Genomic DNA, 43004 nt, shown 5'->3' with positions numbered 1-43004 from the left:
AGAAGGTTATGGGTTCGACTCCTGTCGGGCGCGCCATAAGAACAACGGGAAGTAGCTCAGCTTGGTAGAGCACTTGGTTTGGGACCAAGGGGTCGCAGGTTCGAATCCTGTCTTCCCGACCATTTCCAAAAAATTATGGGGCCTTAGCTCAGCTGGGAGAGCGCCTGCCTTGCACGCAGGAGGTCAGCGGTTCGATCCCGCTAGGCTCCACCATAAGTAAATTAACCAGTATAAAGATCCTGGCGGCGTAGCTCAGCTGGCTAGAGCGTACGGTTCATACCCGTAAGGTCGGGGGTTCGATCCCCTCTGCCGCCATCTTAAAGGACCTTTAGCTCAGTTGGTTAGAGCAGACGGCTCATAACCGTCCGGTCGCAGGTTCGAGTCCTGCAAGGTCCACCATTTATATATTGTAACGGAGGTATACCCAAGTCTGGCTGAAGGGATCGGTCTTGAAAACCGACAGGCGGGTAACACCGCGCGGGGGTTCGAATCCCTCTACCTCCTCCAGTTTTAAATTTTTATAAATGGTGCTTTAAAAACTCGAAACAACATAAAATTATCGCGGGGTGGAGCAGTGGTAGCTCGTCGGGCTCATAACCCGAAGGTCGTTGGTTCAAATCCGGCCCCCGCAACCAAAAGGTCCCGTGGTGTAGCGGTTAACATGCCTGCCTGTCACGCAGGAGATCGCCGGTTCGATCCCGGTCGGGACCGCCATTTTTAAAATAAAAGTCATGAGAAGCAAAAGAGTGAGAAAGCTTAGCATGGACGAAATGGGTCAGTAGCTCAGTTGGTAGAGCATTAGATTGAAGCTCTAAGTGTCGGCGGTTCGATTCCGTCCTGACCCACCATTTATGCGGGTGTAGTTTAATGGTAAAACCTCAGCCTTCCAAGCTGATGTCGTGGGTTCGATTCCCATCACCCGCTCCAAGGGCCTATAGCTCAGCTGGTTAGAGCGCACGCCTGATAAGCGTGAGGTCGATGGTTCGAGTCCATTTAGGCCCACCATTATTCCGAAGTAGCTCAGTTGGTAGTAGCACCTGACTGTTAATCAGGTTGTCGCAGGTTCGAGTCCTGCCTTCGGAGCCATTTTTTATTTTGGGGAAGTACTCAAGAGGCTGAAGAGGCGCCCCTGCTAAGGGTGTAGGTCGGGTAACCGGCGCGAGGGTTCAAATCCCTCCTTCTCCGCCATGGGCCCGTTGGTCAAGTGGTTAAGACACCGCCCTTTCACGGCGGTAACACGGGTTCGAATCCCGTACGGGTCATACTAAGTGCAGTAGATGAATTTACATCTACTGCACTTTTTAATTTACTTGATATTTAGATTTATAACTTAGCTATAATAAATGAAAGCCTACACAGAATGATTAAACTGTGTAGGCTTGTTTTTTTTTAAAATAGTGATTAAATTTTTCGTCCTTTTCCATATGGGATGCAAAGAGGTGTACCAAAGATTGGATCTGTCGTCATTTGGCAATCAAGGTCAAACACATGATTAACTAAATCAGTGGTCATAATTTCTTCTGGTTTCCCTTGACGATAGACACCACGGTCACGCACTGTAATAATATGATCGGCATAGCGACAAGCAAGATTAATATCATGTAGGACCATAATAATAGTTCGCTTTTGCTGTTGGTTCAATTCGTATAGTAAATCTAAAACGTCTATTTGATGAGTTAAATCTAAGTATGTCGTAGGCTCGTCTAAAAGAATGATATCTGTATCTTGAGCAAGAGTCATAGCTATCCAAGCACGTTGACGTTGTCCTCCTGATAGCTCATCTACTGGTCTATCTTGTAAATGCTCAGTGCCTGTAGCTTTTAAAGCGTTTAAAACGATTTCTTCATCCTTTTCAGTCCACTGTTGTCGCCAACTCTGGTAAGGATAGCGACCTTGTTTCACAAGTTGTAGGACAGTTAAGCCTTCTGGTGCAACAGGAGATTGAGGAAGAATAGAGAGGTTTTTAGCCACTTGTTTTGTTGATAATTTAAAAATATCCTCACCGTCTAATAAAACGGAGCCTTTTTTAGGTTTTAATAATCGAGCAATGGAGCGTAAGAGTGTGGATTTTCCACAGCCATTCGCTCCGATTAATACAGTAATTTCATTCAAAGGAATAGATAAATTGAGATCTTCGATAATATTAAAATCACCATAACTTAATGTTAGGGATTTGGTTAATAAAGATTCAGTCATGTAGTATAGACTCCTTTATTTTTTAGGGTTTCTAAATAATAAATAGATAAAGTAAGGAGCACCGATAGCAGCAGTAAAGACGCCTGCGGGTACTTCTAATGGGCTAAATGCTGTACGACCTATAATATCTGCAACCATTACAAGCAATGCACCAATTGCAGCGGATGCTGGAATAAGTACACCGAACGATGAACCAACAATGCGTCGTGCAATATGAGGAGCCATTAATCCTACAAACCCAATAGCACCAGCAAATGCTATGGCACTCGCTACTAAACTGGAACATAATAGAATTAAGTAAAGGCGTGTTTTTTGAACAGGCTGCCCTAGGCTTGATGCTGTATCATCACCTAATTCTTGAACATTTAACTGCCGAGTAATAAAAAAGGTTATAAGTAGAAGTACAATAATCAATGGAACAACGATTAGTACTTGATCCCAATCCGAACTTTTGACACTACCCGTAATCCATTTATTCGCTTCACTTGCTTGATAAATTGGGCCGATAATCATTAACATTGTAGTAATTGCTTGCATGAATGCCGACACGCTAATACCGATTAAGACAAGACGATTTGGTGTGACACCATCTTTCCAAGCAAATAGGTAGACTATACATCCGACGATAGTAGCACCTATGAATCCTGCTAATGGCAACCACTCTATACTAACTGTTAAAGAGTGATTAGAATCACTGAAAATGGCTAAGAAACCAACAACCGCTGCCCCACCACCAGCAGATATGCCGATTATATCAGGTGAGGCAAGTGGATTTTTAATGATTCCTTGTAAAACTGCACCTGCGACGGCTAACGCCATTCCAGCAAACAAGGCCATGAAAATTCGAGGCATTCGAAAATCAATAATAATCAGTTGATCAAAATCTGAGCCGTAACCAAAAAAAGCTTGTAAAACTTTAAATGGATTGATGAATGAATCACCAAATGATGCACTAAGAAAGAACACGGCAAGAGTTAGTATGCAAATCACTGTTAATTTTTTTATAGCTTGTACATCTATTAAAAATGAAATTTTTTGTTGAAGTAAACGAATTGTTTTTACATGTTTCATTATTTTTTTCCACCTTTTCGCGCAAGGTAAATAAAGAATGGTGTGCCAATCATAGCAGTCATGACGCCTACTGGAACTTCTTGTGGCATGATAATATAACGAGCCGCAACATCAGCCAGCAATAAAAGTATCCCCCCAAGTAAAGCAGCCATAGGAATAAGCCATCGATGATCAGTGCCGACAAACTTGCGCGCAAAATGGGGAACGACAATCCCTATAAAACCAATGGGGCCAGCAATTGCAACTGCTCCCCCTGCTAAAAAAATAACAATAAGACCGACCAATATCTTCATAAGTCCTAAACGTAAACCAAGACCTCTTGCTACATCATCGCCAAGAGCGAGAATATTCATTTTGGGGGAAATGATGAGGGCAGCAATCCACCCAATTACTAGATATGGTAGAACAGATAGTAGAATTTCAAGTTTTCTACCTTGTACAGAACCTGCTAACCAAAACAAAACTTGATCAAGCTCTGCTTCATTTGTAGCGAGTAAACCTTGCGTAAATGATGCAAATAGGGCACTGATGGCAGCACCAGCTAAAGTTATTTTCACTGGAGTAACAGCATCTCTACCTGAGAAACTAATCCCATAAACGGATAAAGCAGCGATTGCTGCACCAAGAAATGCAATCCACGCAAAAGATTGCAAGCTTGAAATGTGGAAAAAAATCATGGCAAAGACAACAGCAAAGCCTGCTCCTGCATTAATGCCCAAAATTCCAGGAGAGGCTAATGGATTTTTCGTTAAGGTCTGCATAAGCACGCCTGTAATAGCTAATGAAGCACCAACGCAACTGGCTATAAGAGCTCTTGGAATTCGAACATTTTGAATAATAAGATGCTCATTTGAATGGTTAAATTGTCTAAAAGATTCATACGTAGTTTGAATAGAAGTATTTGCATAACCATACACAATACTGATCCCCATAGAAAGAAGTAATAGTATGACTCCTACTAGTAAAGCAATCATTTTAGAATAATTATTTTTTAATATCATATTTAACGTGTACTCTTTTCTTGGAAAATTAATAAATTAGTTATTGACATTGATAGTTACATACAATACGATTAATATCGTTCTTAGACAGATGAAAGTGATTTTCATTCTCGTCAAATATGCTTAAACATTTTATCATATACATTGGAGGAAGAAAAGGTGCAAAAAGCTTTTCCAAAACTATTAGTTTTACTAGCTGTGGTTGCTATTTTTGTTCTGGCAGCATGCGGTACTTCTAAAGATAATGCCAAAGAAGAAAGTACAAAAGAAAGCAATGCTTACAGTGTTGACCATGCAATGGGGACAACTGAAGTAAAAGACACACCAAAACGTATCGTTGTTTTAACTAATGAAGGAACAGAAGCATTATTAGCTCTAGGTATTAAACCAGTAGGTGCTGTTCAATCTTGGACAGGCGATCCATGGTATGATCACATCAAGGATCAAATGGAAGGTGTAGAGGTTGTCGGTATTGAACATGAAATAAATATCGAAAAAATTGCTTCTTTAAAGCCAGATTTAATCATTGGCAATAAATTACGACAAGAAAAAGATTATGCTAAACTTAGCAAAATTGCTCCAACTGTGTTTTCTGATACATTACGTGGTGACTGGAAAGAGAATTTTAAATTATACGCTAAAGCAGTAAATCAAGAAACAAAAGGTGAAGAAGTTCTAAAAGCTTACGAAGATAAGTTACAAGCTCTGAAAGAAGAACTTGGAGAACAAACCAACCAAGAAGTTTCATTTGTACGCTTTATGGCCGATAAATCTCGTATCTATTACACAGATTCATTCTCAGGTGTGATTTTTGATGCTTTAGGATTTAAACGTGTTGCAGCGCAAGCAGATTTATTTAAAGATAATGCTAAACTAGGAAACTTAGCGATTGAAGTAGGGAAAGAAGCGATCCCTCAAATGGATGGGGATGTTATTTTCTACTTCACGTACATGCCAACAGGCGATGATTCAGCACTAGCAACTGAACAGGAATGGACACAAGACCCGCTTTGGAAAAACTTAACAGCAGTCCAAAAAGGCAAAGCACATAAGGTGGATGATGTCATTTGGAATACGGCTGGAGGCATTTTAGCTGCGAATATTATGCTAGATCAAGTGCAAGAAATCTTTGTTAAATAATTTTCTTTTAAACTATACATGTATCGATGTTCGATACATGTATAGTTTTTTATTTCCTAATATATACTCTCCTGGTACTTTAAAGTTAGATAGACTATGATGTAGAGAGTGATCATAAATTGAGGGGGATGGCGATGAAGGAAAAATTAAGGTGGGTTTATAATCAGCATTATTTAGAGCAAGATCATATAAAACAAGCAACAGCAATACTTCCATATTTTTCACTAGATCAAGTGAGGAAGGTTGGTCAATTTCAGCGTACATATAAGCAATTTGAGAAGACACCACTCCATCATCTTGAGGCACTATCTTCATATATAGATGTAGAAAAAATTATGATTAAAGATGAATCTTATCGATTTGGTTTAAATGCCTTTAAAGTTTTAGGCGGTATTTACGCAATTGCGCAATATGTTGCCAATAAGCTTGGAAGGAATATAGAGGAGCTATCGTTTGAACAGTTAAAAACTCCAGAAGTAAGAGCGCAAGTAGGCAATCTAACATTTATTTCAACGACAGATGGAAATCATGGTCGGGGTGTGGCATGGGCTGCAAGAGAACTGGGTTTTCAAGCAAGAATATATATGCCAGCTGGTAGCGCCGCTGAGCGGTTACTGCATATTAAAAGTGAAGGGGCTTTTGCTGAAATTACGACAATGAATTATGACGATACTGTTCGTTATACCTCACAGCTTGCACAAGAAAATGGCTGGGTCTTGATTCAGGATACGATGTGGGAAGGCTATGAAGAAATTCCATTATGGATTATGCAGGGGTATACAACCCTTGTACAGGAGATTGATGAACAGATTCAGCAAGCCCCAACACATGTATTTTTGCAAGCTGGTGTGGGGTCCTTTGCCGGAGCAGTAGTAGCATTTTTACAGCAATACTATGAGCAGGATATTACATTTGTCTTGGTTGAGCCACATGTCGCTAATTGCTATTATGAAAGCTTTAAGAAAAATACAGATCAATTTGTCACTGTTGGTGGGGAGATGCAAACTATAATGGCAGGTCTTGCTTGTGGTGAACCGAATCCACAGGCTTGGCAAATCTTAAAAGCCTTCATAAAAATAAGTATCTCGTGTGAGGAAGAAATAGCAGCAACAGGTATGCGCGTTCTAGGAAATCCTTTAGCTACAGACACTCGCATTATAGCTGGTGAATCAGGAGCAGCGCCATTTGGTTGCTTTTATGAAATAATGACGAATGAACAATATAAGGAATTAAAACATGCCTTGCACCTAAATGAACAGGCGAAGGTGCTGTTTATTAATACAGAGGGTGATACAGATAAAGAGAGTTATCGAGAAATAGTATGGCATGGGAAATATGCGAATCAATAGCAAACTAGTGATTTACTAGTTTGCTATTTTTACTTTTGTAAAAGGATTTGAAAGTATAATTAAGTTTAATTAAATTTTTTTATTTTAACTCTTGACCTTAACGTTGCGTCAAAGCTTACAGTAGCATTAGTGGAGGTGATGAGATGGAATATACCATTCAGGAGCTTGCTCAACTATCGGGTGTTAGTACAAGAACATTGCGTTATTATGATGAAATTGGATTGCTGAAACCAGCAAGGACCAATGAGGCAGGTTATCGATTTTATGGCCAATGGGAGGTCGATATGTTGCAGCAGATTTTATTTTACCGTGCATTAGATATGAAATTAGCGACAATTCAGGCTATTATTCAAGCACCAAATTTTCAGCATGCTGAGGCGCTCAAAACACATAGAGCTGCTTTGCTTCAACGCAAAGAGCAGCTGGAAACGATCTTACAGACAGTAGAAAAAACAATACAATCCATTGAGGAGGAACAACCAATGTCAAATGAAGAAAAATTTAAAGGCTTTAAAGAAAAGTTAATTGAGAATAACGAAAAGCAGTACGGCAAAGAAATCCGTGAGAAATATGGGAATGAAACAGTAGATGCATCCAATGCTAAGCTTATGAACATGACGGAGCAACAATATCAAGCGATGCAACAGCTAGAACAGCAAATGTTTGAACGTTTAGCAGAGGCAATGAAACTTGGAGATACTACAAGTGACATTGCGATGGAAGTGGCAGAGTTGCATAAACGCTGGCTCAACTTTACGTGGAAAGAGTATTCCAAAGAGGCACATGCAGGGCTGGCACAAATGTATATTGCTGATGAACGCTTTACAGCTTATTATGATGAACGTGGTGAAACAGGAGCAGCAAAATTTTTGCATGACGCCATTATAGCTTATACAAGTAAGTAAATAGGTCTTCCTTATGCTGACATGTTTTAGAAATCGTAAAATAGGAAAAAATGAAAGCATGAGGAGGAGATTATTGTGGATCAACAAGTAATGCAACAATTAAAAAGACAACTAGAGCAAGAATTACAAGAAATAGAACAACGAATAGAAGAATCAGAGCGACCTCAAGCGACAGAATTATCGAATTATGATAATCATCCAGCTGATAATGCAAGTGATTTAACGGATCAGCTTACAGAAATGGCTATTGATGAGCATCGTGGTGATAATGCTGAAGAAATAAAAGAAGCTCTTCAAGCAATGGCAGACGGTACATATGGCAATTGTACCGTCTGTGGTAAAGAAATTCCAATTGGTCGCTTAGAGGCAATGCCGCAAGCTCTGACATGTGTGGAACATGCAGAAAAGAAAGAAGACAATTTACGACCAGTGGAAGAAGATGTTCTTTCTTCGACACCAAAATCAGATGATTTTATTGAGCTGGAGGAATTCGGCTCTTCTGATACACCACAGGATAAAATTTAGTAAGTTTTTCCTCGCAGAAGCAGTATAATAACTGTAGAGGTGAGGATATGAAGATTATTGATTTACATTGTGATGCGCTTTTAAAATTAACTACTCTTGAAACGGCTAATTTTGCTGAGGATGTACGAATACATGCTAATCAAAAAAGATTGCAATTAGGGCAAGTAGAGGCGCAAGTGTTCGCTATCTTTATTGACCCAACAATCCCACAAAGTCTACAATTTCTTGAGGTCATGCGCCAAATCGAAGCATTCCATACTCACGTATTACAAACAGAGGGCATGGTGCATATTACAGATTGGGCACAGTTAGATCAATTAGCTCCCCACGAAATAGGAGCCATTTTAAGCTTAGAGGGCTGTAGTGCCATTGGCGAAGATTTAACAAAACTGACAGCTGTACTGGATGCAGGGGTGAAGTTGGTAGGTTTAACATGGAATGAAGAAAATGCTGTGGCCCATGGTGCTGAACAGGATGCAACTCTTGGTTTAAAGCCATTTGGTAAAGAAGTTATACAATTATTAAATGAACGCGATATTATTATTGATGTGTCCCATCTAAATGAGCAAAGCTTTTGGGATGTCTTGCCGCTTGCAAAGCATATTATTGTAAGCCATAGTAATGCACGTGCACTATGTGATCACCCACGTAATTTAACTGATGCCCAGGCAAAGGCACTTGTTGAGGTGGGAGGACATATCCATGTAGTTTATTTCCCACTCTTTATTGGCGAGGGTGCAACACTAGACCATTTAGTGGGGCATGTGGAGCATTTAGCAAAACTGGTAGGTGTGGAGCATATTGGATTAGGCTCTGATTTTGATGGGATTGATAGGACTGTCAGTGGCTTAGCCCATGCAGGAGAGGCGCAAAATTTACTAGAGGCATTACGTACACGCTTTTCAGATGAAGAAGTGTATGGTATTGCAAGCCAAAATTTCCGACGCTATGTAAAAAAAGCAGCAACCCGTTAAGGCTGCCGCATCTTAATAAAAGAAATAATGAATTAATAAACCGATTCCTAATAGGAAGCCGAAGAATGTATTTGTTTGCGCTGTATATTTCATCGCAGGCATTACCTCTTTGGCTTCTTTTTTGTCTCGGAAAATTTGAATGGCACGTAATGGTTTTGGAATACTTAGGAAGATGATTAATGCCCAAAACGTAATACCATCAACTGCTACAAGAGCAATCACCCATAAATAAGAGACGATAAAAAAGCCTGATAACACGGAAATGGCATTATCACGTCCTACCAAAATAGCTAAGGTTTTTCGTCCGCCCTCTGTATCACCAACAATATCACGTATATTGTTCGATAGCATAATGGCACCGACTAAAATCATGCTTGGTACAGAGAGCAAGACAGCATCTAATGTTACTGTAAGCGCTTGAATATAGAAGGCAATTAATACAATGCCCATCCCCATTACTGCGCCAGAAACAATTTCACCAAATGGCGAATAGGCGATTGGGTATGGTCCACCTGTATATAAAAAGCCAATAAGCATACAAACAAGTCCGACAACAGCTAACCACCAAGATGTTGAGGCACATATGTAAATGCCAAGAAGCATGGCAATAGCATAAAAGCTTAATGCAATCATCATAATTGTTTTTGGCTGTACACCATGACGGACAATCGTTCCGCCAATCCCGACGGAATGCTCGTTATCTAATCCTAATTTGTAATCATAATATTCATTGAACATATTCGTTGCTGCTTGTATAAGCATACTTGCAATGAGCATAGCAAAAAATAGTCCAAAATCAATTGTTTCTTTTTCAATTGCTAAGGCAATTGCTGTTCCTAGGAATACAGGAACAAATGAAGCGGTTAAAGTATGTGGACGTGTTAAATGCCACCACACTTTAAAACCCCTATCAGCTTCAATGACTTTGGTCATAAGGTCTTTCTCTCCTTCAAATGTTGTCGACTCTTCTTATTTTAAACGAAGATTGAGAAAATGGGTAGGTTCACAGCTTATTACATACTGTTTAATGAAAAAAAGTGATACAATAGAACATGCATTTATGAACTGAAAATAAAAAAGAACAATTAGCAACAGTACGAATAACGTGTTGCCAACTAAAATATGATGTGTTATTTAACCATCATTCATTATGTACATTGCAACAACGGAGGTAATTTTCATGCAACAGAAGTGGTACCAAGCCACAGAAGTAGAAGTGGACTCTTTGGGCCAAAGCCTTCATTTTTATATGGAAACAATTGAAGTAAGTCGCCTATCTGCACTGGCGTTCTATGCAGCTGGCGAGGAATGTTATAAAGGTGAACGATTTTATTGGCAAAATAGAGAAAAAACAATGACATTAGTTGGGCTAGGACATGCTCATACTATTCAAAACAACGCTAAAGAAAACCGCTTTGATGCAGTTGAAGCGGAATGGAAAAACATAACGAAAAACTGTCCAAAAGGTCAACAAGCGTTACAACCAATTTTGTTTGGCGGTTTTACATTTGATCCTCAAAATAATGTAGATGGGGAATGGACGGATTTCCCAGAGGCTTATTTTGCATTAGCAACGTTTCAACTGGTGATACGCGATGATAAAGCATACGTAAGTATTCACCTTTTGACACAAGACCAACAGGCTGAGGATCAGTTCGAAGCGCTAAGAAAAGAGCGCGATCATTTAATCCATGCAGCTCAGGTTAAAGAAGTGAAAACGTATACAAAACCTGAAATCACAAGTTATTTTGAACCATATAAAGAGCCTTATTTAGCCTCAATCGATCAAGTGACAGCATTAATTAAACAGAAAAAGGCAGATAAAGTGGTCATTGCACGATCACTTGCTTTGCAATTTAAAGAGTATGTATCCGCACCACAAGTACTTTCTCAAATTATTCATGAACAACCAGAAAGCTATTTATTTGGTTTAGAGCATAGACATTTATTATTTTTCGGAGCATCACCTGAACGACTTGTGAAGGTAGAAGATGGTCGAGCCTTTTCTTCTTGTGTTGCTGGCTCAATTAAACGAGGTAAGACTGCAGAGGAAGATGAGGCTTTTGGACAAAGTTTATTAAATGACCCTAAAAATGGCGGAGAACATCAGTATGTTGTGGATATGATTGCGGAAACATTCCGTAAAAATTGTGTGGACATGACGGTGCCAGATAGACCACGCTTGTTAAAAATACGAGATATTCAACATCTGTATACGCCTGTTGAAGGTCAGTTAAATCAGGATGCAACAATCTTACAATTGACTAAATCATTACATCCAACACCCGCTTTAGGTGGTGTACCACGCAAAGAAGCATTGGCAGCCATCCGTAAATATGAGCCGATGAATCGGGGACTGTATGCAGCGCCAATAGGCTGGTTAGATGCAGAGGGTAACGGTGAATTTGCAGTTGCCATACGTTCAGCAGCCTTACTAAATGATAAAGCTTATTTATATGCAGGCGGTGGAATCGTCGCAGATTCAGAACCGCAATCTGAATATGAAGAAACATTAGTAAAATTCCGTCCAATGCTTCGTGCGCTAGGGGGACAATTACATGAGTGAACGAAAAATACTAACAGATTATGTTTATAAAATGGTCGCATCGCTAGTGCAAGCTGGTGTAGAGAATGTTGTCGTTAGTCCAGGCTCACGTTCAACACCGCTTGCTTATGCGGTTGCTTCTACTAAACAAGTAAAAATGTATCGGCAGGTAGACGAGCGCTCAGCAGCATTCTTTGCGCTAGGGCTTGCTAAGGCAACTAGTAAGCCTGTGGTTCTTTTATGTACATCTGGTACAGCAGCAGCTAACTATTTTCCTGCGATTGTGGAGGCAAGCTATGCACGTGTACCATTAATCATTATAACAGCTGATCGCCCACATGAATTACGTGAGGTAGGCGCTCCACAGGCTATCAACCAACCCAATTTATATGGTTCACATGTGAAGTGGAGTGTTGATTTTCCATTAGCAGATGGTGCTGAACCAACATTGCCCTTTATTGAGCGTCATCTTGCTCGTGCGGTAGCCATTGCCACGAGCGCACCTTTTGGACCAGTCCATATTAATGTACCTTTCCGTGAACCACTATTAATTGATTTACAGCAGGAGCTACCAGCAGTGACATTTAAGCACAGCAGTATGGGACAATTAACCCCAACACGCGTGGATCAACAGGAACTAACCTCTATTATACAATCAACTAAAAGAGGCTTTATGATCATTGGTGAGTTAGCTCTTGGTACAGAATTATCCATTGTTTGGGAATTTGTACGTCAGCTGAAGTGGCCTGTCATTGTTGAAAGTTTATCGAATATGCGTACATCCGTACCAGAGGATTGTTTACCATATATCGTGTCAACCTATGATGCCATTATGAAGAGTGATGACTTCAAAGCACTGGTGCAACCAGATACAGTAATCCGAATAGGGGCACAACCAGTTTCGAAGTTTATGATGCAATTTATTACAAAGTCACGTCCAAATGCGTATGTGATTATCGATGAAGACCCTATGTTTAGAGATGCTACAGGCGTTTCTACGCATTTTATTCATGCGAATGTCGATCAATGGCTAACAGAATTGGCTATCACTGAAACGGCTATCGAGGAAACCTACTTAGCCGAATGGCAAAAAGCAAATCAGCTTGCTTCTATGTTTATTGAACAATACGCAGAGGTAGAAAAAGATGAAGGGGCTATAGTCAGTCGTTTACTCAAAATGATTCCTGACGGTAGTGATATTTTCGTTAGCAGTAGTATGCCAGTGCGAGATATTGATACATTTTTATTGGCTACACCGAAAGATTTACGTGTTTTTGCCAATCGAGGAACAAACGGGATTGATGGTGTCGTATCAACAGCAATCGGTTTCAGTCAGGGAAATAATCGAGAAAGTTATTTACTGATTGGTGATTTAGCCTTTTTACATGATGTGAATGGACTCATTGCTTCCAGATATCAGGAATGTAACTTAACGATTATTGTGATGAATAATGATGGTGGTGGTATTTTTTCTTATTTACCACAGTCAACTGTTGAAGATCACTATGAGGATTTATTTGGCACACCAACAGCTCTTGAATTCCGTGACATTGCACATATGTATGATATGGACTATGTACGTGTCGAAACAATATCGGAGCTTTCTGAGAAATTTTCAACATGTAAAAACCATTCTTTACGATTAGTTGAAATATTTACAGATAGAACCGAGAATGTAAATGCACATCGAGGTCTATGGAATCGAATTAATGCGGAGTTAAAAGCATGACAAAGTGGATGATTCGTGGTCTTGAAACCCATGTAGATATATGGAATGAAAACGGTGAATATACAGTCGTTGCCTTACATGGATTTACTGGTAGCTCAGCAACATGGCATAATCTAGCACAAGCTCTACCTCATGTGCGTGTTATTGCCGTTGATTTAATCGGACATGGTCAAACAGCTATTCCACAGCACGTACAGCGTTTTTCTATGGAGGAGCAATTACAGGATTTAGAAGAACTATTTTGTCAGCTTCATTTAGAGAAATTTACGCTGTTGGGCTATTCAATGGGTGGAAGAATCGCTTTATCCTATGCCATTTCGTATCCAACTCGTATCCATCAGCTCATTTTGGAAAGTGCATCTCCTGGCTTGCGAACAATGGAAGAGCAAAATGAACGTTGTAAGCGAGATGAAGCACTAGCGCAAAAAATAATGACGAATGGTGTACTGTCCTTTGTCAATGCTTGGGAAAGTATACCGCTTTTTGCTTCACAGCAACGTCTACCTAAAACTGTAAGAGAAACTATTCGAGAAGAGCGACTATCACAGAAAGAAGAGGGACTTGCTGGTAGCTTGAGAGGTATCGGGACAGGCGTTCAACCTTCAAATTGGGATAGATTGTCGCAACTAGAAATACCTGTCCTGTTAATTACAGGTTCATTGGATGAGAAATTTTGTAAAATTGCACTAGAAATGAAAGCGCTATTAAATACTGTTAAGCATTTAACAGTAAATGACGCTGGACATGCAATTCATGTGGAAAATCCCGCTGAGTTTGCTACAATAGTAGAGGAGTATTTAACGTAATAAACGATTACGTTAGCGCCTCGCTAGAAACGAGACGAATTTAATGATATAGGAGGCAATTCAATGACACGTCAATGGACAACATTACATACTTATGAAGACATTAAGTATGAGTTCTATAACGGTATCGCAAAAATTACGATTAACCGTCCAGAAGTGCGTAATGCATTCCGCCCAAAAACGGTAATGGAAATGATTGACGCATTCTCACGTGCACGCGATGATAAAAATATCGGTGTTATTATTCTAACTGGTGAAGGTGAACATGCTTTCTGCTCAGGCGGAGACCAAAAAGTTCGCGGTCACGGTGGCTACGTAGGAGAAGATGAAATTCCACGTCTAAACGTTCTTGATTTACAACGTTTAATCCGTGTAATTCCAAAACCTGTAGTAGCAATGGTAGCTGGCTACGCAATTGGTGGAGGTCACGTTTTACATGTTGTCTGTGACTTAACAATTGCAGCTGACAATGCTCGCTTTGGACAAACTGGACCAAAAGTGGGTTCATTCGATGCTGGTTATGGCTCAGGCTATCTTGCTCGTATTATTGGTCATAAAAAGGCACGTGAAATTTGGTACCTATGCCGTCAATACGATGCACAACAAGCACTTGATATGGGCTTAGTCAATACAGTTGTGCCTTATGCGCAATTGGAAGATGAGACAGTTCAATGGTGTGAAGAAATGCTTCAAATGTCACCAACTGCACTACGCTTCTTAAAAGCAGCGATGAATGCAGATACAGATGGTTTAGCAGGTCTTCAACAAATGGCAGGAGACGCTACACTTCTTTACTACACAACTGATGAAGCAAAAGAAGGCCGCGATGCATTCAAAGAAAAACGTCAACCAGATTTCGGTCAATTCCCAAGATTCCCTTGATTAGTATAGGGTTTAAAGCTCGTATCTTTTGGAGATACGAGCTTTTTATATGTCTTGAACAAGATTGAAGATAAAAATAGGGGATAGAAGCGGCTAAGCGGTGGATAAAACTCTCAAAGTAGCGGATAGAACTCAAGAGGTGAAGGCTAGAGGTATTCACTAAAAAGCTAGATACTACATGGATAATAGACAAACTAGATGGGAAAGCGTTAAGATGTAGGATGATTGGAGTGACAAAGATGTATCCTAACTGGATTTTACAAAGAGCTTATTTAACACCTTTCCGTAAGGCACTTACCTTTAAAAAGCAAAGCTGGACTTTTCAAGAATTGAATGATGAATCGATAAAACGTGCTCGACAATTAGTAACACTTGGTATTCAACAGGGTGATCGAATTGCTATTATGGGGCCAAGTAAGCCTGAACTTGTAATCATGATGTATGCCTGCATGCATCTGCAATGTGAAATGGTGATGCTTAATCGTAGACTATCACAGGATGAACTGGCTTATCAGCTAGAGGATTCAGAGGCTGTAGCGGTATTAGTTGCCGATGAGGATGTAGAAAAGCTACCATCTGAAACAACCTATCATTTATTTTCAGCAATTGAAAAGGGTGCAGAGGGTGCAGTAGATATTGTCAAGGAATGGCCTCTTCATCAAACAACAACTATTATGTATACGTCTGGTACAACCGGCTTCCCAAAAGGGGTTCGCCAAACAGTTGGCAATCATCAGGCTAGTGCCACTGCCTCCGTTTTAAATATTGGGCTACAGGCTCAGGACGTTTGGCTATGCGCGGTCCCTTTATTCCATATTAGTGGGTTCTCCATTTTAGTGCGTTCACTGCTATATGGAAATCAAATCTTTTTATATGAGCAATTTGATGTGGAAGCTATCGCACAAAATATTATGGATGGGGATGTCACCCATATGTCTGTTGTAGCGGTGACCTTGGAACGAATTCTACATACGCTAGAGCAACGCAATGCGAAAGCTTCCTCTGATTTTAAGTTAATGTTAGCTGGAGGTGGGCCTGTTCCCGTGGATTATTTAGCGAGAGCACATGCGTTAAATTTAGCTGTCGCACAAACGTATGGGATGACAGAAACCTCCTCACAAACAGCCACATTGGCAAGTGAAGATGCTATGCGGAAAATTGGTTCTGCGGGAAAGCCTTTATTTTTTAATCAAATAATGATTGCTGAGCCAAATGCTAAAGGTGAAGGGGAAATTTGCATTCGAGGTCCTCATGTCACACCAGGCTATATTGGACGTTTTGCACAAAAAAATGCAACAAAGGCTGGCTGGCTTCATACAGGTGATATTGGTTATGTGGATGAAGAGGGGTATTTATTCGTCATTGATCGAAGGGCAGATTTAATTATTTCAGGAGGAGAAAATATTTATCCTGCAGAAATAGAAAACGTACTACTCACACACCCAGCTGTCAAAGAGGCGGGTGTATGTGGTATACCTGATGAACAATGGGGGCAGGTACCTATTGCATTTATCGTATTAAATGAGCAGGTATCTGTTGAGCAACTAAAAGTCTTTTGTTTACAGAAACTTGCTAAATATAAAGTGCCTAAAGAAATGATTATTACAGACAGTCTTCCGCGCAATGGTGCGGACAAATTGTTGAGACGGAAATTATTACAATAAAAACTTTGTGAAAGAAGTCTTCTTAAAAGGAAGGCTTCTTTTTTATTTGAACTTTTAGCATGAAATTAATCATTTATTAACATAATAAAAAAAGAGAGGCATAAACTATTTAGTAAAGGAGAATGACTCATATGAGGAAATATATATATAATGTTGTCATTATATTATTTGTTCTACAAATGAGTCATGTGCAAGTATTTGCAAACTATGAAAAAGAAGATGTAGCAACAGCTCATTCAATTGAAACACTACAATCTCTCATTAATAAAGAAGTTATGCATCTATCATCCGAATTCTCGATTCGTTATACTGGTGACTTAGCCGAGATAAAAGATGAACTAACAGAAATTACTAAAAATGCAATTGAAAACTCTTATATTTATACTAATATTTCAAGTTTCCAATGGAAGTACGAGGGTTATAGCAATAATATTGTCATTGCCTTTGCATTTACGTACCATCTATCACAAACAGAGGCGTTATTTGTCGAGCAAACTTTGGAAAATATTATTGCACCTATGCATGGATTAAGTGACATAGAAAAACTACAGGCTGCACATGATTTTATTGTATTGTCCGCGGAATACTCTAAGGAAACAGAAGGAAGTCAATATTCTCCATATACATTATTAACGGAGAATAAGGGCGTCTGTCAGGCATATGCTTTAGTGCTATATCGAATGTTAGAAATGCTGGGTTTTGAGGTACAATATGTACCAGGAAAAGTAGGAGAACAGCTACATGCCTGGGTATTAGTGAAACTTGATCATGCTTGGTATCATATTGATGTGACATGGGATGACCCTTTGCCTGATCGTAAAGGAGAAGTTCGCTATCAATATTTTTTAGTGTCGGATCGCCAATTAGCACAAGATCATACATGGGATTATGCAAGTTTCCCCGCTGCAACAAGCGAAAAATATATAGATTTACAGGAAGAAACAAAAAGACAAAGTTTAGCAACACCTATACAACATCAATTGAATCAAATTATGGGGTTATCAATCATCGGAGAAAATCGGTTAGCCGTACAACAATTAGTGGAACAGCCGATGAAGCTTGTTACTCAAAAAACAAATAAACAAGACCATTTAGTTCAGTTTAACTTTACTGAGTGGCCACCGATGCTAGTAGAAAGTAGTATAATGGCTTTTGTTGTCCTTCAGCCAAAAGCTAAGCATATGACTAAGCAAAAAACAATGAAGTGGCTAGGGTCTTTTTATCGAACGGAAAAACGGATGCCACAAGAAAAATACGTCATAATAAAGGAGGTGTCCCAATAGAGGGGCACCTCCTTACTCATATTATTGAACGCTTAAAGCTTTTTCTAATGTTTGAATATTTTTTTGCATCAATGTGAAATAGGTTTCCTTATTTTTTTCATCATCAGCTGTTAATACGCTTAAATTATGCAAGACAAGAGATTCTGCACCAACTTCTTTTTGAATAATCTCTGCTAATTTGGAAGAGACATTTTGTTCAAATAAAATATAGTGAATGTGCAATTCATTTGCTTTGTCTACAATCTTTGTTAATTCCTTTTGAGATGGCTCATTTTGTGAATTCAAGCCAGCAATCGGCACTTGAGTTAAGCCGTATTGACCAGCAATATAGCCAAATGCAGCATGGGATACAAAGAATGTTTTATTTTGTGCTTTGTCAGTCATTGCTTTGAAATCTTGATCTAAATCCTGTAATTCTTTTACTAATGCATCATAATTTGTGTTAAAAGTTGCCTCCTGTGCTGGCATTTTTTCAACTAGTGTGTTTTTGATAGCCAGTGCTAAGTCTTGACTAATTGTAGGAGATAACCAAACATGCGGATCGATATCGCCATGTTCATGCTCATCATGTCCATGTTCTTCAGCTTCATGTTCATGCTCTTCCTCGGTTGTACCGTGCTCATGCTCATCATGTGCGTCTGCTTCATGTTCTTCATCTTCTGCATGAACATGTCCTGTGCTTACAGCTAATTTTTCATCTGAAACGTCATCAGCAGTTGCCACCATTGTGACATCTTCGTTTGCTAAAGTTTTTTTAGCGTTTTCTACAAAGCCTTCAAGTCCTAAGCCAATATAGAAAAAGATATCAGCATCTGCTAATTTCATCATATCTTTTTGAGTTGGCTCGAAGGTATGTTCATTCGCACCAGCTGGGTAAATAGAAGCTACTTCAACATAATCGCCACCAATGCGCTGCGCAAAATAGCTTAACGGATAAACCGTTGTATAAACACTTAATTTATCTTTTTCCTCAGTCTTTTGGGATGTGGACGATTTGTCTCCACAAGCGGCAGTAAATAAAGCAAGAACTGCGACTAACAATAATACAGATAGTTTTTTCATATAAGTAAGATACCTCTCTTAAATAGTAATCATTACGATTTGTTTTTTAGAACAGTTATTATGATAACGCACAACTTAAAAAAGTACAAGAAAAAAATGCCCTCCGAAATTAATTCTTTTTCGAAGGCCATTTTTCAGGCACAGGATCAAAGCCACCAGGATGAAATGGATGACATTTGGATATACGTGTAATAGTTAAGAGAAAGCCTTTGAATGCACCGTGCTTTTGAAAAGCTTCGAGCCCATAAGAAGAACAGGTAGGATGAAAACGACAAGTAGGTGGCGTCATAGGTGAAATAAACTTTCTATAAAACTGGATGAGCCAAATAAAGGGGTATTTCATCGTTGCTCTTCCTTTTGCTGAGACGTAAGTTGTTCAGGCTTTGGATCAATTGTTTGTGTAAAAATATTATTTTTCTTCTTCATAATGATAATGACAGAAACACCAAACATTAGCATCATCATCGCAATCATAATGATAATTGGTAAAGGTACGCCCATTTATTTCACTCCAAATTCAGTAATGGTATTTAATTTTCCTCTTGATGATAGTTTTGCTTCGGTTTTTCATCAACAGTATGTTTAAAGGCATAGGCACGGTTGACACTGATAATTGTCGCAATGGTGATTAAAATAACGATGATAACTGCGACTATTAAGAGCGTAGTTAAACTCATAGTATTCACTCCGTTCTTTATTCATCATACCTATTATAAATTATCTGGTCCTATTAATTGTGAAGGAAGTTTGACATAAATGCGAATAAAACAACACCTATCACTCCATACTATGGAAAAAGGAGTGAATCGTAAAGATGGATCGTCAGCGCGTATATTTTTCACTTGCCAATAGAACGTATTATACCAACCCATATGCAGGACCATGGAATTTCGAACTCAATGTAGATCGACAGGCATTAGATGTATTTGAGAGAATCTTTCAGCAAATGCAACTGTTAGAAATTTCGAATGCATGGCGTGCACAATTACCGTATATACAGTATCACCAAGATAGAGAAAATGATGAAATAGATAAAAGATTAATGAAAATCTATGCACTTGTTCATGAATATGGAGATGATGATACGAAGGCATTCGTTGAGCAGCTTCCTTATTTCAACAAACGCGTCTAGCGAATAGGGGAAAAGGTCACTGAATCAGAAGTGACCTTTTCTTCTATTAGCAAATGGCTTTTAAAATTGTAAAAACCGCTTCTCGAGGGACAATGATGGGGATAGTGAGTTGATCTTTAATCATGTTTTTCATCGTTGTGGAATAGCCCATACAATCAAGTATAAGCAAATCGGCTCCTTGCTCTTCTAATTGTTGTGCTTTTGACAATAAATGTTGGTTATCAAAGTGGTATGGGGAGCTTGCTGAAAAAGTTACATCGAACTGTGCTTTTTGCCATTTCTCTGCAACCGTTCGATGTTGTTCGGGTTCGGGGCCTATCAAACCAATGGCTAATTCTGTATGTAAGCCCTTCACTAAATTAGTCATCATACGATCAGGTAGTAAAAGATTTTTATAGGATAATTTATTCGTAAAATCTCCTGTACACATAAGTAGTATCCAAGTGAATTCATGTAGATCATCAATGCAGCTTTGAATATAAGGCATGAGCTTTTGTTTACTGAGCTTTACTTGTCGACCATTGGTAAGAAGTGTCACTAAAACATCTGGGTCCTCAAGAGAAGGCGAAAGTGTAGCAATTTCCTCTGAGGATAGTGAATCCAGTACACCGAATTCATGAACATGTAAACCTGCTTCTCTTAATTGCTGTATATCCTCTGCCATATCTTTACGAGGTGCCTGACCAATTGTTACAACGGCAATTTTCGAATGTTGCATTGCGTTCACTCCGCTTCGTAATATTTTTGTCCATTTACATAAGTTTGTAAAACCTTTGCTTCTGTTTCAAAAATAGGGTGCGACCAAACCACAAAATCAGCATCTTTGCCTTCCTCAAGGCTGCCAATGCGGTGATCAAGCTGTACAAGCTTAGCTGCATTGATCGTAATACTTTTGAGGGCTGTGACTTCATCTAAACCATAACGAATCGCTTCTGTGGCACAATACTTTAAGTATTGAATTGGTACAAATGGATGATCTGTCATGATAGCAAATGGAATATTATGTTCTTTAAAAACGGCAGCAATTGCGGGTGTAGAATGACGCGTTTCGTATTTAGATGGCGTTAACATATAGGGCCCAAGCGTTGCATGGAATCCACTTTCTTTAACGGCATCCACAATGAGATAGCCTTCTGTGCAGTGCTCTAAATGAAGCTTCACATTAAATTCTTTGGCAATTCTAATTGCTGTCATAATGTCATCTGCTCTATGGCAGTGAAGGCGAAGTGGCATGTCGCCTCGAAGTACCTCAATAAACGGGCGTAACTCAGCATTTTCTTTAATTTGCTCAGTTTGTTGTTGTTCATTGAGTTGACTTGCACGTTGGAAACCATCTCGTAAAAGCTGTGCAATGGCCATACGAGTCATCGGCTTGCGCTTATACTGATTGCCAAAGACGTTTTTCGGATTTTCCCCTAGGGCCCCCTTTAAACCGCTCCGCTCTACTAAAACACGAGAGGAAAGGGTAGGTCCTGCTGTTTTAAGAATGCTCCAAATACCACCAATGACATTGGCACTACCTGGCCCAGTTTGCACAGTGGTTACGCCCCCTTCTAACGCATGTTGAAAGGAAAAGTGTCGGATATCTACACTGTCTAAAGCGTGCATAAGAGGTGTAAAGGGTTCGCTATATTCATTGGCATCATTAATGTCTTCAGTGACTTCAGCCCATGTTCCGACATGTGCATGAATATCAATTAATCCTGGTGTAACATAAGCTCCCTGTAGATCAACTAGCTCTGCTTGTGGGGAGAATTCTTTGGCTGGTCCAATATAGACAATACGCCCATTTTCGATCCATAACTGTTCACAAGTATCGTTCTGCTCATTGACTGTATGAAACTTTGCATGATGATAAATAATCATTGTGTAAACCCTTCTTCCCGTGCATAAACTTTTGTTCCTTTAATATAGGTTGCGACAACCTGGGCATCTAAATTTAATGGATGCTTATCCCAAATAACAAAATCAGCAAGAAGACCATCACGAATAGCACCTGTTAGATGGGCAATCCCTAGAAAATTTGCAGCCCCGGTTGTCAGAGCATATAGCACGTCCTGGCGTGCCATACCTTCTCTTACAGCTAAGCATCCTTCTAATGTTAGATGCGAGGTGCTACTAACAGGATGATCCGTACAAAAAACGAATGGAATACTGTGCTTATACAGTTGATGATACAGTTTGGGTGATAGTGCCATCATCTCATTGTGCTCAATATATCGAAATGTAGGACCAGCTATAACCGTATTAAAGGATGTTTCATGAAGGAATGTAATTTCAGTGCCATGGATAATATGAAAATCAAAAATTGACCCAAATTCTTGTTGAAGGCGGCTAATGAATTCAAGATCAACGGCTTTGTGCGCTCGAATAACGATTTTCGTAATGGACGGCTCCTGTTGCTGAATTTGTTGTAATGTTTCTCTTAAAATTTTGGCGATGCCCATACGAGTGAGTGGTTTTTTCTTTTCAGCGAAAAATGTACTTTTTGCCTGATGTCCAATAGAGAAGGAATAAGCCACATCTTTTGAAATAACCATTTCATCAACCGTTGTATGTGTATGGTGAATAATAGCCGTTTTTGCACCTATCAAGCTTTTAGGAGAGGGAACAATATGAGATGCAGTCACCCCATGAGAAACAGCTTTTTGAAAAGCAGTATCAAATGGGTATATGCCATCAACGACAGAGTATTGCAAATGTGAGTCAAATTCATAGCTATCATCACCTTCCCAACGAATCCCTATTTCAGCTAGACCGATTTGTGAGCAGCTATCGATAAAACCTGGTGTAATATAGTAGCCATCTAAATCCAACTCTGTTTCAGGTGAATGAGTAGCGGGTTCAAAGTATTGCCCTTGCACTTGAAAAGATTGCTTATTAAAGCTACGAGTCTCAGAATTAAAAACAAGTCCATTTATATAGCGTGTCATCGGGTCAAATCTCTCCTTATGAAGAGAAAAGCGGAGACTGGTATCTCCACTTTTCAAGTTTAATTATTTAGTAATGGATACGTTTGTACCATTTGGATGCACAATTTGTACGGAGTTATCAGCAGAAACCTCAAAGCCCTGTACTTTTTTGTTTACACCTGCAACTGTTTGTGTTGCCTCTAATTCAATACGAGGAACATCCGCTAAAATCAGCTTTAATGCTTCTTGGTATAATTTTGCACGTTCTTCTTGCACTACTGTTTCTGATACGGCGCGTTCTAATAATTTATCCACTTCTGGATTGCTGTAGCCTTTACCATTTCCTAACGCACCAATTTGATTTGTGTGGAATAATTGATAAAGGAAGAAATAAGGATCTGGGTACCAAGTCCAGCCACCAATATTCATTGGCGCATTACCCTTTGCCACAGTATCACTGTAAGTACCCCATTCAAGCACTTTTATTTCCACATCAATATTTAAGTTCTTCTTTAACTGACTTTGGAAAATCGTTGCGTAAGGAACACGTGCTTCTGATACGAAAATCTCTGTCTTGAAGCCATCAGCGTAACCAGCCTCTGCTAGTAATTTTTTTGCTTCTTCTGGATTATATTTTGGTACCATATCAACTAACGATTGATCATATCCCCATGAACCAGGTGGTAATGGTAAATAAGAAACATCGCCGCCACCCCATTGGTTAACGCCAGAAATAATTTCCTCTACATTTGTTGCCATATAAATCGCTTCACGAACGCGTTTGTCAGCAGTTGGACCTACTTTGTTATTAAGATCAAGATAAACAATCGATAGACCTGGATTTGTTAAAAGCTCAAGGTTACTATCTTGGTTGATGATTTCTCGGTTTTGACCTTTAACGTCCATGGCAATATCAATATCACCAGAACGTAATGCGTTGGTCATCATATTTTGATCGGAGATAAACTTCATTGTTAAGTTATCGACATTTGGCTTATCGCCCCAATAATTATCGTGACGAACTAATTTTACTTCTTGGTCTTTTTTCCATTCTGTTAGTTGGAATGGACCTGTACCAACAAAGTGTTCAGAAAAATTATCGCCCCATCCTTCAACTTCTTCTTTTGGAATAATAATATTCCCTGCATCCGTTAGCATAGCAAGTAGGGCAGCATTTGGTGTAGCTAAGTGAATCTCTACTTCATAATCCGATAACACTTTCACTTCTGTCACACCACTTAAACGATTCATAGCAGATTCTTTAGCAGATCGTTCTAAAGAGTATTTGACATCTTCAGCTGTCATTTCACGGCCATCCTGATACTGACCTTTTTGGAATTTAACACCTTCGCGTAATTTGAATGTGTAGACTAACATATCCTCTGATACATTCCATTCAGTTGCTAACGAAGGGATGATATCAGATAGATCTTTGTTATAAACAACTAACGTATCAGCCATTTGGCGCATCACCTGTGATTCATAAACCCCAGTATATTTGATCGGATCAAATGTTTTTGCATTGGCTGACAGACCAATATTTAATGTGCCTCCAGAAGTAGCTTCTCCCTCTTTTTTATCCGTTGAAGTACTTTTCTCATTGTTTCCACCACAAGCAGCTAAAACACCAATTAGTAAAGTTAAAAAGAGTAGTAGTAAAGACTTTCTTACGTTTAATTTCTTCATATGCACTAGCCTCCTTAGTTTTTGTTTCACAATATGAACCGTTGATTCAAAAATGGTAGGTTCGAGATTAAAATTAGCACACTTGTAAATAGAAAGTAAATATAAAATTACAAAGATTCAGAAAAAAATATATTTACAAACAATTATTGAGTGGTGTACTATGTGGTTATTCACAATATGAACCACTGATTCTAATAATGAAAAGGAGGTCTTGCTAAGATGGGCTCATTTATTTTAAAAAGATTAGTTAACCTCATCCCGACACTGCTAGTAGTAGGAATTATCGTCTTTATTATTACGCGAATGATTCCTGGTGACCCGGCTTCAGTCATGCTTGGACCACAAGCAAGTGTAGAAGATGTAGAGAATTTAAGAGAAGAGCTAGGATTAAATAAATCCATGCCTTCGCAATTTATTTCATATGTAGGAGATCTAGCACAGTTAAATTTAGGATATTCCTATTCTTATAGTGAGTCTGTCATCGGACTTATTCTCGAAAGGTTCCCTAATACAGTGATATTGGCATTGGCAGCGCTGTTAATAGCCGTCGTGATTGGCATCCCAGCAGGAATATTTGCAGCGAGAAAGCAAAATACCATCATTGATTATGTTGTAATGCTTGTGTCATTAGTTGGTGTATCTATGCCAATTTTCTGGTTGGGCATCATGCTTGTCTTATTCTTTAGTGTTAACCTTGGTTGGTTCCCAGCGACTGGGATGGGGAATATCAGTGATGGCCTATGGACCTATTTGAAACATTTAATTTTGCCAGCATTTGCTTTAGCAACGATTCCAATGGCGACATTTGCACGGATTACCCGTTCAAGTATGTTAGAGGTTATTTCGCAAGATTATATTAAAACAGCTCGTTCTAAAGGTATTAAAGAATATTTAGTAATTGGTAAACATGCATTTAAGAATGCGCTAACACCGATTTTAACCGTGTTAGGAATGCAAATTTCTAATTTACTGGGCGGAGCGGTTTTAACAGAAACAATTTTTAGTTGGCCTGGGATGGGTCGATTAATTGTAGATGCCATTGATAAACGTGACTTTGTAGTCGTCCAAGGTACTGTTATTTTCATTGCGTTTATCTTTGTGCTTGTTAACTTAGTAGTCGATGTACTTTATAAAGTGGTCAATCCTAAGGTCAATTTAGAATCGGATGGGGGGAAAAAATAACAATGACTCAAGCAATCGTCCAAGAAACGAAAAAAAGAAATACGTTATTGCGCAAGTTGCTAAAAAATAAATTAGCGACAATTGGGTTAATCATTGTCACTTTAATGGGTATTGTTGCTATTTTTGCCCCATTGATTGCTACCCATCCACCGAATGAAATGATTGTCGGTAAATCGTTTTTACCGATGAATACAGAAGGACATTTATTAGGAACAGATAACTATGGCCGTGATCTGTTTAGTCGCTTAGTTTACGGTACACGAATCTCAATGATTGTTGGGATTGCGGCGGTGCTATTTGGTGCTGTGTTTGGCACACTGCTAGGCTTAGTGGCAGGGTATTTTGGTGGACGCATTGATTCCATTATTATGCGCACAATGGATGGTCTTTTCGCATTCCCATTTATATTACTAGCTATTACATTAATGACGGTATTAGGGCAAGGACTTGTCAATGTCATTGTTGCGATTGGTATTGCTAATATTCCAGGTTTCGCACGACTTGTTCGAGGACAGGTGTTAAGTGTAAAAGAGGAGGAATTCGTTGAAGTAACGCATTCTTTAGGTGCTACACATACGAGGATCATTTTTAGCCATATATTACCGAACTGTTTAGCCCCTTTAATTGTCTATGGAACGATGAGTACAGCTGGCGCTATTATTTCAGAAGCTGCCCTTAGCTTTTTAGGATTAGGCGTTCAACCACCAACAGCTTCATGGGGCAGTATTTTAAAAGATGGCAAAGACTTTTTAGTATTAAATCCCCAAATGGCGACATTTTCAGGCATTTGTATTTTATTAACAGTTCTTGGAATTAACCTATTAGGGGATGGATTACGCGATGCATTAGATCCGAAAATGAAAGTTTAATGGAAGGGGGTGGAGTCATGACTGAACGTTTACTAGATGTAGAAAACTTAACAGTAGAATTTAAAAGTGGCGGCTCTACAATGAAAGCTGTTAATGGAGTAAATTTACAATTAAATAAGAAGGAAACACTAGGTATTGTGGGAGAGTCAGGATCAGGAAAAAGTGTTACAGCCACTGCTCTCATGCGTTTAATTCCATCTCCGCCAGGAAAAATAACGAATGGAAAAATTCTATTTAATGGCCGCGATTTAATCGAAATTTCTGAAAAAGAAATGCGCAATGTGCGAGGCAATGACATCTCAATGATTTTCCAAGATCCAATTACAAGTTTGAATCCTGTCTTAACAGTGGGCAATCAAATTATTGAAGTCATCCAAGCACATGAAACAATATCGAAGAAAGATGCCGCTATCAAAGCAGTCGATATGTTAAAAATGGTTGGGATTCCTGAGCCAGAGAAACGATTAAAAATGTATCCTCACGAATTTTCAGGTGGAATGCGTCAGCGTGTCATGATTGCTATTGCCCTAGCTTGTAACCCGAAACTACTCATTGCTGATGAGCCAACAACTGCACTAGATGTAACTGTACAAGCTCAAATTCTTGATTTAATGAAAAAATTACAACAAGAACATGATACAGCCATCATTATGATTACGCACGATTTAGGTGTAGTTTGGGAGCTATGTGACAAAGTAAATGTTATGTATGCAGGTCGTACAGTAGAGTCTACTACAACAAGACAGCTCTATGAAAAATCTTTACATCCCTATACGTGGGGATTATTAGAGTCTCAAATTACAATGGGGACTCAAGAGCAACAAAGGCTGCCGGCTATTCCTGGTAGTCCACCAGATTTAACAATGCCACATAGTGGCTGTCACTTCTCAGCACGATGTCCTTTAGCGACAGATATTTGTCGTAGTACTGTGCCTGATTTAGTGGAAGTACAGGATAACCATTTTGTAGCCTGCCATTTACAAGCAAAAGATCAAATTGTCCCTAGGAAGGAGGGAATTTTTAATGCAACAGTACAATGAACTTGTCTTAAAGGTAAGTAATTTAAAAAAGCATTTTCCCATTAAAAGTTCAATTCCTTTTAAAAAACCAACACAATTTGTGAAGGCGGTAGATGGTGTAAGTTTTGAGTTATATAAAGGTGAGACACTGGGGATTGTGGGAGAGTCGGGGTGTGGTAAATCAACGGTTGCCCGTTTAATCAACCAGCTAATTTCACCAACAGAGGGAGTAGTTGAATTTAAGGGAACGGATTTAGCAAGCTTAAATTCAAAAGATATCCGCTCTGCTCGAAAATCCATCCAAATGGTTTTCCAAAATCCTTATGCATCACTCGATCCTCGTAAAACGATTGAATATCTTATTGCTGAGCCATTAGTGATCCATGGGATTGGTGATGAGGCATCCCGTAAAAAGCGGGTGGTTGAATTACTTGAAACAGTCGGATTAAGTGCATACCATGCAAAACGCCATCCACATGAATTTTCTGGTGGACAAAGACAACGTATAAATATTGCTCGGGCTCTTGCACTGAATCCAGATATTGTGGTGTGTGATGAACCTGTTTCAGCATTAGATGTCTCTGTACAGGCTCAGGTTATCAATCTATTAAAAGATTTACAGAAAGAATTCGGTTTAACCTATATTTTTATTTCACATGATTTGAATGTGGTGAACTACATGTGTGATCGTATTGCTGTCATGTATTTAGGGAAAATAGTAGAAATTGGCACATACAAGGAAATTTATAAGAACCCTCAGCATCCTTACACACAAGCCTTGTTATCGGCCATACCTAAGGAAAATCCTTTTGATAAAAAGGACCGTATTATTTTATCTGGCGATGTTCCAAGCCCGGTTAATCCCCCGAGTGGCTGTGCATTCCATAAGCGTTGTCGTTTTGCTACAGAAAAATGTGCAGAGGTCCAACCGACACTTGATACAGTATCAGCTACACATCAAGTATCGTGTCATTTATATAAGTCGATACAGCAAGAAGTATCATCAATTAACGAAAGATAAAATTTATTGAAGCAGAAAAAGGAGCGGACTGATTATGTCATTGAAGCATGTTATTGAATTATACGAGGTAATGGATAGTATTTATGTAAACGGAGACACGATTAAGAAGTATTTACACAATATTGATTCCACAGCAGATGTCAAGGTAAAAACTATTCAAGGCGAAAGCGGCTCAACAGATTTTGTTCGCGTCCTCGTGAAAGGAAAGAATGGCAAATCCTCTGGCGGAAATGCACCTACATTAGGAATTATTGGACGATTAGGTGGTATCGGAGCACGCCCTGAAATGACAGGCTTTGTATCAGATGGAGACGGCGCACTGGCATGTCTGGCAGGAGCAGCAAAAGCTATTGATATGGCCTTAAAGGGTGATCAATTAGAGGGTGACGTTATATTCTCCACACATATTTGTCCAACAGCTCCAACCTTACCACATGAGCCAGTGCCATTTATGAACTCGCCAGTGGATATTAGTGTCATGAACGAAAATGAAGTAGAAGACACAATGGATGCTATTCTATCAATTGATACAACAAAAGGCAATCAAGTATGTAACCATAAAGGATTTGCGATAACGCCAACTGTCAAAGAAGGTTACATATTAAAAATAAGTGATGATTTATTGCACGTATATACACAATCTGCTGGCATTTCTCCAATTGTGCTGCCGATTACGATGCAAGACATTACACCCTATGGGAATGGTTTATTCCATATCAATAGTATTTTACAACCAGCAGTTGCAACATCTAGCCCTGTTGTAGGTGTAGCGATTACAACCGAATCTGTTGTGGCAGGCTGCGCAACAGGTGCAACCCATGTTACAGATGTAGAGAATGTTGTGCGATTTGTGTTGGAGGTAGCAAAAACTTATGGTGCTAATAAATGCTCTTTCTTTGATGAAACACAATTTACACATATGAAAGGCTTATATGGTAGCATGCGTCATTTACAAACGAAAGGAAACGAGGTACACACACATGAATGATTTACAAGCACTTAAAGCTCAATTAGTAGATGCAGTTGAAAATCATCAAGATGAATTGATAGCGTTTTGTTCAAAGCTCATTCAAATTCCAAGTGTCAATCCTCCGGGGGATACGACTGAAATAACAGCTTTTATCGAAAACTATTTAAATGATGTAGGCATTACTTATCAAAAATATGAAGCTGCAGATAAAATGTTTAATTTAGTAGCTTCTATTGGAAATGGGGAAGGAAAAGAACTCGTTTATTGTGGCCATACCGATGTTGTTCCTGTCGGTGATCTATCAAAATGGGATTTTGATCCGTTTTCAGGAGAAGTGAAGGATGGCTGGATGCTTGGCCGTGGGGCGAGTGATATGAAAGCTGGTTTAGCAGGTGTTATTTTTGCAACAAAGCTATTAAAGAAACTGAACATTGAACTACCAGGGAAATTAACTTTGGCGATCGTACCAGATGAAGAAACTGGCGGTGAATTTGGTGTTCCATGGCTGTTAGAGCGAGGCTATGTGCAGGGAGATGGTTGTTTAATCGCTGAGCCCTCTTCACCTTTAAACCCAACTATTGGACAAAAGGGCTCTTACTGGTTTGAATTAGAGGTGCGTGGGGAACCTGGTCATGGAAGCCTGTCACCATTGGCTGGACGAAATGCCATTGTCGATGCAATTCGAGCTATACAAGAGATTCGTACACTATGGGATGTAGAAATCACAATACCTGAAGAGGTACAGCCACTTATCGAGGTATCAAAAAAATACATGCGTGAAGTGGAGAAAGATCGCTTGAAATATCAAGAAGTTTTAGAGAAAATTACTGTAAATATTGGTACAATTGAGGGAGGTACGAAGTCAAACGTAATCCCGGATTACTGTAAGGTCCAGGTCGATTGTCGTTTACCATTTGGTATTACACAAGAAGAAGTAACAGAAATCTTGACAACTAAACTAGATGGCTTGGCTATCGATTATTCAATCCAACGTTTTGGCTTCAAAAGCGTAGCCAATTATACGCCTGCTGAAAATCCTGTTTGCCAATCGATAGTGGAAAATATATCGTATGTTACAGGGCAAGAGGCATATGGTGTCATGCAATGGGCAAGCAGTGACGCTCGTCATTTCAGACAATATGATATTCCTGTATTGCAATACGGCCCAGCTTATTTACCAAGTATTCATGGTTATAATGAAAAAGTACGTGTTGAGGATATCGTACGCTGTGCAAAAGTTTATATAACTGCTGCTGTTGATTTCCTATATCAAAAGTAAGAGATTAGCTACTCTCTTACTTTTGATAAAGTGATATCAGGTGCTGACGGCTGCTAAATCTGTCGATTATTTCCCCCTTAAGAGAGAGATTTGCAGCCGTTTGTACAGATAAATAGTTCAGAAGGATGAGAGATATGCTAAAGACATTAAATTTATCAATTGCGGTTTTAAAAATGTTTACAAAGGAAAAGCCCACATGGGGTGGTCGAGAGTTAGCACTGGCGATGAACATGAATCATACAAATTTATATCGCATTCTTGAAACCTTCGAAAATAATGGGTTTATAACAAAAGATCCTATAACAAAAAAATATTCTCTTGGTATTGCATTATGGGAAATAGGTATGAATATGTATGATTCATTAAACATAGATCAGCTATGTATGCCAGTTCTTGATAAATTAAAGGATGTCACTGGAGAAACAGCCATTTTTACCGTACTGAATGGACTGGAAGCGTTAACATTACTAAAAGCAGAACCTGTAAATAAGGTAAAATTTACAGTTTCAAGAGGAAGTAGATCCCCACTGTATGTAGGAGCATCTTATCGTTCGATGCTTGCTTTTTTAAATGAAGAGCAAGTTGCAAAGGTCATAGATGAACCATTAACAGCTTATACAAATAATACGATGACAGATGCCACAGAAATAAGGGCAGAGCTAGAAAAAATTAGAACATGTGGCTATGCACTTAGTAATAGTGAGTATTCGGTCGATGTATTGGCGCTAGCTATGCCTATATTTAATAGTGAGGAGCAGGTCGTAGCGTCTATTACCGTTTCTGGACCAATTTATCGTTTTACAGAGCAACGTGTTCCGGAGTTTTTGGGACCTTTAACAGAAGCTAGAAATGAAATAGAAGGAATTATTCGTAGATATCATTTGAATTTTAATTAAGGAGTCCTATTATGCATCATTTACATGATATTGCACTAAATGTTTTAAAAGGCAATCTAAATGTTCATTCTTCAGAGTCACTATTAATTTTGACGGATAGCCACAAACAAGACATCGCGAAAATTTTTTATGAAGCTGGACTGTCAATTACTGCAAATACAATGTTCATGGTGATGCCCCTGTTAGAGAAATCCGGGCAGGAGCCAATCCATGCAGTTTCTGAGCTTATGGCTAATGCCGATGTTGCACTGTGTATTACCTCCCACTCCCTAACACATACACTGGCTCGTAAACATGCCTGTGAAAAGGGTGGACGTGTAGCAACAATGCCAGGGGTAACATTGGAGATGCTGGAGCAAGGTGCCCTTCATGCAGATGCACAGGAGATCGAAGCTACGGTAGAAAAATATGCCCTTTTACTTGATACGGCTAAAGATATTCGTATTGTCAAGGATGGCCATGAGCTGATGTTTAGTGTAGAAGGCCGTTTCGGAATACGTTCCACAGGGGTTATTCGTCAACCTGGTGAGTATGGAAATATTCCTTCAGGAGAATCATATATTGCACCAATAGAAACATCTGCGAATGGAGAGATTTTAGTAGATGGCTCTATTGCTAATATTGGTGTTTTAAAGGAGCCATTATTATTAAAAATAAAGAATGGTCGCTTAGAAGAAGCAGTCGGTCCTGATGGTCCACGACTACTGGCATTACTTGGTGAAGGCAATGGTAGAGTCATTGCAGAGTTTGGCATCGGAGCCAATAAAAGTGCCATCCTATGCGGCAATGTATTAGAGGATGAGAAGGTGTATGGGACCATCCATATCGCATTTGGCAGTAATGCGCCATTCGGTGGAGCCAATGCATCAGATGTTCATATTGATTGTGTTGTGAAAAGTCCTATCGTCTATTTTGATGGTCAGCAAGTAATCTAAAGAAAAGCGTGTCTTCCTATGAAGCACGCTTTTTTCATGCTTTACAAGACTGTAGCTTAGGGTTGCTTGTCATTGTAGGTTTACAATATAGTTAATATAGATGAATAGGAATGATGTTTAAATTCTGTCCATAAAATAGAAGTATGATGAAGCAAGTAACTTTTGTTTTGCAACAAGAAAGAACGTGAGGTTGAAGAGATGTTAACATTTACAGATTTACATGGCCTACAAGTAGATTTGAGTTTTACAAGAGGCGAATTTAAAGTAGAACCTAAACACGTCCTCGTCCTATTAAAGCATGAAAATAAATGGTTATGTACTGTCCATAAACGACGTGGTGTAGAAGTGCCAGGAGGGAAATTAGAAGAAGGCGAAACCTTAGAGGAGGCGGCGATTCGAGAAGTTTTTGAAGAGACGGGTGTTCATGTGAAGAACCTTCAATGGTTTGCAGAGTATGCAGTGTATGATGAAATCGTTTTTTGTAAATCCGTTTTCACTGCACAATTTTTAGCGCAAGAGGATATAGAATTTGATTTAGAAACGTCAGGCATGCTTTGGTTAACCGATGAAGAATTTGCTCAGCATCCTAACTTGAGTTTTCACATGAAGGATGAGGGGATGAAGAAAATGCTGGAGGAGCTGAAACATCGTGACACACAATGGTGATATTATCGAAAAACGCCCCTATCCTTCACCAAATCCAGCTATACGTTTAACGGAAATAACCTATCTTTCAATGGGCTTACGTATAAAAGGACTATTAGCAGAGCCAAAGACAGAAGGTACATATGATGGCTTTTTATATTTAAGGGGCGGCATGCAAAGCATTGGGATGGTAAGACCCTCTCGTATTGCACAATTTGCGGCGCAGGGCTTTATCGTATTTGCCCCATATTATCGTGGGAATCGTGGGGGAGAGGGTCGTGACGAGTTTGCAGGGGCAGACCGTTACGATGCGGTCTATGCCGTAGATGTACTCAAACAATTCTGCAATGACAATATTCATGTTTTTGGTTTTTCACGAGGTGGTATTATGGCTCTGTGGACAGCTATTTTAAGGAGGGATATTACTTCTGTTGTAACATGGGCAGGTGTTTCTGATGCAACAGCCACTTATTGGGAACGTACAGATATGCGCAGGATGATGAAGCGCGTTATCGGAGGAACACCTAATCGTGTACCAGAAGCGTATGATGCAAGGACACCTCTTTTTGAGATAGAGCGTATAACAGCTCCCGTTCTTATCATTCATGGCTATCGTGATGAAAATGTGGATATTGAACATGCCAGACAATTGGCATTTTTTTTAGAGGAAGCAAATAAATCATTCGAAACTTGGTATGATCTTACCTATGCACATCAATATCCACCAGCAAAAAATCGTGAAACTGTTCGTGCTCTTTGCAAGTGGATGAAACAGCAATAAAGCATAGAGAAAACAAAAAGACAAAGGGAACGAATTAATTGTTCCCTTTGTCTTTTAAATAGATGTTATTTTAATGGACCACCAAGTGTAGTGATGGCTTCAGAAACGTTTGAGAATTTCTTGAAGTTTTCGTTGAATAAGCCTGCAAGCTCAGCAGCTTTTGCATCGTATGCAGCTTTATCTGCCCAAGCTTCACGAGGATTTAACACTTCTGAAGGTACGCCTTCAACTGCTGTTGGAATGTGTAAACCAAACACAGCATCTTGTGTTGTTTCAACATCTGCTAATTTACCATCGATTGCTGCACGGACCATTATACGTGTATAAGAAAGTTTCATACGGCTACCTGTGCCATATTCGCCACCAGTCCAACCAGTGTTTACTAAGTATACCTGTGCCCCATGCTCGTCAATTTTTTGTCCTAACATTTCTGCGTATACTGTTGCAGGAAGTGGAAGGAATGGAGACCCGAAGCAAGTAGAGAATACTGGTTCTGGCTCAGTCACACCACGTTCAGTTCCAGCAAGTTTAGAAGTGAACCCGCTTAGGAAGTGATACATTGCTTGTTCTTTAGTTAATTTACTGATTGGAGGTAATACACCAAATGCATCAGCTGTTAGGAAGATGATTGTTTTTGGATGACCTGCAACAGAAGGATCAACGATATTTTCGATGTATTGGATTGGATAAGCTACACGAGTATTTTCTGTTAGTGATCCGTCATCATAGTCACAAATACGCGTTTCTGGATCAACAGCTACGTTTTCTAATACAGAGCCGAAGCGAATCGCATTGTAGATTTCTGGTTCTTTTTCAGCAGAAAGGTTGATTGTTTTTGCATAGCAGCCACCCTCAATGTTGAATACACCATTATCAGACCAACCGTGTTCATCGTCACCGATTAGCTTACGATCAGGATCAGCTGATAACGTCGTTTTACCAGTACCAGATAGACCGAAGAATAACGCTACATCGCCAGCTTCACCAACGTTTGCTGAGCAGTGCATTGAAAGAATACCTTGTTGTGGTAATAAGTAGTTCATGATACCAAAGATAGATTTTTTCATTTCACCAGCATATTCTGTACCACCAATTAAAATAATTTTCTTTTCAAGTGATACGATGATGAATGTTTCAGAAGCAGTACCATCAACCGCAGGATCTGCTTTAAAGTTAGGAGCTGAGATGACAGTGAAGTCAGCAACATGAGAAGCTAATTCATCTGCTGTTGGACGGATAAATAATTGATGAGCAAAAAGATTGTGCCATGCGTATTCATTAATAACTTGAATGCTTAATTGTGAATCTTTGTCAGCACCTGCAAAGCCTTTGAATACGAATAACTCGTCACGTTCTTTTAAATATTTTATTACTTTTACATATAGGTTATCGAACACTTCAGAAGAAATCGGTTGGTTGACTTTACCCCAGTCAATTTGATCTTTTGTGCTTTCTTCTTCTACCGTATATTTATCTTTAGGTGAACGACCAGTGTATTTGCCAGTTTCTGCACGAACTGCGCCATCTACTGTTAACATTGCTTCACCACGAGATGTAGCTTTTTCTGCTAATTGTGGTACTGAAAGTTGAACATTAATGTTACCGCCGTTTAATAATTCCTTCAGTTCGTTTGCAATTTCTACTGAATTCATCGATTAAATACCATCCTTTTTTATAGTATTCCCTTGATTTAGAGGGATTTTTTCTTAATTTCAAAAATAGTATAACACAATTGCTTAAATAATCTATACTAATTAAGAAATTATTTTAGAGTTTTTACCACTTTTCAATAAACTGACAAAAAATAATGTTTTTCGAGTAGAATACCATCAATCCTACTGTAATTAGGCACGAAAATTGAGCCACACATATGTTACCACAAGTAGCTAGGTATGTTGTAGGGATTAATTTGCTTCTATTTACATCATCATCCAAGTATGAAAAGTTTTTGTGTAATAAGTTCTTTCCTTTCTATACAGTAATACATAAGAAAATATTTGACAACGTTCGACCTTTTCAGTAACATGAGATTGAACGGATACTCTTATCCCGAGCTGGTGGAGGGTCAGGCCCTGTGAAACCCGGCAACCTGCATGAACTATTTCACGACATGCGTTGGTGCCAACCTGATGCAAGGGAACATCCCTTGAACGATAAGAGTGAAAGGTTACGCAGTCATTATTCCTTTCCTCATGTAAAGTAACGTGAGAAAAGGATTTTTTTATTGTTAAAAATCAATGTAAAGGTAAGTATATGTAGTTCTTTCCTTATTATAATGACGGATCTTTCGAAATCCTCGTGTTAAAAGCAGCAGTAACGGCTTGAGAGTTCAATCCTTAGGAGCGGACTTGACATGGGTAATGAGTACCGTATTCATACACAACTACTTATTGTAAGAGTATTTAGGAGGAAAACCAAATGACAAACCGTCGACTGTTTACATCAGAGAGTGTAACAGAAGGACATCCAGATAAGATTTGTGACCAAATCTCGGATGCCATTTTAGATGCTATTTTAGCAGAAGATCCAAATGCACGTGTAGCGTGTGAAACAACTGTAACAACAGGATTAGTATTAGTAGCAGGAGAAATTACTACTTCTACTTATGTGGATATTAAAGGTATTGTTCGTGACACTGTAGCTGAAATTGGCTATACACGAGGTAAATATGGCTTTGATGCAGAGAACTTAGCGGTGCTTGTGGCAATTGGCGAACAATCACCTGATATTGCCCAAGGTGTTGATCAGGCATTAGAGGCACGTGAAGGCTCTATGACAGATGCTGACATAGAAGCAATTGGTGCTGGTGACCAAGGCTTAATGTTTGGCTATGCATGTAATGAAACACCAGAGCTAATGCCATTACCAATTAGCTTGGCACACAAATTAGCACGCCGTTTAACAGAAGTACGTAAATCAGGGGAACTTGCCTATTTGCGTCCTGATGGTAAAACGCAAGTAACGATTGAATATGATGACAATAATGTACCGGTTCGCGTGGATACAATTGTTATTTCAACACAGCATGATGAAGAAGCAACACTTGAACAAATTCAAGCAGATTTAAAAGAATTTGTTATTGCACCAGTTGTACCGAGTGAATTATTAGATGCTAATACGAAATACTTCATCAATCCAACTGGCCGTTTTGTAATTGGTGGGCCAAAAGGTGATGCTGGATTAACAGGGCGTAAAATCATTGTTGATACATACGGTGGTTATGCACGTCACGGTGGTGGTGCCTTCTCAGGTAAGGATGCAACCAAGGTAGACCGTTCGGCGGCATATGCAGCACGTTATGTAGCGAAAAACATCGTAGCAGCTGGCTTAGCAGAGCGTGCTGAAGTGCAACTTGCCTATGCGATTGGCGTTGCTCAGCCTGTTTCCATTGCTGTCGATACATTTGGCACAGGTAGAGTGAAAGAAAGCGAAATCGTTGAATGGGTACGCGAGCTATTCGATCTACGCCCAGCAGGTATCATTAAAATGCTTGATCTTCGTCGTCCAATTTATAAACAAACTGCTGCGTATGGACATTTTGGTCGTACAGATTTAAATGTACCATGGGAGCAAATTGATAAAGCAGACGCGCTACGAGAAAAAGCACGTTTATAAACTATTGAACTAAAGTAATGAAGTCATTAGAAAATTATTCTGATGTATTAATAAGCAAAGGGGCAACATTGCTCCTTTTGTTTTTTTTACAAAAATACCTCGCTAGGATTCGTGAACATATTCGGTACACGAAAACGCGAGGGATTTTTTCGTTAGTATTGATTTTTTGTGTAGGTTATTTATTTCTGAAGTGATTTATAATATTGACCTTTTTCTGCGTATTCTCGTACGATGCGTTCCATATCCTCTTTATCTTCAGCATTTAATTCTCGGACAACTTTTGCTGGACGACCTAATGCTAAACTATTTGGAGGAATGACTTTACCAGGAGGTACTAGGCTTCCAGCTCCAATAAATGCACCTTCTCCAATCTCAGCTCCGTCTAAAATAATGGATCCCATACCAATTAAGGCATTTTTGCGAATTGTACAACTATGTAAAGTGACTTGGTGTCCAACTGTTACCTCATCTTCAATAATGAGCGGATATTTTGGGCTTTGGTGTAAACAGCAAAGATCCTGGATACTGACACGTTTACCAATAATCGTTGGGGAAACATCACCACGAATAACCGTATTAAACCAAATGGTTGTTTCGGCGCCAATTGTTACGTCGCCCGTAACAGTTGCGTAATCAGCAATGAAAACAGACGGATCGATCTTTGGCGTTTTATCTTTAAATGGATAAATCATGAAAATCGCCTCTTTTCTTTCTATAATGTAGTATTATCGTATCAAATACGCAACTTTATGGAAATATAAAATTAAAATGTGCTATTTATTTCGATATAATCAAAGTGTAATTATTTTTTAGGAGGACTATGTAATGTGGAAATGGGAAGCTGATGGACAAGCAAAAGCTGTGATTGCTATTCTTCATGGTGCTTATGAAAATCACCGTTGGTATGCATGGCTGATAGAGAAATTAAGATTAGAAGGCTTCCACATAGTCATGGGAGATTTACCGAATCATGGGGGTAATGCAAGGTTTGCTCGAGTCCATGATGAAGACTTCAAATTGTACAATAAGTATACAAGAAACCTGATTGAAAATGCTTTTTCATATAATTTACCAACCTTTGTAATAGGGCATGGACTAGGTGCAACATTAATCCTCCATACACTGCAAAAGAGACAATATGAATGTGCAGGCATTATTTTAACATCACCTTGGTTGCAACTAAAGCTATTACCAGGTAAATTAACAAATGCTTTAACAAGTCTAAGTGCGTTAACGGCCAATGTTAAATTGACACATGATATTACATTAGAGAAATTAACGCGTAGTGTTGAAGGCAGAGAAGAAATGAAAGATGATGTACCGCTCATGTCTGTTGTTTCTGTGAAATGGTATCGAGAACTTCAGCAGATGATGAAAAATTTAGTGATGCTGCCTAAAGGTGAAATGCCTAATATGCCAATGCTAATTATGACAGCTGAGAAGGATAAAATTACGGACACTCGCCAAACTCGAAATTGGCTTCATCAACAGGAATTCACGGAATTTCAGTTTAAAGAATGGGCAAATTGTTATCATAATTTATTTCATGAGGGAGAGCGCGAAGAGATTTTTATGTATATACGAGATTTTATTAATAATGCTCTTCGAAGAATTGGTTATATAATTAAATAGGTTTATACCCTTCCATTTACTAGGTTACTTACTTAAATATTGTTACTTAAAAATAATATTGTAATTTTCAGAAAAGTGTAATACTATAATGACTTAAAGTAAGGTAATTCAAATTGGAGGGGTAAAATGGATGTAATTGTAGAGAAGTTGAATGGTATTTTATGGGGACCATGGTTTATTTATGGCATCTTATTAATTGGGTTATTTTTCTCAATTATTACAAGGTTCCTACAAGTAAGGCACATTAAAGATATGTTTGTTTTAATGTTTAAAGGGGAGAAGTCAGAAAAGGGAATATCTTCATTCCAAGCAATGTCTATCGCATTATCAGGACGTGTAGGTACAGGTAATATTGCTGGTACTGCGACAGCGATTGGAATGGGAGGACCTGGTGCTGTCTTTTGGATGTGGGCAATCGCTTTCATAGGTGCGGCTACCGCGTATGTAGAGTCAACATTAGCTCAAATCTATAAAGAAGAGAAAGATACAGAATATCGTGGTGGACCGGCCTTTTACATAGAAAAAGGAATGGGCCAAAAATGGTTTGCAGTTATTTTTGCTGTGGCGGCTTTAATAGCAATGTTAATTTTGATGCCTGGTGTGCAGTCGAATGCCATCGCAGGTGCTGTTGAAAACGCTTTCGGTTTGGATACATGGATCACAGGACTTATAATTGTTGTGTTACTAGGTGCTATTATCATTGGTGGTATTAAATCAATTGCAAACGCTGCCCAGATTATTGTACCGTTTATGGCATTAGCCTATATCATTATGGCCATTATCATTATTTTTATGAATATTTCACAAGTACCAACGGTTATCGGATTAATTTTTTCTAGTGCATTTGGTGCTCAAGAAATTTTTGGCGGGGTTATTGGTTCAGCGATTGCTTGGGGTGTTAAACGTGGAATTTACTCCAATGAAGCTGGTCAAGGAACTGGGGCCCACCCTGCGGCAGCTGCGGAAGTATCACATCCTGCTAAGCAAGGAATTGTTCAAGCAGCATCTGTGTATATTGATACATTATTAATTTGTTCTGCTACCGCATTTATGATTTTATTTACGGGGATGTACAATGTACAAGATGAAAAGGCAGCTGAGGGAGCAGATCCATTTATTCATGTTGGAGAATTCAATAGTGGTGGATTAGCTGGTGATGAGCAAATGACTTTTGCGAAAAGTATTGAAGCGGGTGCAGCCTATACACAATATGCAGTTGACTCATCATTACCTGGCTTTGGTGCTCCATTTGTAGCCATTGCGTTATTCTTCTTTGCCTTTACAACAATCATGGCTTACTACTATATTGCAGAGACAAATGTCGCTTATTTATTTAGAGGTAGCACAGAAAAGATATTCATTTGGATTGCGAAAATTGCCATTTTAGTTGCAGCCTTTTATGGTACAATCCGTACGTCTGGTCTAGCATGGGCAATGGGAGATGTAGGTCTTGGTTTGATGGTTTGGATTAACGTTATAGCTATTTTAATTATCATGAAACCAGCTATTATCGCATTAAAAGATTACGAGAAACAGAAAAAAGAAGGAAAAGACCCAGTCTTTGATCCTCGTAAACTAGGAATTAAAGGTGCAGATTTCTGGGTTGACTATAATGAAAAACGCAATAACAAGTAGATAAAGAGCAAGGCGATCAGCTAGTTTGATAGAAACTAGCTGATCGCCTTTTAGCATGTCATTATTGAATAGGATATTCTTTCATTTTCTCTAATGCAATGACGAAGGGTGGATCATTTTGTTGATTCAGAAATGCATACTTTAAGACATGAACATATTTTTGTGGCAGTTGGCTTACATAATCAATGACCTTATCACGCTCTTCTTTTCCACCTGGATGACCATGATAAATAACAAGAACAATCAAACCGCCCACTTTTAAGAGCTTTAATATATTCTCAATGGCTTGGATTGTTGTATTAGGTCTTGTAATAATATCATGGTTGCTACCAGGTAAATAGCCGAGATTGAAGATTGCCGCAGTTACTGGCTTGTGAACAAACTGTGTAACTTCTTCATGCCCTTTATTTAAAACGAGTGCTCGATGTTCTAAACCATGATCTAAAAGTCGGAGGAGTGTCGCGTCAACCGCCTCTTTTTGGACATCAAAGGCATAAACTTGCCCTTCATCCCCAACAAGCTGTGCCAGAAACAATGTGTCATGGCCGTTTCCAGCAGTTGCATCCACAACTGTATCTCCCTCTTTTATATTATCTTTTAATAACTGCTGGGCATATTGTAAAACGCGTTGTAGTATCATTTCATAACCTCTGCCTTATACAACTTCCCTTGCCAACTACCTCGACGTTCAAGCTCAGCATCAATGCCATTCAGTACTTCCCATTTATTAACACTCCACATGGGTCCAATCATTAAATCAATCGGTCCATCACCTGTAATACGATGAATGACCATCTCTGGTGGTAAAATTTCTAATTGGTCTGCTACTAGTTTTGTATACACATCTTGATCTAAAAATTCTAACATACCTTTTTCATATTGCTTCACCATAGGCGTTCCTTTTAATAGATGAAGTAAGTGGATTTTAATGCCTTGGACATCTAATTGTGCAACTGCTCGTGCCGTTTCCATCATCATGTCATAGTCTTCGAGAGGCAATCCGTTAATGATATGTGAGCAAACACGAATGCCATGCTTACGCAATTTTTCAACGCCTTCCACATACGTTGCATAATCATGGGCACGATTAATAAGATTAGCCGTTTTCTCATGCACCGTTTGTAGACCGAGCTCAATCCATAAATACGTCCGCTCATTTAGCTCTGCTAAATATTCGACAACATCATCAGGTAAACAGTCAGGACGAGTAGCAATAGAAAGACCTACTACACCTTCTTGCGCTAAAGCTGCTTCAAATTTTTCTTTTAAAACTGGCAAAGGGGCATGTGTATTTGTGTAGGCTTGGAAATAGGCCATGTATTTGCCATCCTTCCATTTCTGGTGCATTTTGTCTCGGATTTCAGCAAATTGAACATCAATTGGATCTACCTTATTACCAGCAAAATCACCAGAACCTGCAGCACTGCAAAATGTACAGCCACCGAAAGCAACTGTGCCGTCGCGGTTAGGGCAATCAAATCCTGCATCTAATGCCACTTTAAAAACTTTATGACCAAATTGGTCACGTAAATAGCGATTCCATGTATAGTATCTTTTCCCCTCTGAAGGAAAAGGAAAATTCGTCTCTGTCATTTATTTCACTCCTCTAACGCTCTATTCTATCATGTGCATTTCGTTCCGTCATGGGGTAAGGGTAATATCA

Annotated in this window: 41 protein-coding genes, 13 tRNA genes and 1 riboswitch; of the genes, 38 read left to right on the top strand and 16 right to left on the bottom strand. The window is 39.1% G+C overall.

The window, feature by feature from the left end; translation table 11 throughout:
• The first annotated feature begins 45 nt into the window (after positions 1–45).
• The 13 genes from NY607_RS08465 (at position 46) to NY607_RS08405 (ending at position 1262) form a co-directional block, all read left to right on the top strand.
• Positions 46–122, top strand: a tRNA-Pro gene (locus NY607_RS08465).
• A 15-nt stretch (positions 123–137) separates the two neighbouring features.
• A tRNA-Ala gene (locus tag NY607_RS08460) sits at positions 138–213 on the top strand.
• Between the two features lie 28 nt (positions 214–241).
• Positions 242–315: transfer RNA gene (locus NY607_RS08455), tRNA-Met, on the top strand.
• Positions 316–322: 7 nt separating this feature from the next.
• Positions 323–399, top strand: a tRNA-Ile gene (locus NY607_RS08450).
• 15 nt (positions 400–414) lie between these two features.
• Positions 415–507: transfer RNA gene (locus NY607_RS08445), tRNA-Ser, on the top strand.
• 53 nt (positions 508–560) lie between these two features.
• A tRNA-Met gene (locus NY607_RS08440) sits at positions 561–635 on the top strand.
• Between the two features lie 3 nt (positions 636–638).
• Positions 639–714 (top strand) — tRNA-Asp (locus NY607_RS08435).
• A 58-nt stretch (positions 715–772) separates the two neighbouring features.
• Positions 773–848, top strand: a tRNA-Phe gene (locus NY607_RS08430).
• 5 nt (positions 849–853) lie between these two features.
• Positions 854–927 (top strand) — tRNA-Gly (locus NY607_RS08425).
• Between the two features lies 1 nt (position 928).
• Positions 929–1005, top strand: a tRNA-Ile gene (locus tag NY607_RS08420).
• 4 nt (positions 1006–1009) lie between these two features.
• Positions 1010–1086 (top strand) — tRNA-Asn (locus NY607_RS08415).
• Between the two features lie 11 nt (positions 1087–1097).
• Positions 1098–1188: transfer RNA gene (locus NY607_RS08410), tRNA-Ser, on the top strand.
• Positions 1189–1190: 2 nt separating this feature from the next.
• Positions 1191–1262, top strand: a tRNA-Glu gene (locus NY607_RS08405).
• Between the two features lie 139 nt (positions 1263–1401).
• Here the strand turns inward: NY607_RS08405 and NY607_RS08400 are convergent.
• Genes NY607_RS08400 through NY607_RS08390 form a run of 3 tightly spaced genes read right to left on the bottom strand, consistent with a single transcriptional unit; the run spans position 1402 to position 4268 of the window.
• Positions 1402–2196 (bottom strand): ABC transporter ATP-binding protein, encoded by a 795-nt coding sequence (locus NY607_RS08400; RefSeq protein WP_131521247.1) that lies wholly within the window; start codon positions 2194–2196, stop codon positions 1402–1404.
• Positions 2197–2211: 15 nt separating this feature from the next.
• Positions 2212–3267: a FecCD family ABC transporter permease gene (locus NY607_RS08395; RefSeq protein ID WP_259419442.1), complete on the bottom strand. Its 1056-nt coding sequence runs from the start codon at positions 3265–3267 to the stop codon at positions 2212–2214.
• Positions 3267–4268 (bottom strand): FecCD family ABC transporter permease, encoded by a 1002-nt coding sequence (locus tag NY607_RS08390; RefSeq protein ID WP_131521248.1) that lies wholly within the window; start codon positions 4266–4268, stop codon positions 3267–3269. Before NY607_RS08390 ends, NY607_RS08395 begins: the two co-directional genes overlap by 1 nt.
• Before the next feature lie 159 nt (positions 4269–4427).
• Between NY607_RS08390 and NY607_RS08385 the strand changes: the two genes are divergently transcribed.
• From NY607_RS08385 to NY607_RS08365, 5 genes are all read left to right on the top strand, one after another.
• The gene (locus tag NY607_RS08385) at positions 4428–5408 is read left to right on the top strand and encodes an ABC transporter substrate-binding protein (RefSeq protein WP_131521249.1); all 981 of its coding nucleotides are present in this window, start codon (positions 4428–4430) and stop codon (positions 5406–5408) included.
• A 134-nt stretch (positions 5409–5542) separates the two neighbouring features.
• The gene (locus NY607_RS08380; protein ID WP_237898529.1) at positions 5543–6757 is read left to right on the top strand and encodes a diaminopropionate ammonia-lyase; all 1215 of its coding nucleotides are present in this window, start codon (positions 5543–5545) and stop codon (positions 6755–6757) included.
• Between the two features lie 143 nt (positions 6758–6900).
• Positions 6901–7662: a MerR family transcriptional regulator gene (locus NY607_RS08375; RefSeq protein WP_103118696.1), complete on the top strand. Its 762-nt coding sequence runs from the start codon at positions 6901–6903 to the stop codon at positions 7660–7662.
• A gap of 75 nt (positions 7663–7737) precedes the next feature.
• On the top strand, positions 7738–8187 hold the full coding sequence (locus NY607_RS08370) for a TraR/DksA C4-type zinc finger protein (RefSeq protein ID WP_131521250.1): 450 nt from the start codon (positions 7738–7740) through the stop codon (positions 8185–8187).
• Between the two features lie 47 nt (positions 8188–8234).
• Positions 8235–9161, top strand: a complete 927-nt coding sequence (locus tag NY607_RS08365) for a dipeptidase (protein WP_259419441.1) — start codon at positions 8235–8237, stop codon at positions 9159–9161.
• Positions 9162–9173: 12 nt separating this feature from the next.
• Here NY607_RS08365 and NY607_RS08360 read toward each other — a convergent pair whose 3' ends face one another.
• Positions 9174–10094: a 1,4-dihydroxy-2-naphthoate polyprenyltransferase gene (locus tag NY607_RS08360; RefSeq protein ID WP_016992515.1), complete on the bottom strand. Its 921-nt coding sequence runs from the start codon at positions 10092–10094 to the stop codon at positions 9174–9176.
• A 247-nt stretch (positions 10095–10341) separates the two neighbouring features.
• Here NY607_RS08360 and NY607_RS08355 point away from each other — a divergent pair, with 247 nt between their 5' ends.
• The 6 genes from NY607_RS08355 to NY607_RS08330 all read left to right on the top strand — a co-directional run bounded on the left by NY607_RS08355 (position 10342) and on the right by NY607_RS08330 (position 18070).
• Positions 10342–11727: an isochorismate synthase gene (locus NY607_RS08355; RefSeq protein WP_237898524.1), complete on the top strand. Its 1386-nt coding sequence runs from the start codon at positions 10342–10344 to the stop codon at positions 11725–11727.
• Positions 11720–13435, top strand: coding sequence for a 2-succinyl-5-enolpyruvyl-6-hydroxy-3-cyclohexene-1-carboxylic-acid synthase (menD, locus tag NY607_RS08350; protein ID WP_259419440.1), 1716 nt, complete (start codon positions 11720–11722; stop codon positions 13433–13435). The genes NY607_RS08355 and menD overlap by 8 nt, the downstream gene beginning before the upstream one ends.
• Positions 13432–14241 (top strand): 2-succinyl-6-hydroxy-2,4-cyclohexadiene-1-carboxylate synthase, encoded by an 810-nt coding sequence (menH, locus tag NY607_RS08345; protein WP_131521254.1) that lies wholly within the window; start codon positions 13432–13434, stop codon positions 14239–14241. The genes menD and menH overlap by 4 nt, the downstream gene beginning before the upstream one ends.
• Before the next feature lie 63 nt (positions 14242–14304).
• A complete protein-coding gene (menB, locus tag NY607_RS08340; RefSeq protein WP_004225917.1) occupies positions 14305–15123 on the top strand; it encodes a 1,4-dihydroxy-2-naphthoyl-CoA synthase in 819 nt (272 codons plus the stop codon).
• A gap of 239 nt (positions 15124–15362) precedes the next feature.
• Positions 15363–16787: an o-succinylbenzoate--CoA ligase gene (locus NY607_RS08335; protein ID WP_259419446.1), complete on the top strand. Its 1425-nt coding sequence runs from the start codon at positions 15363–15365 to the stop codon at positions 16785–16787.
• A gap of 131 nt (positions 16788–16918) precedes the next feature.
• Positions 16919–18070 (top strand): transglutaminase domain-containing protein, encoded by a 1152-nt coding sequence (locus NY607_RS08330; protein ID WP_259419439.1) that lies wholly within the window; start codon positions 16919–16921, stop codon positions 18068–18070.
• A gap of 21 nt (positions 18071–18091) precedes the next feature.
• Here NY607_RS08330 and NY607_RS08325 read toward each other — a convergent pair whose 3' ends face one another.
• The 4 genes from NY607_RS08325 to ytzI form a co-directional block, all read right to left on the bottom strand.
• Complete coding sequence (locus NY607_RS08325) at positions 18092–19132, bottom strand: metal ABC transporter solute-binding protein, Zn/Mn family (RefSeq protein ID WP_237898521.1); 1041 nt, start codon at positions 19130–19132, stop codon at positions 18092–18094.
• Positions 19133–19241: 109 nt separating this feature from the next.
• On the bottom strand, positions 19242–19475 hold the full coding sequence (gene yidD / locus NY607_RS08320) for a membrane protein insertion efficiency factor YidD (RefSeq protein ID WP_016992521.1): 234 nt from the start codon (positions 19473–19475) through the stop codon (positions 19242–19244).
• Positions 19472–19633: a hypothetical protein gene (locus tag NY607_RS08315; RefSeq protein ID WP_016992522.1), complete on the bottom strand. Its 162-nt coding sequence runs from the start codon at positions 19631–19633 to the stop codon at positions 19472–19474. Before NY607_RS08315 ends, yidD begins: the two co-directional genes overlap by 4 nt.
• 29 nt (positions 19634–19662) lie before the next feature.
• A complete protein-coding gene (ytzI, locus tag NY607_RS08310; RefSeq protein WP_004225932.1) occupies positions 19663–19809 on the bottom strand; it encodes a YtzI protein in 147 nt (48 codons plus the stop codon).
• Positions 19810–19946: 137 nt separating this feature from the next.
• On the opposite strand from ytzI, the gene NY607_RS08305 reads away from it, so the two are divergent.
• Positions 19947–20264 carry a hypothetical protein gene (locus NY607_RS08305; RefSeq protein ID WP_009371464.1) on the top strand — a complete coding sequence of 106 codons (318 nt, stop codon included), beginning with the start codon at positions 19947–19949 and terminating at the stop codon, positions 20262–20264.
• A gap of 46 nt (positions 20265–20310) precedes the next feature.
• On the opposite strand, the gene NY607_RS08300 is transcribed toward NY607_RS08305, so the two are convergent.
• The 4 genes from NY607_RS08300 to NY607_RS08285 all read right to left on the bottom strand — a co-directional run bounded on the left by NY607_RS08300 (position 20311) and on the right by NY607_RS08285 (position 24862).
• Entirely contained in the window at positions 20311–20982 is a 672-nt protein-coding gene (locus NY607_RS08300; RefSeq protein WP_131521257.1) for an AroM family protein, read from the bottom strand.
• A gap of 5 nt (positions 20983–20987) precedes the next feature.
• Complete coding sequence (locus tag NY607_RS08295; RefSeq protein ID WP_259419438.1) at positions 20988–22130, bottom strand: amidohydrolase family protein; 1143 nt, start codon at positions 22128–22130, stop codon at positions 20988–20990.
• Complete coding sequence (locus tag NY607_RS08290) at positions 22127–23197, bottom strand: amidohydrolase family protein (RefSeq protein ID WP_237898516.1); 1071 nt, start codon at positions 23195–23197, stop codon at positions 22127–22129. Before NY607_RS08290 ends, NY607_RS08295 begins: the two co-directional genes overlap by 4 nt.
• Positions 23198–23260: 63 nt before the next feature.
• Positions 23261–24862 carry an ABC transporter substrate-binding protein gene (locus NY607_RS08285; protein ID WP_131521260.1) on the bottom strand — a complete coding sequence of 534 codons (1602 nt, stop codon included), beginning with the start codon at positions 24860–24862 and terminating at the stop codon, positions 23261–23263.
• A gap of 219 nt (positions 24863–25081) precedes the next feature.
• Here NY607_RS08285 and NY607_RS08280 point away from each other — a divergent pair, with 219 nt between their 5' ends.
• From NY607_RS08280 to NY607_RS08235, 10 genes are all read left to right on the top strand, one after another.
• On the top strand, positions 25082–26044 hold the full coding sequence (locus NY607_RS08280; protein ID WP_004225947.1) for an ABC transporter permease: 963 nt from the start codon (positions 25082–25084) through the stop codon (positions 26042–26044).
• Positions 26045–26046: 2 nt separating this feature from the next.
• Positions 26047–26913: an ABC transporter permease gene (locus NY607_RS08275; RefSeq protein ID WP_004225950.1), complete on the top strand. Its 867-nt coding sequence runs from the start codon at positions 26047–26049 to the stop codon at positions 26911–26913.
• A gap of 17 nt (positions 26914–26930) precedes the next feature.
• Positions 26931–27953, top strand: a complete 1023-nt coding sequence (locus NY607_RS08270) for an ABC transporter ATP-binding protein (protein ID WP_131521261.1) — start codon at positions 26931–26933, stop codon at positions 27951–27953.
• Entirely contained in the window at positions 27937–28953 is a 1017-nt protein-coding gene (locus tag NY607_RS08265) for an ABC transporter ATP-binding protein (RefSeq protein ID WP_131521262.1), read from the top strand. The genes NY607_RS08270 and NY607_RS08265 overlap by 17 nt, the downstream gene beginning before the upstream one ends.
• A gap of 34 nt (positions 28954–28987) precedes the next feature.
• Complete coding sequence (locus NY607_RS08260) at positions 28988–29941, top strand: DUF1177 domain-containing protein (RefSeq protein ID WP_131521263.1); 954 nt, start codon at positions 28988–28990, stop codon at positions 29939–29941.
• Complete coding sequence (locus NY607_RS08255; protein ID WP_131521264.1) at positions 29934–31202, top strand: M20 family metallopeptidase; 1269 nt, start codon at positions 29934–29936, stop codon at positions 31200–31202. Before NY607_RS08260 ends, NY607_RS08255 begins: the two co-directional genes overlap by 8 nt.
• Positions 31203–31336: 134 nt before the next feature.
• The gene (locus tag NY607_RS08250; RefSeq protein ID WP_131521265.1) at positions 31337–32098 is read left to right on the top strand and encodes an IclR family transcriptional regulator; all 762 of its coding nucleotides are present in this window, start codon (positions 31337–31339) and stop codon (positions 32096–32098) included.
• Positions 32099–32109: 11 nt separating this feature from the next.
• Entirely contained in the window at positions 32110–33033 is a 924-nt protein-coding gene (locus tag NY607_RS08245; RefSeq protein ID WP_131521266.1) for an aminopeptidase, read from the top strand.
• 198 nt (positions 33034–33231) lie between these two features.
• Positions 33232–33699, top strand: a complete 468-nt coding sequence (locus tag NY607_RS08240) for an NUDIX domain-containing protein (protein ID WP_054549912.1) — start codon at positions 33232–33234, stop codon at positions 33697–33699.
• Positions 33683–34459 (top strand): alpha/beta hydrolase family protein, encoded by a 777-nt coding sequence (locus NY607_RS08235; protein WP_131521267.1) that lies wholly within the window; start codon positions 33683–33685, stop codon positions 34457–34459. The genes NY607_RS08240 and NY607_RS08235 overlap by 17 nt, the downstream gene beginning before the upstream one ends.
• A 65-nt stretch (positions 34460–34524) precedes the next feature.
• On the opposite strand, the gene pckA is transcribed toward NY607_RS08235, so the two are convergent.
• On the bottom strand, positions 34525–36111 hold the full coding sequence (gene pckA, locus NY607_RS08230; RefSeq protein ID WP_259419437.1) for a phosphoenolpyruvate carboxykinase (ATP): 1587 nt from the start codon (positions 36109–36111) through the stop codon (positions 34525–34527).
• Positions 36112–36500: 389 nt separating this feature from the next.
• Positions 36501–36619, top strand: a riboswitch (SAM riboswitch).
• 258 nt (positions 36620–36877) lie between these two features.
• Here pckA and metK point away from each other — a divergent pair.
• Positions 36878–38074, top strand: coding sequence for a methionine adenosyltransferase (gene metK / locus NY607_RS08225; RefSeq protein WP_004225981.1), 1197 nt, complete (start codon positions 36878–36880; stop codon positions 38072–38074).
• A gap of 179 nt (positions 38075–38253) precedes the next feature.
• Here metK and NY607_RS08220 read toward each other — a convergent pair whose 3' ends face one another.
• Complete coding sequence (locus NY607_RS08220; RefSeq protein ID WP_016994472.1) at positions 38254–38766, bottom strand: gamma carbonic anhydrase; 513 nt, start codon at positions 38764–38766, stop codon at positions 38254–38256.
• 133 nt (positions 38767–38899) lie between these two features.
• Here NY607_RS08220 and NY607_RS08215 point away from each other — a divergent pair, with 133 nt between their 5' ends.
• Positions 38900–39706 carry an alpha/beta hydrolase gene (locus NY607_RS08215; protein ID WP_054549914.1) on the top strand — a complete coding sequence of 269 codons (807 nt, stop codon included), beginning with the start codon at positions 38900–38902 and terminating at the stop codon, positions 39704–39706.
• Positions 39707–39832: 126 nt separating this feature from the next.
• The gene (locus NY607_RS08210) at positions 39833–41341 is read left to right on the top strand and encodes an alanine/glycine:cation symporter family protein (protein ID WP_131521269.1); all 1509 of its coding nucleotides are present in this window, start codon (positions 39833–39835) and stop codon (positions 41339–41341) included.
• Between the two features lie 61 nt (positions 41342–41402).
• Here NY607_RS08210 and mnmM read toward each other — a convergent pair whose 3' ends face one another.
• Positions 41403–41981 (bottom strand): tRNA 5-(aminomethyl)-2-thiouridylate-methyltransferase MnmM, encoded by a 579-nt coding sequence (gene mnmM, locus NY607_RS08205; RefSeq protein WP_131521270.1) that lies wholly within the window; start codon positions 41979–41981, stop codon positions 41403–41405.
• The gene (gene mnmL / locus NY607_RS08200) at positions 41978–42934 is read right to left on the bottom strand and encodes a tRNA modification radical SAM protein MnmL/YtqA (protein WP_048391094.1); all 957 of its coding nucleotides are present in this window, start codon (positions 42932–42934) and stop codon (positions 41978–41980) included. Before mnmL ends, mnmM begins: the two co-directional genes overlap by 4 nt.
• Between the last annotated feature and the right edge of the window lie 70 nt (positions 42935–43004).

The sequence above is a fragment of the Lysinibacillus sp. A4 genome (assembly GCF_024919535.1).
GTDB classification, from domain to species: Bacteria; Bacillota; Bacilli; order Bacillales_A; family Planococcaceae; genus Lysinibacillus; species Lysinibacillus capsici.
This window is presented reverse-complemented; position numbering and strand designations above follow the sequence as displayed.

Excerpts from the sequence above, each read along its gene's own strand:
- metK (WP_004225981.1), top strand. The coding sequence starts at position 36,878 with ATGACAAACCGTCGACTGTTTACATCAGAGAGTGTAACAGAAGGACAT.
- NY607_RS08335 (WP_259419446.1), top strand. The coding sequence starts at position 15,363 with ATGTATCCTAACTGGATTTTACAAAGAGCTTATTTAACACCTTTCCGT.
- NY607_RS08250 (WP_131521265.1), top strand. The coding sequence starts at position 31,337 with ATGCTAAAGACATTAAATTTATCAATTGCGGTTTTAAAAATGTTTACA.
- NY607_RS08270 (WP_131521261.1), top strand. The coding sequence starts at position 26,931 with ATGACTGAACGTTTACTAGATGTAGAAAACTTAACAGTAGAATTTAAA.
- NY607_RS08285 (WP_131521260.1), bottom strand. The coding sequence starts at position 24,862 with ATGAAGAAATTAAACGTAAGAAAGTCTTTACTACTACTCTTTTTAACT.
- menH (WP_131521254.1), top strand. The coding sequence starts at position 13,432 with ATGACAAAGTGGATGATTCGTGGTCTTGAAACCCATGTAGATATATGG.
- NY607_RS08245 (WP_131521266.1), top strand. The coding sequence starts at position 32,110 with ATGCATCATTTACATGATATTGCACTAAATGTTTTAAAAGGCAATCTA.
- menB (WP_004225917.1), top strand. The coding sequence starts at position 14,305 with ATGACACGTCAATGGACAACATTACATACTTATGAAGACATTAAGTAT.
- NY607_RS08240 (WP_054549912.1), top strand. The coding sequence starts at position 33,232 with ATGTTAACATTTACAGATTTACATGGCCTACAAGTAGATTTGAGTTTT.
- NY607_RS08255 (WP_131521264.1), top strand. The coding sequence starts at position 29,934 with ATGAATGATTTACAAGCACTTAAAGCTCAATTAGTAGATGCAGTTGAA.
- NY607_RS08315 (WP_016992522.1), bottom strand. The coding sequence starts at position 19,633 with ATGGGCGTACCTTTACCAATTATCATTATGATTGCGATGATGATGCTA.
- menD (WP_259419440.1), top strand. The coding sequence starts at position 11,720 with ATGAGTGAACGAAAAATACTAACAGATTATGTTTATAAAATGGTCGCA.
- NY607_RS08380 (WP_237898529.1), top strand. The coding sequence starts at position 5,543 with ATGAAGGAAAAATTAAGGTGGGTTTATAATCAGCATTATTTAGAGCAA.
- NY607_RS08290 (WP_237898516.1), bottom strand. The coding sequence starts at position 23,197 with ATGACACGCTATATAAATGGACTTGTTTTTAATTCTGAGACTCGTAGC.
- NY607_RS08280 (WP_004225947.1), top strand. The coding sequence starts at position 25,082 with ATGGGCTCATTTATTTTAAAAAGATTAGTTAACCTCATCCCGACACTG.
- NY607_RS08375 (WP_103118696.1), top strand. The coding sequence starts at position 6,901 with ATGGAATATACCATTCAGGAGCTTGCTCAACTATCGGGTGTTAGTACA.
- NY607_RS08265 (WP_131521262.1), top strand. The coding sequence starts at position 27,937 with ATGCAACAGTACAATGAACTTGTCTTAAAGGTAAGTAATTTAAAAAAG.
- NY607_RS08305 (WP_009371464.1), top strand. The coding sequence starts at position 19,947 with ATGGATCGTCAGCGCGTATATTTTTCACTTGCCAATAGAACGTATTAT.
- NY607_RS08355 (WP_237898524.1), top strand. The coding sequence starts at position 10,342 with ATGCAACAGAAGTGGTACCAAGCCACAGAAGTAGAAGTGGACTCTTTG.
- mnmL (WP_048391094.1), bottom strand. The coding sequence starts at position 42,934 with ATGACAGAGACGAATTTTCCTTTTCCTTCAGAGGGGAAAAGATACTAT.
- NY607_RS08400 (WP_131521247.1), bottom strand. The coding sequence starts at position 2,196 with ATGACTGAATCTTTATTAACCAAATCCCTAACATTAAGTTATGGTGAT.
- mnmM (WP_131521270.1), bottom strand. The coding sequence starts at position 41,981 with ATGATACTACAACGCGTTTTACAATATGCCCAGCAGTTATTAAAAGAT.
- NY607_RS08215 (WP_054549914.1), top strand. The coding sequence starts at position 38,900 with ATGTGGAAATGGGAAGCTGATGGACAAGCAAAAGCTGTGATTGCTATT.
- ytzI (WP_004225932.1), bottom strand. The coding sequence starts at position 19,809 with ATGAGTTTAACTACGCTCTTAATAGTCGCAGTTATCATCGTTATTTTA.
- NY607_RS08325 (WP_237898521.1), bottom strand. The coding sequence starts at position 19,132 with ATGAAAAAACTATCTGTATTATTGTTAGTCGCAGTTCTTGCTTTATTT.
- NY607_RS08275 (WP_004225950.1), top strand. The coding sequence starts at position 26,047 with ATGACTCAAGCAATCGTCCAAGAAACGAAAAAAAGAAATACGTTATTG.
- NY607_RS08210 (WP_131521269.1), top strand. The coding sequence starts at position 39,833 with ATGGATGTAATTGTAGAGAAGTTGAATGGTATTTTATGGGGACCATGG.
- NY607_RS08395 (WP_259419442.1), bottom strand. The coding sequence starts at position 3,267 with ATGAAACATGTAAAAACAATTCGTTTACTTCAACAAAAAATTTCATTT.
- NY607_RS08330 (WP_259419439.1), top strand. The coding sequence starts at position 16,919 with ATGAGGAAATATATATATAATGTTGTCATTATATTATTTGTTCTACAA.
- NY607_RS08365 (WP_259419441.1), top strand. The coding sequence starts at position 8,235 with ATGAAGATTATTGATTTACATTGTGATGCGCTTTTAAAATTAACTACT.
- pckA (WP_259419437.1), bottom strand. The coding sequence starts at position 36,111 with ATGAATTCAGTAGAAATTGCAAACGAACTGAAGGAATTATTAAACGGC.
- yidD (WP_016992521.1), bottom strand. The coding sequence starts at position 19,475 with ATGAAATACCCCTTTATTTGGCTCATCCAGTTTTATAGAAAGTTTATT.
- NY607_RS08260 (WP_131521263.1), top strand. The coding sequence starts at position 28,988 with ATGTCATTGAAGCATGTTATTGAATTATACGAGGTAATGGATAGTATT.
- NY607_RS08390 (WP_131521248.1), bottom strand. The coding sequence starts at position 4,268 with ATGATATTAAAAAATAATTATTCTAAAATGATTGCTTTACTAGTAGGA.
- NY607_RS08360 (WP_016992515.1), bottom strand. The coding sequence starts at position 10,094 with ATGACCAAAGTCATTGAAGCTGATAGGGGTTTTAAAGTGTGGTGGCAT.
- NY607_RS08220 (WP_016994472.1), bottom strand. The coding sequence starts at position 38,766 with ATGATTTATCCATTTAAAGATAAAACGCCAAAGATCGATCCGTCTGTT.
- NY607_RS08295 (WP_259419438.1), bottom strand. The coding sequence starts at position 22,130 with ATGATTATTTATCATCATGCAAAGTTTCATACAGTCAATGAGCAGAAC.
- NY607_RS08300 (WP_131521257.1), bottom strand. The coding sequence starts at position 20,982 with ATGCAACATTCGAAAATTGCCGTTGTAACAATTGGTCAGGCACCTCGT.